Origin of the sequence: Vibrio agarilyticus (assembly GCF_012641465.1) — a bacterium.
Lineage (GTDB): Bacteria > Pseudomonadota > Gammaproteobacteria > Enterobacterales > Vibrionaceae > Vibrio > Vibrio agarilyticus.
On sequence record NZ_JABAIK010000024.1, the window covers coordinates 1 to 46,267 of the forward strand.

Consider the following 46,267-nt stretch of genomic DNA (forward strand, 5'->3'; position numbering starts at 1 on the left):
GTAGTTCAGTTGGTTAGAATACCGGCCTGTCACGCCGGGGGTCGCGGGTTCGAGTCCCGTCCGCTCCGCCACTTATTAAGAAGCCCAAGTCGAAAGACTTGGGCTTCTGTTGTTTTAAAGCGCTATTCAGGAGACTCATCTTTATTTGATTCTTCAATAAATTTGGCTTTTTTGATCATTGGGGTAATGGTTGATCCTTGAACCAAAATTGAAAAAACCACCACAGCGTATGTCATCACCAGAATAATTTCACGCACATCAATGAGCTTATCTGGAAAGACCCAGACCCCTGCTGGAATAGAAAGTGCCATTGCCAGTGCAAGCCCTCCTCGTAAGCCACCCCAAGTCAGAATTCTGACTGACCATGGGTTGTAACATCGAAAGCGATAAAACCCCAGATAAGCAAGGGAAACGCTCATATAGCGGCCTAGTAGCACTAGTGGAATGGCCAGAGCCATCATTAGCCAATCTTCTTGGTGAAATTGGAACATAAGCATAGCCATGCCAATGAGTAAGAACAATAATCCGTTGAGGAACTCTTCAAGCAATCCCCAAAAGCGGTTTAAATTCATTTTACTTTCTTGTGTAAACCCGGTTTCGCGCGTCCAGTTACCGATAACGATGCCTGAGACAACCATAGCTAATGGACCTGAAACATGAAGCACGCTCGCCAGCGCATAGCCAGCAGTTGGAATACAAATGGTTAACAATAGCTCCATTGCAGGTTCTTGTGTTGAGCGGATAAGGTAGTGGGCAATAAGGCTAAGAAGGAAGCCATACACAATACCGCCCACCGCTTCTTGCAGAAAAAGCAGCGAAACGCCCTCAAAGGTGGGTTGTGAGGACCCAAATGCTAACGTATACAGAGTGACAAAAATGACCAAGCCAAACCCATCGTTAAATAATGACTCCCCCTCAATTTGAGTCGATATTTGGGTTGGCGCATGCATTTTTTTGACAATTGCGAGCACGGCGATGGGATCGGTTGGTGATATTAACGCACCAAACAAAAGGCAGTGGACTAAATTTAGTGGTATTTCAATCCATTGACAAATTGCATACAGCGCGCAGCCAATAAAAAAGGTCGAAAAAAGAGTAGCGCCTAATGCAAGAACTGCAATCTCCCACTTTTGCGCTTTTAAGTTATGGAGCGAAATTCCAAGCCCACCTGCAAACAGTAAAAATCCGAGTACGCCATCGAGTAAGAAGTCTTTGAAGTCGATACTGGCCATTGTCTGGCTCGCGAAATGCGTGAGAGGCACCCATTCGTTCTGGCCAATGATGATGATGAGTAAAGAAATAGCTAATGAAGTCGCGGTGATCGCTATGGTCGACTGAAAATGACCGAATTTGCTGTTAAATAACGCGATTAAAATCGCCGCGCAGGACATAAAACAGAGTGTGTAATAGACCGACATAGACCCGAGTAATTTGAGATGTACCATCGAAATTCTTGACCCATTCCATCTAATTGGCAAATTAGTGGTGAATAAAAAAACAAGTCAATGAATTTAGACGTCTAGACTCCTAATTTTTCTATGATAGGATGTAACGATTATCTAAGGAAAGAGGTGGTATCGTGAAAGCGGAAGTAAGACAGAGTCTCGAAAATCAGTTGCAGCAACGGATATTGCTCATTGATGGTGGTATGGGGACTATGATCCAAGGGTATCGCTTGGACGAAGCAGCGTATCGAGGTGAGCGATTTGTCAGTTGGCATTGCGATCTCAAAGGTAATAATGATCTTCTTGTGCTTACGCAGCCCCAACTGATCAAACAAATTCATAGCGACTACCTTGAAGCTGGCGCTGATATTCTCGAAACCAATACATTTAACGCCACGACGATCGCCATGGCTGATTATGACATGGCCTCAATTAGTGCTGAGATTAACTTTGAGGCGGCGCGCATTGCCCGTCAAGCTGCTGATGAGTGGAGTGTAAAAACACCTGAGAAGCCACGTTATGTGGCCGGTGTACTTGGTCCTACCAATCGAACGTGTTCAATTTCACCCGATGTGAATGATCCTGGATACCGAAACGTCTCTTTTGATCAGCTAGTCGAGGCGTATTCAGAATCGACCCGCGCGCTTATTGAAGGCGGTGTTGATCTTATTCTTATCGAAACAATTTTTGATACCCTCAACGCTAAAGCTTGTGCGTTTGCAGTTGAAACAGTGTTTGACCAGATGGGGGTTACTTTACCGGTCATGATTTCAGGCACAATTACTGACGCCTCTGGGCGCACGTTATCAGGGCAAACAACAGAAGCTTTCTACAATTCTTTGCGTCATGTCAGACCGATTTCATTTGGCCTGAACTGCGCTCTTGGCCCTGATGAGCTGCGCCCTTATGTTGCTGAGTTATCTCGCATTTCAGAAAGCTATATTTCAGTTCACCCCAACGCGGGGTTACCAAACGCCTTTGGTGAATACGATTTGTCACCAGAAGATATGGCTGAACACGTCAAAGAATGGGCAGAAAGCGGCTTTCTTAATTTAATTGGCGGTTGCTGCGGTACAACACCAGACCATATTGCAGCAATGGCACGAGCAGTCGATGGCCTTGCGCCACGACCACTTCCCGAGATTAATATCTCTTGCAGGCTCTCAGGTTTAGAGCCACTTACGATTGAAAAAGAGACGTTATTCATTAATGTTGGTGAGCGAACCAATGTAACAGGTTCGGCACGATTTAAACGCCTTATCAAAGAAGAGCTTTACGATGAAGCTTTGGAAGTGGCTCGTCAACAAGTTGAAAATGGCGCGCAGATCATTGATATCAACATGGATGAAGGCATGCTTGATGCCGAAGCCTCAATGGTTCGGTTTCTCAATTTGTGCGCCTCAGAACCTGAAATTGCCAAGGTCCCGATCATGGTCGACTCCTCAAAATGGGAGGTGATTGAGGCCGGGTTAAAGTGCATTCAAGGCAAGGGGATTGTTAACTCCATTTCACTGAAAGAAGGCAAAGCTAAATTTATCGAGCAGGCCAAACTGATTCGGCGCTATGGCGCGGCAGTGATCGTTATGGCATTTGATGAAGTAGGCCAAGCAGATACCCGCGAAAGAAAACTCGAAATCTGTACTAACGCATACCGTATTTTAGTCGATGAAGTGGGTTTTCCACCCGAAGATATCATCTTTGACCCCAATATTTTTGCCGTGGCAACCGGTATTGAAGAGCATAATAACTATGCGGTTGATTTCATCGAAGCGGTTGCTGACATTAAGCGAGATTTGCCTCATGCCATGATTTCAGGTGGCGTATCAAACGTTTCATTTTCTTTTCGCGGAAACAATTATGTCCGTGAAGCGATTCACGCAGTCTTTCTGTATCACTGTTTTAAAAATGGTATGGACATGGGAATCGTTAACGCAGGTCAGCTTGAGATCTACGATAACGTGCCCGATGAATTAAAAGAGGCGGTTGAAGATGTGGTACTCAATCGCCGTGATGATGCGACAGAACGTCTGCTTGAGTTGGCGGAAGGCTATCGAGAGAACGCTGTTGGCAAAGCAGAGGATCTTTCGGCTCTCGAATGGCGCACCTGGTCTGTTGAAAAACGTCTTGAACACGCGCTCGTTAAGGGAATTACGGAATTTATTGTTCAAGATACAGAAGAAGCTCGTCAGCTCGCCAGCAAGCCACTCGAGGTGATTGAAGGGCCACTCATGGATGGAATGAATGTGGTCGGCGACTTGTTTGGTGAAGGAAAAATGTTTTTGCCTCAGGTCGTTAAATCTGCGCGAGTGATGAAGCAGGCAGTGGCTCATTTAGAGCCATTTATTAATGCTGAGAAGCAAGCCGGATCCTCTAACGGTAAGATCTTATTGGCGACAGTGAAAGGTGATGTTCATGACATTGGTAAGAATATCGTTGGGGTGGTTTTGCAATGCAATAATTACGAGATAATTGATCTTGGGGTTATGGTCCCTTGTGAGCAGATACTGAAAGTGGCCAAAGAAGAACAAGTTGATATTATTGGTTTATCAGGACTTATCACGCCATCACTTGATGAAATGGTCCATGTAGCTAAAGAGATGGAGCGGCAAGGGTTTGATCTCCCACTGCTGATTGGCGGAGCAACGACTTCCAAGGCCCATACTGCGGTAAAAATTGAACAAAATTATTCTCATCCAGTGGTTTATGTAAATAATGCCTCACGTGCGGTTGGTGTGTGTGCTTCGCTGCTGTCACCGACATTAAAAGAGCCTTTTGTTGAAAAGTTGCAAGCCGATTATGAGGTTGTTCGTGAGCAGCATGCTCGTAAGCGACCAAGGACTAAACCTGTGACTCTCGACACTGCAAGAAAGAATAAAGCGGCGATTGATTGGCCAAATTACACCCCGCCAGTTCCACTGATGCCTGGCGTTCACCAATACGATGATGTCTCGGTCGCCACGCTGCGAAATTACATTGATTGGACGCCGTTTTTTATGACTTGGTCGTTAGTTGGCAAGTATCCAACCATTTTGCAGCATGAAGAGGTGGGAGAAGAAGCACAACGTTTATTTGCTGATGCGAATGATTGGCTCAATCGTATTGAAAAAGACTCGATGCTCAAAGTGAAAGGGATTTGTGGATTATTCCCTGCCGCGAGTGTCGGTGACGATATTGAAGTGTATCAAGATGAAACCCGCTCTGAAGTGGTAGAAGTCTTACACCATCTGCGGCAACAAACCGAAAAGCCCAAGGGTTATAATTATTGCTTGGCAGATTTTATTGCACCGAAAGATCATCAAAAAACCGATTGGATTGGCGCTTTTGCTGTCACAGGTGGCATCGGCGAACGCGAGCTTGCGGATGAATTTAAAGCCCAAGGTGATGACTATAATGCCATCATGATCCAAGCGGTAGCCGATCGTTTGGCAGAGGCGTTTGCGGAATATTTACATGAGCAAATCCGCACGCGGATCTGGGGTTACTCGCCAAATGAAAATCTGAGTAATGAGGATTTAGTACGAGAAAAATATCAAGGGATCCGCCCAGCTCCTGGTTACCCTGCGTGTCCTGAGCATACAGAAAAAGCCGCAATTTGGCGCTTGTTGAACGTTGAAGATGCGATTGGAATGTCCCTAACCAGCAGCTACGCGATGTGGCCCGGGGCCTCGGTTTCTGGGTGGTATTTCTCTCATCCAGAAGCGCGTTATTTTGCTGTTGCTCAGATTCAAGATGATCAGGTGCAAAGTTACGCTGACCGTAAAGGGTGGGATCGCCTCGAAGCTGAAAAATGGCTGGGTCCAAATATCAATGGCTAAGGGCGATACCCAGACCGCCCTGCAACTTCAAGTGGGATGGTTTTATCGTTGATGCTTATAGCAGCGCGGTCTTTACCGTGAATATTCACTGTTTGGACCGCGCTTTGCTCACTTTAGTACCACTGTCATGCGGGAGCTACTGTCACTTTGGAACGACAGTCACTTTAACGGCAGCATGATAAATGGGGATATTTGATCCCCATTTATCTTCAGTGTTGACACTTGTATCGTCACCCAAAGAGGGCTGATAGAGCGCTTCAATTGTCACAGCATTGCTGGGTCTAAGACCAATGATCTGATTTTTATCATCAATGTGAACCCGAGAAGGGCGAGCGTTACGCCATGTGACGCGATTAGACACATCAATAACTGTACCATCACTGTATTTGGCTTGAACGGATATTGGGTAGTTTGAACCTTGAGGCAAGGTCACTTGGTTTGGAGTGATGATCAAATCAATGAGCTGAGAGTCGACAATTCGCAAACGGATCTCAGTTTTAACATTCTGATAGTGAGCTTGAACATGCGCAGCAGAGGTGAGCTGCTTTGCGTTAACCACCCCTTTTGGTGACACATGCAGCATATTAGGGGTTGTGCTTCCCCAGCGTGCTTGTTCGGTAATGATACGTGATGTGTTGTCACTGTAGTAGCCAATCAATTTTAAGGCCTGTTTGCCACCAAGAGGTATGTCAGGTTTGTCGCTGAGGATCTCAAGTCGCATTAGTTTAGCTGGCTCAGCAAACACTGCCAAAGGTGGGCTGTATAAAGAACCCCACTGCGCGGTAATCGCAGAGGCCCCATAGGCTTTTTTTGCCGTGACTCTTCCTTGGCTATCAATGTTGATGATAGAGCCAAACCCGCTATGCCAGGTGATATTTTTCACTAGAGCATGGCGATTACCTGCGCTGTCATAGCCAATGAGAGCGAGTTGCCGCTGCGCGCCTTTTGTAAGTGCGAATGGAGCGAGTGAGCGATACTGGCTTAGACGATGTTTTGGTGCCGTCTCGGCTGAATTTGGTGTTCCATCTTTGATGTCATCGAAGTGAACAATCTCAATGTTGGTAATGTCATGATGAGGGTCATCACACCCCGTTGTTAATAATAAAACCAGAGTAAAGAAAGAGACAAAACCCCAGGTTTTTCGCTTCATTTGCCACTCCTTGGCAACCATACACGCTGGAGTTAAGTTTAGAAGTGGTTGAAAGACTTTGCCGTAAGGATGTGATGAAAAAAATAAAGCTTCTGAGAAGTATGAGTGCTCAGAAGCCTTACAGAGTGAGTCGCGCCAGGTTTTATGTTCTTTCCACTTGAAGCTGCAGGGCTTTTAAAAAATTAAGGGGCAGGCTCTCACAAACTTCATCACATAGATTTTCTATGTGATGAAGTGCTCAGAGGCCTTGTTCGTACGCCGCCTACCTGCCACTCCAAGTTATTTGGTTATATTTAAAAAAATTAGTTTTCAAATAGCTCTTTGTGCAACTTTTGAATGGATAAACGCGCGGCAGATTCGTTAACCAAAAAGCACAGGTTGTGGGCACTGGCGCCGTAACAGATCATTCGTAGATTCACATCTTCTAATGTGCCGAAGACTTGCTTGGCGTAGCCTTTACTTTGACTCATGTTGTTACCTATTAGTGCAACCAGACATAAGCCTTGCTCGACTTCCACACTGCACAGATCCTCAAGCTCTTCTCGCGCCGCTTGTGGTAACTGTGGCGCGCCGCCTGAGGTACCAGTGTGATCTAGGGTTAAAGATACGCTGATCTCGGAGGTGGTGATAAGATCCACCGAAACTTTATGCTTGGCAAGAATTTCAAAGACTTTGGCCAAAAAGCCATACGCGTGAAACATATTTGCGCTGCGCAGTGTCACCATCGTTTGATTGCAGCGCAGAGCGAGCGCGCGAAACAGTGGTGAGCTTTCGACTTGATGACGAATCCAAGTGCCGCCTTTTTCAGGTGCTTTGGATGAACCGACAAACACCGGAATATCATGGCGTAACGCCGGTAATAGGGTGGATGGATGCAAAATCTTAGCACCAAAATTAGCCATTTCAGACGCTTCGCTAAAGCTAATTTCAGGGATCGGTTGGGCTTTTTCGGCGATACGCGGATCGGTGGTGTAGATCCCTGGTACGTCGGTCCAAATTTCTAAACCTTCGGCACGTACCCCTTCAGCAATTAATGCTGCGCTATAATCACTGCCGCCACGACCCAATGTCGTGGTATTACCTTCGTCATCCGCACCAATAAACCCTTGGGTTATCACCACGTATTGTTGGCACAGTGGCGCAAGTAGGTTTTGGGCCAGTTGCGCAATCATTTCGACGTTTGGTTCCGCTTTACCGTAGTTATCGTCAGTACGCAGTACATCCCGAATGTCAAACCGAGTAGCCGAAATGCCACGCTCACACATCAACTGCGTTAAAATATGAGTCGACATCAACTCACCACAGGCAACAAGGTGATCGGTAAGTTTCGCGCTAGGCTGGATGGATGCCGCTTCAGCAAGATTAGCGACGGTATCTAGAATGGATTGTACCTCTGCGCGCGTTGCATCAGGGCTATTGAGTTGGGTGAGTATGGCTTCGTGAATGGCGTGAATGTTCTCAAGCAGTTCAACTCGGCGCGATGCCTCACTCACACCATTAGCCAGTTCCACTAATAGATTGGTAACGCCAGAGCAAGCACTGCTTACCACAAGGCGAGTGCTTGGGTTATTTTCAATAATAGCAGCACAGCGACTCATCGACTCAAAGTCGGCCACACTGGTGCCCCCAAATTTTGCAACGTTAAATGCGCTCACGGCATTTCTCCCACAGATTTCCTAAAAATGACCAACGTTGGTACGCCAACATCCAATGTTTGAGCGAGAGAGGAATTGAGTAATAGAGCGAGGTGCTTTGATTGGGCAAAACCTCAGAAGCTCTTCACCAGTAATGAACTGATGACAGTTGATGGGAGTCAACCCAAGTCAACCGACAGACAAAGCCGACAACTTTTGTCTATCTCGGCACTGCTCCCCCTGAATAGTTGGTTTTGGATTTGCGGATCCACCAAATATCTGCCTGGGCAATGCTCCTCTTCTGCATGCAGCTTATGGTTCGAATATGAAATTCACCAACGCGATATATATGGCTTTGGGTATCAAGCCTTGCTTTAGTGAATAGCTGACCAATAAGTGCGCTTTCATTGAACGGTTTTTCCGCAGAATTGTCAATTGGTAATTTTTCACTAACGCCTTAGTAACGAATTAGTGAGTCTCGCCATAAGAGAGTATCGGTGCGTTAACATATTACTCTATGGCTGAAACACATGACTGGGGTATAAAAAACGCGCCTCATAAGCAACTTGTTCCGCCTTTTCAGGTTCAGCCAGTGCTTGATAAGCCAAAATCATATTTTGGTATAGTTCTGGACTCGGATGACGCACAATTTCACCTTTTGCCCATGTGAGGTAATCAGTGAGTTGAATGCTGTCAGCTTGTTCTAGCGCCATGTCAAATTGCGGTTCATGTTGCCAGCGTGAAAACGAGCCTTGCCACCACGGCGTAGTAACGAGAGACGGCGTATTTTTAACCTCTTGCGATGAGTTTTGTTGCCAGTGATAGAGAGCTTGTTGTCCATACAAGCGTGATCCCAAGCCAAACGCGATGACGGCCGACACGACAACCAAGGCCCTCTGATAGTCGCGAGATTGTTTTTCGGAAAGGCGTCGCACACGAAAGCGTGCGACGCGCTGATCAGCCCAATAAATCAAAATGATGAGCACAATCCAGTGAATCGCAGACGCAAAAAAGAGCGGCGCAATTTGGCAGCCAATCACCAGGGGTAAAAAAAGAGCCAATGTGGCGCTGCGTGAGCCAACTTTAGCGCTGGCAATTCGGCTCAACACGAGAAGAGTCGCGAGCAACATGCCCGCCAGTGCGGCGAGGCCACCTTCAATCGCCCAATAGAGCACTTCATTGAGTGGTTGCGACAGCGAATCGACAGCGTGAGGATAATTCGAATTCAGCGCGTGCTGGCGCGCGGTATAAAGCAAATAAGCTAAGTCAAATTGTCCATAACCATAGCCGCTAATAGGACGCTCGACTAGCATATCGAGGCTCTGTTTGAGTACCGTATTACGCTCCAGTGAGTCATCCCAAGTTGGCAATTCAAGTCCATTTTGCTTGGGCAGCGTGGCATCAATGAGTGGAATGGAAATAGCAAGCCCAAATAACAAAGAGATTGACCAGCCGAGAAGACGTTTTCTAGTGCTAAAACGGCGCAAGTTGGGCAATAACAAAGCACTGCAAAAGATTGCGGTGAACCAAGCCACTGGTAGACCACTGACGGCAATCATTGGAATGGTAATGAACGGGGTTAAGTAGAGTAGTGAGATATCGCTCAGATGACTCTGATATTTATGAGGCTGTCTGGCGAGTAAATAGCCTGACAGCGCAAATCCGGTCAGCAAAAAACTGGTAAACAGCTCCGGCTGACCAAATACGCCGACTGGGGGAAAATAATTGGTACCGCTTTGTTCAAGAGTGATGTATTGAAAATAACCATAGCCGGCTTGAATTAAACTGGCTAACACCACCAACCAGAGCAGGCGCTGTTTGTGCTTGTTACTTAGACGAAATTGCTGCAATAAAAAGAAAAATCCCCAGCCGGCCCAGAGTCCGGCAATACGCGATATGGCTTCAACGGGGCGTGATTCAGTGTAAAGCAGTGGCAAGGTTAAGAGTGCGCAGCATAGTGCCAAACCCAATGTCAATTTGTTGTATCTTATCTCTTTTGTTGCAGCAACATGCCATCCGCCAATCGCAATACTGAGGCTGAGTAAGATCCAAGTGATGCTATTGTAAGGCGCGTTCAAGCCGACTACACCAAAACTTGGCACGCTTAAGTGCATCGCGCAGACAAACAGCAGTGCCATCAGAGCAAGAAATTGGCGGTGTTTCGGCAGTTTTGGTTTCGAGGGGGCTAATTGTGTGCCGCTAAGATGGATCGTTGCCATGAAGAAAGCACTCGTTAATATGGAAATGTTTTTATCTTACTTGAAGTTGTACCAATGCCGAAAAAGAATTAGGTACAGAAATAGACTGCATTTGCATTAACGCGCTGCAATCAAAAGAGTAATACCAAAACAACTTGAAGTTGGAAGGGCATTCATCCCTCACTGCGTCTCAATGTGAGGGATGAATACTAAGGCCTTTGATTATTTGAGCATCGGCTTTAGGAATCGCGCGGTATGGGAGCGAGCCACTTGCGCCACTTCTTCAGGCGTCCCTTCGGCAATAATTTCGCCCCCGCCTTGGCCGCCTTCGGGCCCAAGATCGACAATCCAGTCTGCGGTTTTGATCACATCCAGATTATGCTCAATCACCACCACAGTATTCCCATGATCGCGCAATCGGTGCAATACCGTGAGCAGTTGTTGTATATCATGGAAGTGCAACCCTGTTGTTGGCTCGTCAAGAATGTACAGCGTTTTTCCCGTGTCTCGTTTGGACAGCTCGCGCGCCAATTTCACTCGCTGCGCTTCGCCGCCAGAAAGGGTGGTCGCCGCTTGTCCTAAGCGAATGTACGACAGACCAACATCAATCAGCGTCTGCAATTTACGCGCAATTGCAGGTACAGGATCAAAATAGGCGCGAGCGTCCTCAACGGTCATCTCTAGTACTTCGTCGATGGTTTTACCTTTATAACGAATTTCCAGTGTTTCACGGTTGTAGCGTTTACCTTGGCATACGTCACACGGTACATAGACATCCGGCAAAAAATGCATTTCGACTTTAATGACGCCATCACCTTGGCACGCTTCACAGCGTCCTCCTCGTACGTTGAAGCTGAAGCGACCCGGTTTGTAGCCTCGTGCTCGCGCTTCTTGTGTGCCGCTAAACAGCTCACGGATCGGAGTAAAGATCCCGGTATAGGTAGCAGGATTTGAGCGTGGGGTTCGCCCAATTGGACTTTGGTCAATGTCGATGACCTTATCAAAGTACTCCAGCCCTTTGATCTCCTTGTAAGGCGCCGGATGCGCTGTCGTGGCACCATTGAGTTGCGTGTGAGCAATTTTAAAGAAGGTGTCGTTGATTAGCGTCGACTTGCCTGAGCCAGACACGCCAGTAATACAGCTAAATAAACCCACAGGAAGGGTGAGAGTGACATTTTTTAAATTATTGCCTGTTGCGCCAATGAGTTCGACCAGTTTGCTCTCATCACGAGGTGTGCGCACCGGCGGCACTTCAATCGCTTTTGCGCCACTGAGATACTGACCTGTGAGTGATTCTGGCGTCGCGATAATCTCTGCCATCGTACCTTGCGCGACGACAGAGCCACCATGGACGCCTGCGCCAGGGCCGATATCAATCACATGGTCGGCGATACGAATCGCATCTTCATCATGCTCGACAACCAAGACAGTATTGCCTAGATCGCGCAAGTGGGTGAGGGTATTGAGTAAGCGCTCGTTATCGCGCTGGTGGAGTCCAATAGAGGGCTCATCAAGCACATACATCACGCCGACAAGACCAGCACCAATTTGACTTGCCAAACGAATGCGTTGCGCTTCTCCGCCCGACAAAGTCTCTGCACTGCGCGATAAATTAAGATAATTCAGCCCGACATTGACCAAAAACTGCAGTCGGTCGTTTATCTCTTTCATCACTTTTTCGGCGATTTGAGCTCGCTGGCCTTCCAATTGCAGCGTGTGAAAGAAATGCAGGGCGTCAGCAATGCTCAGCTCGACAATTTCAGGCAATGTCGTGTCATTAATGAAGACATTACGAGCTTCCAATCTTAGGCGCGTGCCATGACATGTTTCGCAAGGCTTGGTTGAGATGTACTTAGCGAGATCTTCCCGCACGGAATTGGAATCTGTGTCGCGATAGCGCCGTTCGAGAGTGTTGAGGATCCCTTCAAAAGGATGACGTTTGACGCGAATATCACCACGATCATTGACGTAATTAAATTCAATCTCAGAGCGGCCCGAGCCCGTTAAAATGATATCGCGGATCCGCTTGCTCAAGCGATTAAATGGCACCTTAAGATCGAAATCGTAGTGTTGCGCCAGTGACGTCAACATCTGGTAGTAATAGTAGTTTTTCTGATCCCAACCGCGTATCGCGCCTTGAGCTAAGCTCAAATTGTCATCGACAATTACTCGCTCAGGATCGAAATATTGTTGCACGCCTAAGCCATCACAGGTAGGGCAAGCACCGGCCGGGTTATTGAACGAGAACAGCCGCGGTTCAAGTTCTTGCATGCTGTAGCCACAAAATGGGCAAGCAAAGTTGGCTGAAAAGACAATTTCTTCCCCTTCGCCCTCCATTGGTGCCACCACAGCAATGCCGCCAGAAAGCGTCAATGCGGTTTCAAACGATTCGGCTAAGCGTTGTTGTAGATCGCTGCGCACCTTAAAGCGGTCAACCACCACTTCAATGGTGTGTTTCTTGTGCAGTTCAAGCGGCGGTGGATCGGTTAAATCACACGCTTCACCATCAATGCGCGCTCGAATAAACCCTTGCGCTGCTAAGTTTTCCAATGTCTTAACGTGCTCGCCTTTACGTTCTTTAACGATGGGAGCGAGCAACATCATTTTGCTGCCTTCCGGCAGAGTCAGCACTTTATCGACCATTTGACTAACGGTTTGCGCCGCGAGTGGCACCTTATGCGTGGGACAGCGTGGCTCACCAACACGGGCATAAAGCAGGCGCAAATAATCGTACACCTCGGTAATGGTCCCAACCGTTGAACGCGGGTTATGAGAGGTTGATTTTTGCTCGATAGAAATCGCCGGTGAGAGCCCTTCAATATGGTCAACATCGGGCTTTTCCATTAACGAAAGAAATTGACGCGCATAGGCAGACAAGGATTCAACGTAACGACGTTGACCTTCGGCATATAGAGTGTCAAACGCGAGCGAAGATTTTCCTGAGCCAGATAACCCGGTGATCACAATCAGTTTGTCGCGCGGAATGGTTAAATTGATGTTCTTCAGGTTGTGGGTACGCGCCCCCCGAATGTCGATATTATCCATGTATGTGCTCTTTGAAAGTGGATGCGACTCAAGCAAAAAGATGCAAGAACAGTGTGGCAAGTATTACACAGTGTGAAAATTGCGCAATTGAGTACTGTATATTAAAACAGTAAAAAAGGCGACCTCTTTTGGTCGCCTTGATGATGAAATTCGTAGGGTGATCGTTACTGAATGGATTCTCAAGGGGTTTGAGTATCCACTATGAGTTTCACGCCTTTTGCGTCACGTGTTGACTCAACGCAGCCTTTTTTTCATCTTTGAGATAGAGATTTTGGAAACAGTAATTGGTCGCTTCAATATAGCCTTCAACGCTACCGCAATCGAAACGGTGGCCCTTGAATTTATAAGCTAAAACGCAGCCGTTTTTCGCTTGTTTTAACAGCGCATCGGTGATTTGAATTTCGCCGCCTTTGCCCGGTTCAGTTTGTTCAATGAGCTCAAAAATGTCGGGAGTTAAAATATAGCGGCCAATGATGGCTAAGTTACTTGGCGCGGTGCCAGGCTCAGGCTTTTCAACCATAGTGTCGACGCGGAAAAGATCGTCTTTGATCATCTCCCCTGAAATCACACCATATTTGTGCGTTTCATTCTCAGGCACTTCTTGTACTGCGACAATCGAGCACCGGAACTGTTTAAACAGCGCCACCATCTGTGCCAATACACCTGCCTCTTCATTGACACATAAGTCATCGGCTAAAACTACCGCGAACGGCTCGTCACCAATCAGCTCACGGCCAGTTAAAATCGCGTGGCCCAAACCTTTCATCTCACGTTGGCGAATATAGGTAAAGTGCGCAGAATCAATTAAAGTGCGCACTTCTTCGAGCAGCGCTTCTTTATTGGTGCCGCTGATTTGGTGCTCAAGTTCATAGTTTTTGTCAAAGTGATCCATGATCGAATGTTTACCGCGACCGGTCACAATACACATGCCATCCATACCCGCCTGTATGGCTTCTTCAACACCGTATTCGATAAGTGGCTTGTTCACCACTGGCATCATCTCTTTTGGCATCGATTTAGTCGCAGGAAGAAAGCGAGTGCCGTAGCCTGCGGCAGGGAAAAGGCATTTTTTGATCATGGAATGTCCTATATATGAATAATTAGCCAACTAATATCGCAACAGTCGATCGCGAATATAAAATTATGCTGCAATATAACATATCCCAATGTAAGAGGAAGTTATCCCTTGGTGACAGTTTTACTCATTGAGATGGAGATCTGCCCATGCTGTCGCTTGAAGCCGATTTTTTACTGCCAGCTTTTTATAGATCTGATAAAGATGCGATTTCACCGTGTACTCGCTTATGAACATATCCTCAGCAATTTGATGGTTTGACGATCCATTTTGTAAATAACGTAGCACTTGAATTTCACGAATGGTGAGATCCACCGTAACGGGTGAGGTGTGAGTATCGACCACATTGCGGTAATAGTGCAGTAGCTGACTCGTCACATTGCGCGGAAGCCAGTTGACCCCGTTGACCACTTGATTCAGACCATGAGCTATCTCTTGTGGAGATTGGTCGTGATAAAAAATCGCCTTGAGATCGCCAAAGCTTAATAACGCTTCTGTTGAAAGACGTTGCGGCACGCCAATTAATACGGTTTCAAATTTCTTCCACGCTAAAGGCAGTTGTTTCAATGCCTTCAATAATGCTTGATGTTCACTGTAGTGGAGAAGCAAAATTTTATTGCGATGCTTTGGATTGGCTTTCATAAGTTCTTTAGGTGCAATCGATGGGATCGCTCGTTCAAAATGGTGTTCAATAACCTTTAATTTTTGAGTGATATTAAGAGGGTCAAGCGTGAGCGTATAAATCACACGGGCATAAGATGAGCGGTTCATCACACGGTCCTTAGCTAAATCGTTGCGGCACCTTCATAGTACCGAGCTAGATTTTTTGCGCGAATGAGCGCCGATTCTTTGCGCCTCGATTCATGTTCGCTGGTAAATGAGCAGTAGACTAAGCTCGCCGTCTTGGGGCGAGTTTCTCAGTTTTTTTGTGTGATAAATCAGTGGCTCTGACAAATTGTATTTTTGCTTTGAGCAGAAGGTTTTTTATGCGGTCGAAAGCGTGTTATGCTTGTTGGCTAATTTGACTGTCCCAGACTTGAACGGAGCACAACATGGCTAGCCGTGGAATCAACAAAGTTATCTTGGTGGGCAACCTTGGTAACGATCCTGAAATTCGTTACATGCCAAACGGTGGCGCGGTAGCGAACATTACTATTGCGACTTCGGACTCATGGCGTGATAAAGCAACCGGAGAGCAGCGTGAAAAAACCGAATGGCACCGTGTTGTTCTGTTCGGCAAGCTTGCTGAAGTTGCCGGTGAATACTTGCGTAAAGGCTCTCAAGTTTATATCGAGGGGCAATTGCAAACGCGTAAATGGCAAGATCAAAGTGGCCAAGAGCGTTACACCACAGAAGTTGTCGTTCAAGGTTTTAATGGTGTGATGCAAATGTTGGGTGGCCGCGCACAAGGTGGCGCTCCAATGGGTCAGCAGCAAGGTCAATCACAAGGTGGTTGGGGCCAGCCTCAGCAACCGATGAATCAGCCAGCAGCAAGTCAGCCTTATTCAGCGCCAGCGCAGCAGCAAGCACCGCAATCTGCGCCGCAATATAACGAACCACCAATGGATTTTGACGACGACATTCCGTTTTAAGTTTTGCCGATCTCTCAGAATCGTTAAAAAAAGCCGCCTTGTGCGGTTTTTTTTTGCGATTCAAAACACTGTGTTGATATATTGAGCAGCAGTTGTGTTTCATCGTTCAAAAAAGTGATAGCTCATACTCACATCAGGTTTGAGGTTGATTTGATTGAAACGGTAAAACAACGCCATTCTGCACTAAGGACGAGTGAATGCGTTACACCCCAACGTTAAAGTTGAGTACCCGGCTGGTGGCCTTTGTGACCATGATAGTCATTGTCGCCATGTTTATCCTATTTGTCGGAGGAGCACTCTCTTTTCAGCGTTTAGGGCAAGAATATCTTAAACATCAATTAGAAAATGTCGCTAAGGTGGTTGATCAGGAGTTTGCCAAACCCGATGCAACCGAATCGATTCCCATTTGGTTGCCTAAACTGCTGCAAGCCAGTGGCATTGAAGAGATGACGCTCTCAACCGAACAGGGCGTGATTTACCATTACAGTGAGCACCAAACCCGTGTTCCAGCGCATCAACTGTATGAGACAACCATGTCGCTCGTGCACCATCCTGAGTACCAAATGCGCATTGTGGCGATCCCGCCTTATTTTGGTTTGCGATATTCCGTCGATGGCCTGTTGTCAATTTCTCTTGCCGTGTTGCTGGTCATGTTCTGTGTTTGGCGCGGCTTGCAATGGCTCAAACAACAGCTTTACGGCTCTGAATTGCTTGAAGAGCGTGGGCGAATGATTTTGGCTGGACGTGTTGAGCAGTATGCAAAAGGGGATGAACGTGAATGGCCCTATACCGCCAGTGAAGCCTTGGATCGCTTAATTGAAGAGCTGCGCGATGCGCGACAAGAGCGTAGCCGTTTTGATAGCTTTATTCGGACTCAGACCTTTCTTGACAAACTGACGGGCTCTGCAAATCGTGTGTTATTTGATAGTAAGCTTGAAGCGGCGCTGCACGAAAGTGGCGCGCGAGGCGCGGTGATGCGAGTGAGGATCAAAGATTGGTCGCTGGTCGAGGAGGCTCAGCCGCGCGATGCGCGCGACCAATTTATTGTTGAAGTCGGGCGTTTGCTATCAAATTTGGTTCAACGATTTCCCGATGTGGTGTTTTCAAGGTATTATCGCAGCGATTTTGCGATCATGGTTCCACAAATTGGTGCAAAAGAGCTGGCGTTACTTGCTTCTCAATGCCTGCGTCAGCTTGACCGCTTGGCCCCGATAGCGCCACTTGAGGCGCATAATTGGTGCCACATTGGTATTACGACCTACCGTGAAGGCGAGCCGCATAGCGTTATTGTCGAAGAGGCCGAGAGTGCACTTCGCGCAGCGGAGCTGCAAAACAGCAACCATTGGAGTCGCTACAACAAAACCGAGCATGACAAAGAAGCGCGTGGACGGGTGAAGTGGCGCACCATTTTTGAGTCCGTGTTTCGGCAGCAGCAGATTTTGCTCTACGCCCAAGACTGTTTTTTGTTTCACGATGGCCAAGCTTCGCGTTTGCATCGAGAACTGACGTGTCGCCTGCCTGACCCTGAGCTGGGAGTGCTTAAAGCGTCACGTTTTATATTGCCATTGCGTCAAGTGGGGCTTGAAAAGCAGCTCGATATGGCCGTGTTGGTGCAATTTTTTAGCTTTTTGCGTCAGCAATCGAATTTTGCCTGTAATTACTCACTCAATCTGGAAGTCAGTCCATTTGCTCAGCGTGAGTATTTTAAATGGCTGCGTGATGAGCTACTTCAGCTCACGATTGAAGCGCGAGAAAGCATCAGTTTTGAATTTAGTGAAGGGCATTTGGTTCGTCACCTTGACTACATGCGCCCAGTGATCCGCATGTTACGAGGGCTGGGTTGCGCGGTCGTGGTTGGACAGGCAGGACGAACGATTGTCAGTACCCACTACATTAAAGATCTTCAAATTGATTATCTCAAGCTGCATCGCAGTTTGATTAAGCGAATCGAACAGCGCCACGAAAACCAGCTGTTTGTGCGCAGCATGCTTGGCGCAGGGGCGGACACCCAAGTCAAAATCATCGCAGTCGGTGTGGAGACTGAACGCGAGTGGCAAACCTTACTGGAGCTGGGCGTTCATGGCGGACAGGGGCGTTATTTTTCGGCCGAAGAGCCTCTATTTCCTCTTATCGCCGCCAACAGTCAGGTTCGAATTGGTCGGCGTAATCGCTGGCGTAAAAAATAGGTAATGAGTACATCGTGACAAATATGCTGAAAAAGTGGTTCACCAAATCTCAACAAGGGGAGGCGGGCGTCATTGCGCTGCTGGCAGAGGCGGTTTATTGGCAAGACAGCCAAGGCGAGTTGCATACGTTTCCCATCACGGCCACCCCAGGGGCCCCAAGCGATTGGACTCAAGCGCTTAATGCCGCCTTGGAAAAGGTCAAGCCGCATTCACGCCACCTGACGGTGCTGCTGGGAAGCCATTATTACCAAGTGCTGCAAATCGATAAGCCTAAAATTCCCAGTGCAGAATGGCCCAAAGCGTTACCTTATTTGTTGAAAGATCTGCTGAGTGAAAAACCAAGCGAAGTGGTGGCAAGCGCCGTGTCATTGCCTTTTGGAGGCAAGATCCAAGCGTACGTTTTAAGTAAATCGATTTTAAATCCACTGCTGCGCTGTTTCGATGAACATCAATTTACCCTCAATGCGCTACTGCCGGATGATGAGATCTGGGGCTATAGCAGCGATGAACTTGCCAACTTTATGCTGTTGCAGCGCAGTGACGCAGGTGCCTACAAACTGAGCGCATTTGTCGCCCATGTTCCCGTTTTTCAACGCACATTGCGCGCCATATTTGGCCCGTTGACGGGCGAAAATGGCAGTGAATCTCAGCTCGATACTGTGGCGCTTGAGCTGCAGCGTTCGATGGATTACGTCTCTGCGCAAGCCAAGGGCGTAGCGTTTAATCAACTGAAAGTGTGCTGCGATGGTGAAGAGATCGCCGAATTAGTTGATGCACTCAATGCGCGTTTGATTGCCAAAGTGACGCCACTGCAACAGGCGGCGCTTGATGATCCCAGTCACTTGCAGCGTTCGGTGCAACGTCTGCTTTGCAGTGCTAAAGCATCACGCGAGATCGCGCTCGATCTCTATCCCGAGTCCCTGCGCCCTCAGCGTCAACGTATGACTTTGCCCGCGGTTGCGCTTGGCTGGGCGGCTTTGTTTGTGGTGCTGAGCGGCTATTCAGGCTGGCTTAGTTATCATCATGCGCAGCTTGAGCAGCAAGTCACTCAGCAAAAACAGCAAAATAGCGCACTCTCTACTGAGCTTGAGCAGATAAACCAAGCGGTGGCGAAGCACCAAGCCGATCCGCAAATTAATGCGGCAATTGCGCGCGTGCAACAAGACATTCAAGGTAAGCGAGATGCGATAGCGGTGATTAGCGATTATGAAACGCGCGATCACGGTGGTTACTCAGATGTGTTGTATGCGCTGGCCAATCTGCCAAATCAGCGAATCGCATTAACTCAAATTTCCATGAGTCATCAACAGTTTGATCTCCAAGGGGAAGCATTGAGTGCCAGTGCAGTGCCTGAATGGGTTGGTGAATTTAAACAACAGGTGGCCTTGGTCGGACGCAGTTTTGAGTCCGTCACCATTCGTCGGGATGAACAAACGCGAGTCTGGTTTGAGCTGCGCTCGCAGTCACAGGAGGCCAAATGAAACAGCGTTGGCAGCAGTGGTGTGACGCCTTTATTGGCTTAAGTGTACGCGAGCGCGGTTTGATTGCCCTTTTAGGGGCAACGGCGATTGCGATGAGTGGCTTCATATTGATGATTGAAGCGCAGTGGCAGCAGGGCCAGCAGCTTCGCAGTCAACAAGCGCAAAATGAGCAGCAGCAGCGCCGCATTCTGGCGGAGCTGGAAATCGGCCGCGCGCAGCTGCAGCGCGACCCTAATCGAAGCCTAAACCAACAACTCGATGGGTTGCTCAAACAGAGCGAGCAATTATCGCAAGACTTACTGGCGCAGACCGATAAATTTGTCTCCCCTGCAGAAATGGCGGCGTTGTTAGAGCGAGTACTTAGTGACAACCAAGGCGTGAACTTGTTGTCGATCACCTCATTAAAAGCGCAGCCACTGCAAAGTGACGGTTTAGGCCAAGGGAATTACTATTTGCATCCGGTGAGGTTGGAATTAAGTGGTCGTTATTTTGCGATAGCGGAATACCTCAAGACACTTGAAAACCTACCCGTTCGTTATTTTTGGCGTCACTTTGACTACCAATTGCAGCAATATCCCAACGCCAAAGTCACGCTTGAGGTGTACACATTAGGCACACGTGAGGAGTTTATTAGTGGGTAAGTGGGCATTATTACTATTGTGCGGCTTAAGTGGGGCTGCCGTTGCTGCGATGAGCGACCCGACGTTGCCACTGCGCCTGAAAGGGCAAACAACCGTGAAAGCAACCACCAAAAAAGCTGCGCCTCTTCCTCGACTCGAAGCGATCACTTGCCGCGATAACGCAACCTGCAGCGCGACGCTTAACGGCCAATTGGTCAAGGCGGGGCAGACAGTGCGAGGCGGTTACAAAGTGGCCAAGATTGACGATGGCACGGTGATCTTAGAGCGGCGTCAGCAGCGTTGGCAGTTAACTATGTTTGGTCAAAACGTATTACAACAATAAAGGCGATAAAAAGAATGCGAAACAGTATGGTGAGATTAGTGGCGGTTTCTCTCACAATTGCGTTGGCTGGCTGCGCAATGGGCCATCGAGATCCTGTTGAGATAAAACAAGTTTTAAATCAGTCGATCAATGAAATGAACAGTCGAGAGCTGGACGCCTTGCCACCATCGGTGCAAAGCGATTTGATGCCAGAGCTGCTCAGTGAACGCTTGGGTAACAGCAAAACCATCAAGCGGTTTCGCGTTCAGGCTAATAATGTGAATGCCAAAGCCTTCTTTGCTTCTTTAGTTGACGGCACCGATTACAGCGCGGTGATCCATCCTGATGTCAGCGGCAACATCACCATGAACATGAGTGATGTCACTTTGGATGAAGTGCTGGCCGTGGTGCAAGACATGTATGGCTATGAGATCATCAAAACAGGCCGCGTTGTGCAAGTCTTCCCTGCGGGGCTGCGCACCGAAACCATTCCAATTGATTACTTGCAATTAAAACGCACTGGCATTTCGCTGACCAGTATCGTGACAGGCTCGATCACGGACTCCGACAGCAACAGTAGTAGCGGCAGCAGTGACGATGATGACGATAGTGACAGTGACTCAAGCAGCAGTGGTAACGGCGGTAATGGCACCAGCACCACAGGTGGCACTCGCATTGAAACAGTCACCGAAAGTGATTTTTGGCCGATGCTACAGCAGGCTGTCAGCGCGATTATCGGCCAAGGGCGTGGGCAAAGTGTAGTGGTGACGCCACAAGCCAGCGTGCTGACCTTACGTGCGTACCCGAATGAAATTCGAGAAGTAAAACGCTTTTTGGGGATCTCGCAGCAGCGTATGCAGCGCCAAGTGATCCTTGAAACCAAAATATTGGAAGTCACCTTAAGCGATGGTTACCAGCAAGGGATCAATTGGTCGAATCTGTCGGCATCGATTGGCGGAACCGATATTGTACTGGACAGATTGTTACCTGGCGGTGGTTCAGGCAGCGCATTATTACCGCCATTGGATGCGATTGGTACCTTGCTTGGTGGGCAAACTAACTTGACCATTTCAGATGGCAATTTTGATGCAGTGATGAGTTTTATGGCGACACAAGGCGACTTGAATGTGTTATCAAGCCCTAGAGTCACCGCAGCGAACAACCAAAAAGCGGTGATTAAAGTGGGTACAGACCAATATTTCGTCACCGAAATGTCGAGCCAAGCGGGCAACGGCGAAAACTCGGTCGCTGTCCCAGAGGTCACTCTCACCCCTTTCTTTTCTGGTATTTCGCTCGATGTGACGCCGCAAATCGATAACGAAGGCAACGTCTTTTTGCACGTTCACCCCTCGGTGATTGATGTGCAAGAAGAGTTAAAGCAGCTCAACTTGGGACAAAATTTTGAAGATGTCACATTGCCATTGGCGAAAAGCTCAATTCGTGAGTCGGATTCAGTGATCCGCGCTCGTGATGGTGACGTGGTAGTGATTGGTGGTTTGATGAAGTCGCAAAATGTTGAGCAGGTGAGCAAAGTGCCGTTTTTGGGCGACGTCCCAGGGCTTGGCAACTTATTTCGCAATATTGCCAACACCACGCAAAAGACCGAATTGGTGATCTTACTGAAACCAACGGTGGTTGGCGTCAACTCGTGGCAAAAGGAGCTTGAGCGCTCTCAGGAGTTGCTGCAAGAGTGGTTTCCGGAGTCAAAATAAACCATGTACTTAGCGCACTTTGGTTTTCAACTGGCACCGTTTTCGCAAACGCCCAATACTGAGCTGTTTCTGGCTTTGCCGCCGCATTATGAGGCGCTGCAGACGGTGTTGGGCGCTTTGGCGATGGGCGAGGGCATGATAAAGCTCACAGGCGAAGTCGGCACCGGAAAAACCATGCTGTGTCGTATGTTGATTGCCCAGCTTGAGCAGCCCTCAAATGATCTCAGTGACACCACGTTAGTTTATCTGCCAAACCCTGTGTTAACTGGCGCGCAACTGCAACGCGCGGTGGCGCGTGAGCTGGCGTTAAACAGTGATGATGATGTCAGCGTGGTCAGTGATATTCAAGATGAGCTGATCCGCTTGCGTCAGCAAGGCCGCAAAACCGTACTGCTGGTTGATGAAGCGCAAGCGCTGTCCGATGAAGCGCTGGAAACATTGCGCTTGCTCGGTAACTTGGAAACAGAACAAGAAAAATTACTGCAAATGGTGCTGATTGGTCAGCCAGAGCTGGATATGCGTTTGCAGGCGCATCACCTGCGCCAATTGCGCCAACGCATTAGCTTTATGGCGACATTACGACCTTTAAACCGAGCCGAAACTGAACTTTATATTGAAAAGCGCATCAGCCAAGCGGGGGCAGTTCGCCCATTGTTGTCACTGGCACAAAAACGTGCGATTTGGCGCGCGTCGCAAGGAATACCTCGATTGATCAACCAACTTTGCCATAAGGCACTGATTTTGGCTTGGCACCAAGGCCAGGGAAAAATCAGCAATTACCACCTGTGGACCGCAATGCAAGAAACTTATGATGTCGCGAAACCGCGTTTTTATACCCCAAGATTGTGGAGTTGGAGCCGTTAATGAGCGAGTTAAATAAAGCCTTAAACAGTTTGGCGCCAAAGCGCGATGGTGCAATTACCCCACTTACCGTAACCTCCACCGCAAAGGGGCAAAGTGGGCTTAAAACAGCCCGCATTGCTGTTGGCATTGGCGCGACACTTGCGGTAGGCATTGGCGCAGGTTGGTGGCTCGGTCAGGGTGGCATGGTCAGCACCAGTGCTACGCAATTGATGGTGTTAGAGGCAGAGACAAACACTGGTGCGCCGCAAGGCGCACCTCGAAGCCATACTCACTCACCCACCACTAAAATGCTCAGTGATTCTGAGCCATTACAAGATGATCCGCTGCTGGCGTTTATCGAACCGACACCTGAGCAACAAGTGCTCATGGCGGCAGCAGAAAAGATGAGTGAGCCACTTCGCACTCAGGATGACTTAAAGAATACCCAGCGGTTGAAGGCTGACCCATTGAAAGCAGAGCCGTTAGAGGCTGATCCGCTAGAAACTGAGCGCTCTATAGCGACCCATCCTGCGGGCGAACCACTTGCACCTGCTGTGCCGGTTGTCGCGGCGGTGCCTTCTGACGCGTCAGCAAAAGCTCCCGCGCTTGAGACAAGCCGCGCTCCAGCCAACGCCAATTTGCCGCGTGAGCCAGAGCCAAGCTCTGCAAATCGCGCGCATGCAGAACAAACGCCACAGGATGTTTCGCTGGCTCCTGAGGCGTCACACATGACAGTAGAGCAGGTGTCACTCACGCCTGCGCAGCTCGCCAAAACCGCGCTCGAGCAGGCTGAAAAGGCGCTCGACAGTAATGATCTGTTTACTGCCATGAGCGCGTTTGAAGAAGCGTTACGCTACCAACCCGAGAATGAAGTGACGCGGCAAAAATTGGCGGCGCTGCACTTTGGCAAACAAAATACGCGTAAAGCGTTTGAGCTGTTGCAAGCGGGCATTGACCGCGCGCCAGAGGGAGAAACTTTGCGCCTGGCGTTGGCGAAATTGCTGATCAAAGCTGAGCAACCCGCTGTCGCCTTAACGCCTTTAGTGTATCTGCCTGAGATACCAAGCCGAGATTATCTAGCGATGCGCGCCGCTTTGGCGCAGCAAAATACGCATAACGCGATTGCACGCGAAAGCTATCAGGCGCTGACCCAAATGGAGCCAGAAAATGCACGCTGGTGGCTCGGGTTGGCGATTCAACAAGAACGGGACAAACAGTGGTCTCAGGCGATTGACGCTTATCAGCAGGCGTTGAAAAAAGTCGGCATTTCCAACCAATCACAACAATTTGTGCAAGAGCGACTGGCGCTGCTGACGCAGTATGGAGAAGCGTCATGAAAGTAAAATTGACCAAACGTTTGGGCGATCTGCTGATTGAAGAAGGGATTATCACCCAAGCTCAGTTAGAGCATGCGTTGGGCGCGCAGCGCACCAGTGGCCGAAAATTGGGTGATACGCTGATTGACCTGGGCTTTTTAAGTGAGCAGCAGATGCTGAGCTTTTTGGCCCAACAGCTCAATTTGCCGCTGATTGATCTCAATCGAATGCAGGTGGATGCCGAGGCCGTACAGCTGCTGCCCGAAGTGCATGCTCGTCGCCTTCGCGCTATGGTGATCCGCCGTGATGATGACACATTGCGCGTGGCAATGAGCGATCCGGCTGACTTGTTTGCTCAAGAAGCCTTGGTTGGTGTGCTTGGGCAATATCAGCTTGAATTGGTGATTGCGCCAGAGCGTCAATTGGTTGATGGTTTTGACCGCTATTATCGGCGTACTAAAGAGATCGCCTCATTTGCTGAGCAGTTGCAAGCTGAGCACCAGATTGATGATGCGTTTGATTACAATATCGAAGACGATGACAGCGATGAAGTCACCGTGGTTAAGCTCATTAACTCGCTGTTTGAAGACGCGATTCAAGTTAATGCATCCGATATTCACATTGAACCCGATGCGAAAGTGTTGCGCCTGCGCCAGCGTATTGATGGCGTATTGCACGAAACCCTGCTCAATGAAGTCAATATTGCCCCTGCGCTGGTTTTACGCTTAAAACTGATGGCAAATCTCGACATATCCGAAAAACGCTTACCCCAAGATGGTCGCTTCAACATTCGCGTTAAGGGGCAGTCGGTTGATATTCGTCTCTCAACTATGCCGGTGCAGCACGGTGAATCTGTGGTAATGCGTTTGCTCAACCAGTCTTCAGGGTTGCGCCCATTGGAAGAGTCCGGTTTGCCAACCGAACTGCTAGCGCGACTGCGCCGTCAGTTGCGCCGTCCTCACGGCATGATTTTGGTTACAGGGCCAACGGGCTCAGGCAAAACCACCACACTGTATGGCGCGTTAAATGAGCTCAATGTGCCGGGTAAAAAGATCATCACTGCTGAAGATCCGGTGGAGTATCGCCTGCCGCGGATCAATCAGGTGCAGATCAATACCAAGATCAATTTGGATTTCTCCACCGTGCTGCGCACCTTTTTGCGCCAAGATCCCGACATTATTTTAATTGGTGAGATGCGCGATCATGACACGGTTGAAATCGGTTTACGCGCCGCGCTGACCGGTCACTTGGTACTAAGCACGCTGCACACCAATGATGCGGTAGACAGTGCGCTGCGCATGATGGACATGGGCGCGCCGGGTTATTTGGTGGCAAGCGCAGTACGCGCCGTGGTCGCGCAGCGTTTGGTGCGCCGCGTGTGCCCCGACTGCCAAGAAAAAGAGGCCGCGCAAAGCCATCGCGCGGCTTGGCTGAAAGCGCGTTTTCCCAATCAAATTGAACACAGTTTTACGCGTGGCCGTGGCTGCCAACGATGCAACTTAACCGGATATCGCGGCCGAGTGGGTGTATTTGAAATGCTCGAGCTTGATAGCGCAATGATGGACGCACTGCGCGCAGGCGATGCGGTGAGTTTTGCTCAAATCGCTCGTCATTCGCCAGACTACAAACCTTTGATTCATTCTGCGATGGAGCTAGCAATGCAAGGGATCACCAGTCTTGATGAAGTGATGATGCTGGGTGAGGGGGATGCCAGCGGCGCAACCGATCCTATCTATTTAGACAGCGCCGTTGCCAATGAGCAGCGGATCACGTTGGCGTTTGAATCATGAGAGCGCTAACCATCAAGCCGTTGGTCTTTTCGGCATTTGCATTGAGGGGCGTGCGATGAGTCAATTTCACTATCGTGGCCGCGCTCTCAATGGCGATCTGGTTCGAGGCGTCATTGATGCCGCGGATCAAGACGCAGCAACAGAGGCGCTGTTTAATAAAGGGATCATCACGCTGTCGCTAAAACGAAAAGTCGGTGGTCATGCTCTGGATCTAAGTTCGTTATGGCAGCGCGGCGTGCCGCTATCGGTTTTGGTGATTTTTTGTCGTCAGCTCTACAGCTTAGTGAAAGCTGGAGTGCCTTTGCTGCGCGCGATGCATGGCCTGACTCAGCATTGCGACAACAAGGTGCTCAAACACGCACTGGATGATGTGGTGGCAGAGCTGACCAACGGACGCGCGTTATCGGTATCAATGCAGCGGCATGGGCGTGTGTTCAGCCCGCTGTTTGTGTCGATGATAAGCGTTGGGGAAAATACCGGTCGGCTCGATCACGCGCTGCTGCAATTGGCGCAATATTACGAACAAGAGTTAGAAACGCGCAAACGCATCAAATCGGCGATGCGTTATCCGACGTTTGTACTCGCGTTTATCACATTGGCGCTGTTTGTTCTAAACCTCAAGGTGATCCCGCAATTTAGCAGCATGTTTGCCCGTTTTGGCGTTGACTTGCCGCTGCCAACTCAAATTCTCATGGCGACATCGAACTTTTTTGTCGAATACTGGCTGTGGCTCATCGCCGCCATGGCGGGAATGGGTTTTGCGTTTCGCGCCTGGATCGCAACCGATGCCGGACGCGAGCGTTGGGATAAAGCGCGACTCGGGTTACCCATTATTGGCGCCATTGTGAACCGCGCGCAACTGTCGCGTTTTTGCCGCACCTTCTCATTGATGCTGGGAGCTGGGGTGCCTTTGAACCGCGCGCTGGCGCTCTCAGGTGAAGCGCTCGGCAATCGCTATTTGGAGCGTCGCGTGTTGGAGATGAAAGCGGCAATCGAAGCGGGCAGTACCGTCTCTTCTACTGCGCAAAACAGCGGCATATTTACCGCCTTGGTGCTGCAGATGATGTCGGTGGGGGAAGAAACGGGGCGTATTGATGAATTGCTGCTGGAAGTGTCTGATTTTTATGATCGCGAGGTCGATTACGATCTCAAAACCCTCACAGCGCGCATCGAACCTTTGTTGCTCAGCTTTGTTGCATTGATCGTTTTGATCCTCGCTCTCGGTATTTTCTTGCCAATGTGGGGCATGCTGGATATGATGAAGTCCTAGCCTTACAAAGTGTGATATCGCTTCAAAAACAATGCCTTTTGTTGATTGTTTGTTCATTTTTGATGCGTTATTTGCATGAAAAACCACCAGTGGAAACAGTGGTTTTTTTTTGATTCTGCGGTATCCATCAGCATTGTCACTGTAAAACAGTGAGCTAACGCCATGGTTTTACCTAGGGTTTGTGGTAATTTTTTGCAATAACTTCTTGAATATCATCGTGATGCTCTTGACGAGCAAGTGCGTTTTGACGGTTCAAGTTTGCGCTATTTATCGGGAGTATAAAAATGAAAAAACAAGCGGGTTTTACCCTAATTGAATTGGTGGTGGTGATTGTGATTCTCGGCATTTTGGCCGTGACGGCAGCGCCGAAATTTTTAGATTTACAAGACGATGCGCGTGATGGCGTATTAGAAGGCTTACGCGGTTCGATTGTCGGTGCCATGAGTATTTCATACGGTCGTGCGGCAATTAATGGTATTGAGTCGAAAGCATATGCGGCTTATACCAGTGAGACAGACAAAGGCACAGTCATTGACGGTATTGGACACAGCTATGGTTACCCGACAGCTAGTTCAGATACATCATTAAATCTTGGTGGTATTTTTCAAACACTAGAACTATCTGACGATGATTTTGCCGTGTTAGGCAGCAGTTCTGGTTCGTCTAATAGTCCGGCCAATACTTGGATTGACATTGGTCTTGTTGATTACACTGATAGCTGTGTACGTTATACCGCGGCAACGTCAGATACTTTAGCAACAGCTAAAATTATAGCTGATGGTAAATGTGGTGTTGCTGATCCTGCTCCTGAATCTAATTAGTTCAAATAAAACATATAGTTATTTTGCTTTTTGATGCAAGCATTGTAATTTAGTATCCACTAAGCTTTCACTTAGTGGATACTTCCCTACGTCATCAACCATAACTTTCTATTTCTCACCGAAAAAAAGTGATCTAATACTATGGTTTACCTAAGATTGTTAGGTTATTTTGCAATAACATATTGAATATCACCGCGATATTTTTGATGGATTCAATGCGTTGTGATGATTTAAATGCGTGGTATGTATTGGAAGTACATAAATGAAAAAACAGGCGGGTTTTACCCTGATTGAATTGGTGGTGGTGATTGTGATTCTCGGCATTTTGGCCGTGACCGCTGCGCCTAAGTTTTTGAACCTGCAAGATGATGCGCGTGACGCATCGCTTGAAGGCTTACGTGGTGCAATTGCCAGTGCCATGGGGATTTCTTACGGCCGTGCGGCAATTGAGGGAATCGAGACCGTACAGTGGACAGAGAGCGTTAGAAATAAGATTGATGATGTTGAGCACTCGTTTGGGTACCCAACAGCCGATGATCCGAAAGGTATTGGTCAGGCGATTGATAAATCAACGGATTTTATTCATTTGCAAACCGCAAAAAATTATATGTGGATCACTTATGGCTTTGAAAATTACACCGATAATTGTGTTCTTTATCATGCGGCTAAAGATGAACACACTCCCGCGACAGTTAAAATTTTAGATAAAGCCGGTCAAACGGGTGAGTTCTTAGATGCTTGTAAAAAATGATCACTCTAAATAGCATAATGGCAGTTATCAGTTCAATCGGTATGGAAAATGCTCAGGATGCATTTTCCATAATTTAAATGTATTTGGCATCAATTCGTTGTCTTGTTGTGGCAAGTGAGCATGCTGTTAAACATCATTTTTGAGCACGGAACGTTTCACGTTTATCTTTGAGGCTACGATAGCCTTTTTGCATTATTCACCTTATCTATTCATAACAGCGGTTTGTGATGATGACAGCAGTAACGCCGACCTTAAATCGACACCGCGGATTTACCTTAATTGAACTTGTCGTGGTGATCATCCTGCTTGCGATTGTCGCAGCCTTTGCGGCCAGCCGTTACGCTGGCGTGGAATCTGTCTCCCCCTTTGCCGCGCAGCAGCGCGCGATAGCCATCATCAAGCAAATTCAACTGGCGCGAATGCAATCAACCGCCTCTGAAAACAGTAACGCGCAATTTCAACTTCAGCTTGGGCCAAACTGCTTTGGCGCTAAAGCCGCCTGCGTTAGTGACAACAGCTCAATGGCAATGGCGCTTGAAGGCCTGACGATAAAACCCTTAGGCTTAGTGATTGAATTTGATCTATTTGGCTCGCCCAAACTGGCCACAGGCGAGAGCTCAGGAAATATCACGATTGAGTTTCAATCTAGCGCTGGCGTGAGCGCGTCATTGTGCCTCAATTCAATTGGCTTTGTTGCCGTAGGAGCGTGCTCATGATGATGCGCCGCACTCACGGTATGACGCTGATTGAAAGCATTATTGCGCTTTTGGTGCTCGCGATTGCCATCAGTGCGTTAATGGCTAACTTTTTACCTCAAGTGCGCGATTCCGCCAGTGCGCATTATCAAACTCGCGCCGTGATGCTCGGGCAAAGCTTTTTAGAGCAGATCATGCAGCGTGCCTTTGATGAGCAGAGTGTGGACATTGTTGCTAACGATCCGTTAGCACGCTGTGGCGAAAATAGCACCGCTTGTACTCCGGCGAATGCTCTTGGCGCAATAGAAAGTGGCAGCGCCGAGGCCGTGGCTTACTTTGACGATGTCGATGATTACATCGGTTGTTGGTACAGCGCCGGCACTCAAAATGAGTGCAGCGCGCCTCGTTACCCTATCAGCAATGCGCTGGGCGAGAATGCCGCAGCGCAATACGCCAATTTTCGAGTTGAAATAAAGGTGTTTTATGACGCTGATTTTGATGCCAAGCCAGATGCCGCTATTGGGCCAATGAAGCGAATTGAGGTGAGCGTGGTTGGCGGTCAATACGGCAGCTATACCTTAAACGCCTATCGAGGGAATTTCTGATGCTTAGTGGTAAAACAGCGCGCTTTTCTCTCGGTTTGCGTAAAGGTTTCAGTCAGGGTTTCACCTTGGTTGAATTGGTGCTCACACTGGTGGTGGCAAGCGTGATGGTGCTGGGCATCACTGGCATTATTGAACTGGCCTCACGCGGCTATGTTGATACGGTCGATAGAGAGCGAGTGCAAAGTCAGGCGCAATTTGCGCTAGAGAAGATGATGCGTGAGTTACGGCATTCTGTGCCCAACAGCTTTGACACTCGCGATAACGGTCGCTGCCTTAAATTTATTCCGATCAGCGACGCTGGCTTTTACGCGCGCGTAAATGATCAATTTCAGTTTATTTTGGCCAAGCAACACGACTTTAACGGCCCACTGGCGAATGATTGGCGTTTGATTGTCAATCCAACTCGATACGAGGATGTGAAAAATAAAAGTGTCAGCGTTGCGGGTTTGGAAAAAGAGGGGGTTGATCCCAATGTGCCTTATTCGGGTCATTTCACTCTCAATAGCTCAAATGTCATCGGTGATTCTGTGGCTCAGCGGGTTTACCTCTTCTCGCACAACAATGAGGTTGAGTATTGTCTGGTGACAAGCAGCGCGGCGGCGAATACCCTCGGACGCTTGACTCGCTCTCAAGCGGGCAGCACTCACACCTTGGCAGAAGATGTGGCGGCAAGCGAGAGCGAGTTTGAATATTTACCATCAAGTTTGAATCGCGTTGGAATGATCAATTTGACATTAACGCTAGAGCAAAACGGTGAGCGCAGTGTCTACCAGCAAGCAGTGGCGGTGAGTAATGTGCCTTAATCGCAAACAAAGCCAAGGCAATGTGTTGATCGTTGCCATTTTCATTTTGGTCGTGGTCGGATTTTTGGCCACCACCTTGACCAATATTCGCTGGAGTCACCATGATAGCCTGACTCGCGAGCAGCTCGGCGCGCAAGCCTTGATGGCGGCAGAATCTACCCAGCAGTGGGCCTTAACTCAGCTTTACCCGCTCAATCAAGTGGCCGATGTGGTAAGTAGCTGCGCTGCGCTCAATAGCGCGGCAGTTCCCAATCTCACCATTAACACACCATGTCAGCGCTCGACACTAACATGCCAAGCGGTGGGCGAGTTGGAATCACAAACGTTCTATCGACTGACTGCCACCGCCGAGTGTGGCAGCGGTGCGTTTTCGGTCTCCCGCAGCCAGCAAGTGTGGGTGAAGGAGTAAACCATGATGGTGTTTCAAACTGCGTTAATACAATTAAGAAAATACGGGTTGAGTATTTTTTTTACCGCTTGGGCGCTTACGTTTGGTGTGAGTGTGGCTGCGGAGCAAGATTTTAGTGAAGTAGATGAATGTCAGTATCTTAATGCAGCAGTACAGACATGGGATGATAGTTCTGAGAACACATTAGATATAGGTAAGAGTGGCTTCATTTTTAATGATGTTGGATTTAACGTAGGCTTTGCCGAGTCTCGATTAGAGCAACCAGAATATCATGAGCCGTGTACAGATGGTGAGACTGGCCAAAAAGGAAGATGTAAAGCAGAACCGAACCTCATTGTAGATAAACCGGATTTCAATATCCCGCTAAGTAATTTTACGGGTACAAAAGAAATAGCTATTAAAGAGGGAAATTATTGGGAAGAAGAACGCGATCTGACGCTACCACGAGATGAGGATCGTGAGGGGGCTTGTAGCGGCAATGTGTGCAAATTTAAATCGGTCACTTTTGAGTCGACAAGCATGGAGGCATGGATTGAATCGGGTACATATTGGATTGAAACGTTCACAGTTGAAGCAAGTCGTAAGCTCTCGATTAAATCGCCAAAAGATGGTCCTGTTTATCTCCATGTGAAAAAGCTCAATCTTGCCGGTAATGTACCGCTTAACTTTAATGGCAATCCCGATAATTTTATTATCAAAGTTTATGCTAGAGAGCCGGGCGAAAACCCCATTTTGAGTTACGAACCATTAGTCTTCAATAATGGGGATAAAGTCTATGCGCGGATTCTTAGCGAAAGAAATGTAGAGATTATACGGTCTTCTGAAATCCACGGTGCTGTTGTGGCAAATAGCGTTAAATTAGACAATAGTGGCTATATCTATGCCAACAGCAGCTGCATTGACGGTAACCCTTCCAACCCCATTGACTACTCGCTATCTGTCACTCCAACCCAAAGCATTGCTTTAATGTGTGGTAATGAGACGCCAATCTTTACTATCAACACCAAACAAGATGGAAAAAATGCCTCTTTGAGTGTTAATGCAGTGTTTAACAGTGATGCGGATAATTTTGAATTGAGCGTCGTCGATGGCATTGGCGAGGGCAGCGGCATGGACTTTGCATCTAACCGCGACGGTCAGCTCAAGCTGCAAGTGACCGCGCGCGATCCTAGCAAAGTTATCCCCAACCAAGACTATTCATTGACGTTCAATTTGACTAACGACAAATCAACGAGCCAAACCGTGACGTTTCGAATGGTTCCAGCAAAAATTCAAGCCTTTGAAGCTGGCGAGGATAATGCGATAACGAATAATGCAATAGATACGCTATCGCTGGTGGCAGGTAAAGCGACTAAGGTGGATTTTAAAGTGCTGGCGTGTAGCGCAAATGGAACACCAGTCGTGGCAGAGCATTATAAAGCGCAGCAGCTAACCTGGCAGCACACATTAGAAATGCCGAGTAATGGCGATAAAGGCACCCTAACGTTTGCACCACAGTTCACTAGTGGTGTTGCGCAGAGCACCGTCACGCTGAATGAGGCCGGAAAATTTAATTTGACGCTGAGCGACCAATTTAACTGTGCAGGCTATCAAGGCTGTGGTGATAATGACATTTGGCCATTAAACGGCGTATTAACCTTGCATTCACGGCCGTGGACGTTGGCGATTTGCCCAGCTGATGACAGTATTGAGCTCAATAATGGCACCGCCAGTTCTGGCAAAGGCATGATTGGCGCTGGCGAACATTTCGCCATGACGGTTCGACCGATTATTTGGCAAAGCGGTTTTGGCTACAGTGGTGATGCTGATAATGACGAGCCAATTAATATCAATAAATATGCCGAGCAATATTGCGCTGCGCCAATAACAAAAAATGTGTTTTCGACCCAAGGGGACGACTTTGATGTGGTGTTAAGTAGTAAGCTCGATTCCCCACAAGAATTAAGATCAGGTTATAAAGGCGCATTGCTTGAAGGTGTTAACGGCTTGCGTCAAAAGCACGATTCAGGCACAGGTGACAAGCACCACTGGCGATTTGATGATCTGTATTGGGATAACGTAGGCAGTCTAAGCGTTAGCGCAGGGCTTGCCGACGATATGCAATATTTGAGTATGCCAATAAACCCTGGCGTGCGCGTGCTTGGGCGTTTCTACCCCAAATACTTTTCAGTACTTAAAAATGTATGGCATTACCCAACGCACAATGGCCAAACGTTGCCGTATTACTACATGAATCAGCCTATCGAGGCGGTTGATTTTCAGGTCGCCGCGCTCAGTGCAAATGATATTCAAGTGAGCAATTATGAGTATTTTGCGCCGCAATTTCAGGCGCGGTTTGCTTTAGCTGATTTTACCAATAGTGGGCGTTTTCCTTTGCTTGACCGTTATGTGCAAGGCGATGGCTCTAACGTGTGGCAAGGCGGTGTTGGTAGCTTTGCCTATCAGCGAACCAATGACGATTTGTGTGGTGTGGAGGGCGTGTTGTGCTGGTCAAAACAATACGGCGCTGACAAGGCTTTGATTCATGATGGGCCGTACAACGTGACCTTGCGTAATGGTAATGTTTCGCAAAACACCGAAATTGGTATTGAGCTTATCGGCTCGATGGATACGGAGCACCCAACGTATGATGACCCGATTGACTATCAATTGCGATTATTACCAGAGAAGCAACCTGCCTTGAGGCTTGGGCGCGCGGTATTAAGCTCAGTTGGTGGCGCGCAGCGGTCGACAATTGCAGTGCCGCTGACAATCGAAGATTGGGAAAACGACCGTTTTTACACCGCCGCCAACAGTCAAACCCCCTTGCCTTGGGATAACTACAGCCACGTTGATGGTAAACACTATTGTCGCCGTATTGAATGGTCAGATGATGTTGCAACGCCGCAAACCACCAACGCGCAATTATCGGGTGAGGCGCAAGTGGTGCAGGGGCAATCGCAATCGTTAATCGCAACTCAAACTCAGCGCGAACTTGTGCGCGAATCGGTGCGGTTTTGGTTAAAACTGGGAACCCAAGCAGAAACCTCAGCAGAATGCACTGAAAACAGCAATCTTATGCCTTGGCTTCAGTATGACTGGGATGTGACCTCTTCTGGAGAAGAGGATCCCAGCGCTGTCGTAACCTTTGGGATCTACCGAGGGAATGATCGCGTTATTTTGCGTGGAGAGAATGGAATTTTGCCGAATTAGCCTCGGTTTGTTTGCCATTTTTTCGCCTTAGGTAAGGAAACTGCAAGAATTTGGGCGTTAGCGCCCATGTTTACCCTCCAATGCCTTGCTGAGACAGCGTGGCATTGGTACATTTAGAGCAATTTTTGTCTTCCCAAATTTCGCAGGATGAACGAAGCATATGTTTAAGAAACTTCGTGGCATGTTTTCCAACGATCTCTCAATCGATTTAGGTACCGCCAATACTCTGATTTACGTAAAAGGCCAAGGCATTGTGCTGGATGAGCCTTCTGTGGTTGCGATTCGTCAAGATCGCGCAGGATCGGCTAAAAGTGTCGCTGCTGTCGGCCATGCCGCAAAATTAATGCTTGGCCGTACGCCAGGTAACATTTCTGCGATTCGTCCAATGAAAGATGGCGTGATTGCCGATTTCTACGTGACGGAAAAAATGCTTCAGCACTTTATCAAACAAGTGCATGACAACAGCGTGCTCAAACCAAGCCCACGTGTGTTGGTGTGTGTGCCGTGTGGCTCAACCCAAGTCGAACGTCGTGCGATTCGTGAGTCGGCACTTGGCGCGGGCGCGCGTGAAGTCTATTTGATTGATGAGCCAATGGCGGCTGCGATTGGTGCAGGCCTTCGCGTGTCAGAACCAACGGGTTCTATGGTGGTCGATATCGGCGGTGGTACCACAGAAGTAGCGGTAATTTCGCTAAATGGCGTGGTTTATTCGTCGTCAGTTCGTATCGGTGGTGACCGTTTTGATGAAGCCATTATCAACTACGTGCGTCGTAACTACGGTAGCTTGATTGGTGAAGCGACAGCAGAAAAAATCAAACACGAGATTGGCTCAGCCTACCCAGGTGACGAAGTGGGTGAAATTGAAGTCCGTGGTCGTAACCTTGCCGAAGGTGTGCCGCGCAGCTTTAGTCTTAACTCAAATGAAATTTTGGAAGCGCTGCAAGAGCCATTGTCGGGCATTGTCTCTGCCGTTATGGTTGCGCTTGAGCAGTGTCCACCTGAACTGGCATCAGACATTTCAGAAAATGGTATGGTGCTGACTGGTGGTGGCGCGCTACTGAAAGATCTTGATCGTCTGCTAATGGAAGAGACGGGCATTCCAGTTGTGATCGCCGAAGATCCACTCACCTGTGTTGCTCGTGGTGGCGGTAAAGCGCTAGAAATGATCGACATGCACGGCGGCGATCTCTTCTCTGAAGAATAAGTGCCTTACGGGCTGCTGGTGGGTTACTCATAACCGCAGCTTCAAGGTACGAATATCTGAACAAGGCGATGTGATCGCCTTGTTTAAACATACTCAGGTGGGAATAAATGGCACCCTGTGATGCAATTTTATCTCGCTTGGGTATATAAGGTTCAAAGAGTTCATGAAGCCAATCTTTGGTAGAGGTCCTTCTCTACAACTTCGCTTATTCATTGCCATTTTACTTTCAGCAAGCCTGATGTTTGCTGATAGCCGTATGGATGCGTTTTCTCAAGTTCGTTACCTTCTCAATAGCATGGTTGCGCCGATTCAATACGCCGCGAATTTGCCGCGCAGTTTATTTGATGGCTTTTATGAGCGTTTCCAAACTCGCCAATCTTTAATGGTCACCAACCAAACCTTAAAGCGTGAAGTGTTACGCCAAAGCAGTGATTTGTCGCTTTTGGCTCAGTATCGTGAGGAAAATCTACGTTTACGCAAACTGCTTGGCTCCTCGTTTGTACGAGATGAGCGCAAAGTGGTGACTGAAGTGATGGCGGTTGATACGTCGCCGTATCGTCACCAAGTGGTGATTGATAAAGGGCAAATTGATGGCGTGTATGTTGGCCAGCCTGTGATCAATGAAAAAGGCATCGTGGGCCAAGTGACCTTTGTTGGCGCGCACAACAGCCGCGTGTTATTGCTGACCGATTCGCAAAGTGCGATTCCAGTTCAAGTGATCCGTAACGATATTCGCGTTATCGGCTCGGGTAATGGCGAAATCAATGAGATTCAGTTGGAGCACATTCCAACCAGCACCGACATTCAGGTCGATGATCTGCTGGTGACGTCAGGATTAGGTGGCATTTACCCAGAAGGTTATCCGGTGGCGCATGTGACCGAAGTGGAAAATGACACTCGTCGAGAATTTGCGGTGATCAAAGCCAAGCCGGTGGTGGAGTTTGATCGCTTGCGTTATTTGCTTCTGGTTTGGCCTAATCTCGATAGACAACACAGTGTGCTGGAAGCCAACCCTGCCAACGAGGTGAATCATGGCCAGTAGTCTTTTGCGCAGTAAGGCGGTCATTGGCGTCAGCTTTGTGATTGCTTTGGTCTTGCAAACCATTCCATGGCCGGGTGAGCTGGACTTGCTGCGACCGTCTTGGCTGTTGTTAGTCACTTGCTATTGGGTTTTAGCGCTGCCAAACCGCGTCAACGTTGGCAGCGCATTACTGCTCGGGCTGATTTGGGATCTCCTGATTGGTTCAACGCTAGGCATTCGCGGCATGATGATGTCGATTGTGATCTATTTTGTCGCGATGAATTTTCAATTGATCCGTAATATGGCGCTGTGGCAACAAGCACTTGTGATTGGCGCACTGTCTGCCGGGCTTGAGCTGCTGATTTTTGCTGGCGAATATTTAGTTCAAGATGTGGAGTTCAATCCGCTGTCACTGTGGACTGCGGTTATCAACGGTATACTGTGGCCATGGATGTTTTTATTGATGCGTCGTGTGCGTCGCCACTGGCAAGTAAGATAATTTCAGGCGAACGGGTCTGTTTAGATTAATGTGAGAATGAGCATGACGCGATTGATTTTGGCCTCGGGGTCCCCCCGCCGCAAAGAGCTGCTGTCGCAGCTTGGTTACTCTTTTGATGTGGTTATTCCTAACATTGAAGAGTGCCGTGGCGCGCAAGAAGCGCCGCGTGATTATGTCATGCGACTAGCACGTGAAAAAGCGCAAGCGGGGCTGGCGCTGGTGACTCAAGAGCGAGCTGGCACTGCGCACGTATCAGATGCGACTCGCGTGGCAGTAGACGCTAACACGGTGGTGTTGGGGTCAGACACCATTGTCGTCGTGGATGAACAAGTGTTGGAAAAACCGCGCGATCTGAGTGATGCCAAACGCATGCTCAATCTGCTCTCGGGGCGTGAGCATCAAGTGATCACCGCCGTGACTGCGGTGAGTGAGCAACATATCGCAAGTGACGTAGTGACCACTCAAGTGTGGTTTAAGCCACTGACAGAACAAGAGATCGAACAGTATTGGGCCACGGGAGAACCGTGCGACAAGGCTGGCGGCTACGGCATTCAAGGGCTCGGTGGCCGCTTTGTCACCCGCATTGCGGGCAGCTATTTTGCGGTGATGGGGTTGCCATTGTACGAAACCGAGCAACTGTTATCCCAGTTTTATACGGTTTGATGCTCAAGGTATCAAACCCAGTTAATGATTTGAATTGAGGTGTGCACATGAGTGCAGAATTGCTGCTTAACGTGACCCCGAGTGAAACTCGTGTGGCCATGATCGAAGGCGGCGTGTTGCAAGAAGTTCATATTGAACGTGAAGCACGCCGTGGCATTGTCGGTAACATTTACAAAGGTAAGGTCAGTCGAGTGCTGCCGGGAATGCAAGCTGCTTTTGTTGATATTGGTTTGGATAAAGCGGCCTTTTTGCACGCCTCTGATATCGTGCCTCACACTGAGTGTGTGGCGGAAAATGAAAAGCAGCAGTTTCAAGTTCGTGACATCTCAGAGCTGGTTCGTCAGGGGCAAGATATCGTCGTGCAAGTGGTGAAAGATCCTCTTGGCACGAAAGGTGCTCGTTTGACGACGGACATCACGTTGCCCTCACGTTATTTGGTGTTTATGCCCGGCGCCGGTCATGTCGGTGTATCACAACGCATTGATAGCGAAGCCGAGCGCGAGCGTCTAAAGCGTGTGGTCAATGAGTACTGCGACGAGCACGGCGGTTTTATTATTCGCACCGCAGCTGAAGGTGCAGATGCCAAAGAGTTGGCGCAAGATGCTGCGTTTTTAAAGCGTTTGTGGCAAAAAGTGATGGAACGCCGCAGCAAATACAAGACCCGTTCCATGCTCTATGGTGAGCTGGGTTTGGCGCAGCGGATTATTCGTGATTTTGTTGGCACTGAGCTGGATAACATTCTGGTTGATTCACGCTTAGAGTACGAAAACTTAAAAGACTTTACTGCGGAATATGTGCCGGAGCTGACTGAAAAGCTTGAGCTTTACGAAGGCGACAAGCCGATCTTTGATATGTACGAAACCGAAAATGAAATTCAGCGCTCGCTTGATCGCAAAGTGGATCTCAAATCCGGTGGTTACCTTATCATTGATCAAACCGAAGCGATGACCACGGTCGATATCAATACCGGCGCGTTTGTCGGTCGACGCAATCTTGAAGAGACGATCTTTAATACCAATATTGAGGCGACACAAGCGATTGCACGTCAACTTCGCTTGCGTAATCTTGGCGGTATTATCATCATCGACTTTATCGATATGCTTTCGGATGATCACCGCAAACGCGTATTGGCGTCACTGGAAAATGCGCTGAGCAAAGATCGGGTTAAAACCAATATCAACGGCTTTACTCAGCTTGGTCTGGTGGAAATGACGCGCAAGCGCACGCGAGAAAGTATTGAACATGTGCTCTGTTCTTGTTGTCCTACTTGTGAAGGACGGGGTAGCGTGAAAACCGTTGAAACCGTCTGCTTTGAGATTTTACGTGAGATCACTCGAGTCAATCGCGCGTACGATGCAGATAACTTTGTGGTTTATGCCTCGCCAGCCGTCGCTGAAACGTTGCAGGGCGATGAGTCTCATGCGTTGGCTGAACTTGAAGTCTTTATTGGTAAACAAGTGCGAATTCAAGCCGAGCCTTTGTACATTCAAGAGCAATTTGACGTAGTAATGATGTAATGGATCGCGTGTGAAAATTGGTTTAACTCGCTTAGGGCGGCTGGTGCTGTGGCTTGTGGTGAGCGTGCTTGTTGCGCTCTCCATTTTGGTCACAACGTTGCGCATTGCGCTGCCACAACTTAATCAATTTCAACCAGAAATCAAAAGCTGGGTACGGTCGTACTCCGGTTTTGATTTTGCGATAGCCAATGTCTCTGGCACATGGCGCAATAATCATCCTTCTATTGCGCTGCAAGGGCTTCGAGCCAATTTACCTAACTCCCCACAAGTGCATTTTGCCGTCGATGAGATTCGCATCGAGCTGGATTTGTGGCAGTCGCTTATCACCTTGCAACCTGTGGTTGCAGACTTAACCATGGATACGCTAACTCTGGATTTGCAGAGTCTTGATCTGTGGCAAAACCAAAGTCGCTCAGAACACACCCAAACCACACCTCGCAATCGCTCGCCTCTTATCAAACAGCTCGATGATCTTCTGTTACGCCAGTTAGAACACTTTACTCTGCGCGATGGGCAAATCACCTATCGGGCGGTAAGTGGTGAGGTGCGTCAGTTAGATATCGACCGTCTGCGCTGGCAAAACCGTGATGACAAGCATTATGCCGAAGGGGTTGTGAGTATTGTCGATGCGGATTTAAACGCGCTTTCTGTCAGCGCTCAGTTCGTAGACCATGGTAGCTTGTTTGATGTCACTGGCGATTTTTATATCGATGCGCAGCGACTTTCCATTACGCCCTGGCTCACTGAGTCATTACAGCAAAACAGCGGCATTCGCTCAGGGCAGCTCAGTTTACAAGCGTGGCTGACACTAGAGAACAGTCAGCCCAAGCAGGCGTACGTTAATTTTCTTCCCTCTCAGCTTGTGTGGCAGCGAGAGCAAGAGCATCAACTTGCGCTGGAATCTGGCGTATTAAAACTGGTTCCATTTGAGCAAGGGCTAAAAGTAAGTGGTCACTTACTGAAATTAAGCACGGATGGAAAAGAGTGGCCCGCATTTGATTTGGCTTTTGTTAAGCCGCAAACGGGAGACTGGCAACTGAATGTATCGCCGCTGCATCTTGAGTATCTTGCGCCGCTCACCAGTTTGTTGCCAGACAGCGATGAGCTTAGCCAAACGCTGCGCAATATGGCGCCAAAAGGCGTGTTGGGTGATGTGCGTGTTGCGATGGGCGAGACGCTTGAGTCACTGCGTTATTCTGCTCAGTTCTCTCAAGTGGCAGCCAAAGATTGGCAACTGTTGCCGGGCGTGTCCGATCTTTCGGGGTGGGTATCGGGCTCTTTGACTCAAGGTCTGGCGCATTTTTCATTATTAGATGCACAGGTGCCTTATGCAGAGGTGTTTCAGGCTCCGCTCGCGATTAAGTTAGCCGATGCTAACATCGCGTGGCAGAAAGCGGAGGACGGTTGGCGTTTGTGGGGCGACAAACTGCAAGTGGCGACGCCTGATCTGCAAGCCATTGGTGCTTTTCGACTGGACTTTCCGCAGAGCAGCGCGCCATTTTTGTCGTTTTATGCAGAAGCTGACTTATTTAACGCTGGCGAAACCTGGCGTTATTTGCCCGTGCCAGCTTTAGGGGTTGAGCTGACCGATTACCTTTCCAGTGCCATTCAAGGCGGCCAAGTTGATGGCGCAAAATTGCTCTGGTACGGCGCGCTGGATCAATTCCCGTATCTTGATCATAGCGGTATGTTCCAAGCTTGGGTCGAGCTGGAAAATGCCAAGTTCAGCTTTGATACGGCATGGCCTACCATCACTGAGTTACAGCTCGATCTCCTGTTTCAAAACGACGCCATGTATCTTGATTCTCGGTCGGCACAACTCAATGGGGTGACGGCTAAACGGATCACGGGGCGTATTCCAGAACTGGCAGAAAATGGTCATATAGAGATTGAAGCTGAGGCCTTTGGGCCTGGGGTTGCTGTTCGCAATTATATGATGGCGACGCCGCTGGTGGATTCGGTTGGCGCGGCACTGACGGCGCTGAAAGTAACCGGTGAAGTTGATTCGGCGTTTAACTTATACATTCCATTTGACGGCGTGATGGAGCCGCGCGCGTGGGGCTACGCAGATCTTAAACATAACCAAGTCGCCGTTGAATCACCGCCGATGTTGTTGCAACAAGTGAGCGGACGAATTCGGTTTGACGATGATGTGGTGAGCGCCACAGGATTGGAGGCGACCTTACTGTCTCAGCCGATCCATCTGGGCTTTAATGGTCGCAGTGTTGGCGATGACTATGATGTGGCGATTGAGGCTCAAGGTGATTGGGCGGTAGGCCCATTGGCGCCTTACATAGGCGAGCACTGGGTTGCGCCACTTTCAGGTCACGCACCTTGGCAAATGGGCATTGATTTGCAACTCGACGATGTCGGCTTTACCTATCAAATTGATGTGAGCGCTAACTTACAAACGCTGGCGAGTGATTACCCTTACCCACTCAATAAGGTGTCGGGTGATACGGGTAAAGCACGCTTGCAAGCCTCTGGCAATCAAGAGCATGTCACGGCGCGTCTGCAATTGCCATTGGCGAAATACCAAACCGAAATCGACATTCGTCATGCGCCTGTCATGACCGCGTCGCATTTGGTGCTTGGAACGGGATCGTTTAGACCTGCGCCACTATCAGGGCACCAAGCCGTGATTCGAACGTCTCATTTTGATCTTGGCGCGTGGCTTGATACGCTGCAAATTGGCGATGAAAAATCGACGGTTGCCGAGTCCTCATTGGATGAGCTGAGCTTGCCTTCATTACCTCTGCCGACCAGAGTCACAATCGACACGCCTGTGCTGAAAATGGATGGCGTGGAGTGGAACGATGTTCAATTTAGTGCGCGCTGCGATGCGATGAATTGGCTGATGGAGATCGACAGTCAACAGGTGGAAGGACAAGCGCGCTATCTTGCGCCTTATGATTTGGCGGTGTCATTATCGCGTCTGCATCTGCGCTTGCCGCAATTTGATGAGCAAAACTGGTCGCAGCAGACACTCAAAAAACAAGCTGATGAGCCAGAAGTGAGCACCTTTGATCGCCAGCTCTTCGCAGATATGCCAAACTTAACGCTCAACATTGAGGATTTTTGGCTGCAAGGCTACAAAGTCGGTGAGGTCAATTTGGTGTTAGAGCGCGATGGTGATAGCTTAAATTGGCAACCATTACGTTTGAGCAGCGGGTCAAATACGCTGGAATCCACTGGGTCGTGGTCACTGAGTAGCGACAGCAGTCAGACCCAAATGTCGATGACCTTTAGTGGCAAAAATAACAGTGATTTGATGGAGCGTTTTGGCGTCACATCGGGAATTCAAAAAGCGCCGTTTGATATTCGCAGCGATTTAAGTTGGCGTGGTACGCCGTGGTCGATGCAAGTGGATACGCTGAACGGAAAAATGACCACTGAGTTTGGTAAAGGGGTGATCAGCGATATTTCCGGCGCGGCGAAACTGCTGGGGTTGTTCAGTCTCGATTCCATCATTCGTAAGATGCAGCTCGATTTTACCGATGTGTTTGATCAAGGTATGGCGTTTAATTCGATAACGGGCACAGGGCAAATTCGTGATGGGGTCTTTTTTACTCACGATATCGTGATGGATGCGCTTGCCGGTGAGATGACAATTCAAGGCTTGGCGGATCTTAACGATAAGTTGGTTGACGCCCAAGTGCAGTTTTCCCCAGACTTAACCTCTGGGTTGCCGACGCTGACAGCGTTTGCTGTTGCGCCTCATGCGGCTTTGTATGTGTTTGCGATTTCAACGGTGATTGCTCCCGTTGTCGAAGTGTTTACTCAGGTTAATTATCAGGTCAGCGGGCCGCTCGATGCGCCGACAGTGAGTGAAATCTCACGCAGTCGTAGTGAATATGAGCTGCCAGCGCATTTGCGCCCACAAGAGCAAGGTGGCGCGAGTAACTAAGGTCAACAGACCCTAAGGAAAGTCAAAACCAATGGAACGGGTAGCGATTATTCAAATGACATCAGGGCCAGATGAACTCGACAATTTGGCCACGATTGAGCGAGCTTATCGACAGGCGGTCAGTCGAGGCGCATCACTGGTCGTGACACCTGAAAATGCGTTGGTGTTTGGTCATCAAGACGATTATGTTCGCGTGGCCGAGCCGCTTGGCGAAGGGCCTTTACAACGCAAACTGAGCCAATTGACCGCCGCCCACGGTGCTACCCTGGTAATTGGCAGCTTTCCGCTGCGCCACCGTGGTGGAATATCTACCAGCACCTTAGTGTTTGATGGTCACGGTGAGTGCATCGCACATTACGACAAATTGCACATGTTTGACGTTGATATTGAAGATGGTCATGGCCGCTATCGTGAGTCTGACAGTTTCACGCCGGGTGAGCAGATAGTGGTGGCTCAAACCCCCAATGCCACGTTAGGCCTCAGTATCTGTTATGATCTGCGCTTTCCCGGTTTGTATCAAAGTCTACGCGCCTTGGGCAGTGACATTATTTTAGTGCCTGCGGCGTTTACCGCAGTGACCGGAGAAGCTCACTGGCATGTGCTGCTGCGCGCTCGCGCGATAGAAACCCAATGTTGGGTTGTCGCGGCGGCGCAAGGTGGCATTCATCCATGTGGTCGACAAACATTTGGCCACTCTTTGGTGGTGAACCCCTGGGGTGAAATTGTGGCCGAGCTAGAACACGACCGCGGCGTGTTGCTTGCCGATTTGAATCTGGAATACAACGCGCAATTGCGACGACAGATGCCCACCTCGCGGCACAATCGTTTTTGCTCACAGCTCATCCCGATTGACACGTCACCAGAGTGAGCAAGCTCTCTGTTTTTTTTAACAAAGAGCCCATTTAAACAAAAAGCCCATTTAAACAAAGAGCCCATTATGAGCATAAATACGGTAGAAAAAACGTTATTGGCCCCCGGCGGGTTAACCGAGCAGGACATTGCCAACACGTTGGCGACTATAGCCCGTCGTGATATCGACTATGCTGATATCTATTTTCAAAGTAGTTGGCATGAGTCGTTAGTGCTTGAAGACAGTATCATCAAAGATGGCTCTTTTAATATCGATTGTGGCGTTGGCGTGCGCGCCGTCGCCGGAGAAAAAACCGGGTTTGCTTACGCCGATCAAATTCAACTCGATGGCCTGACTCAAAGTGCCATGGCAGCTCGCGGCATTGCGCAGCAAGGCAAAAGTTTGGCGGTTAAAGCGTTTTCTCGTCGTGATAATCAGCAAGTTTATGGCGCAGTCAATCCGTTAGAAAGTTGGCAAAAGCAGCAAAAGACCGAGTTATTGTTAGCTTTGGACGCGTATATCCGCACCAAAGAGCCTCGAATTAAAGAAGTGTCAATCAGTTTGGTTGGAGTGCATGAGCAGATGCTAGTGGCAGCAACCGACGGCACTTACGCGGGCGATGTACGTCCTTTGGTTCGATTGTCGATTTCAGTCCTTGCTGAGCAAGGAGCTCGCCGTGAGCGCGGCAGCGCTGGTGGCGGTGGTCGTTACGGCTACGATTTCTTTTTAAGCGATTTTCAGGGCTCGCAACTGGCGTATCATTTTGCTGATGAAGCGGTGCGCATGGCCTTGGTGAATCTGGAAGCGGAAGCCGCGCCTGCAGGCGCGATGCCCGTGGTGCTAGGTGCAGGTTGGCCGGGCGTGCTTTTGCATGAAGCGGTCGGCCATGGTTTAGAGGGTGATTTTAACCGAAAAGGCTCATCGGTGTTTTCGGGTAAAATCGGTCAATCGGTTACCTCACCTTTGTGCACTATCGTCGATGACGGCACATTAAAAGATTTGCGCGGCTCGCTCAATATTGACGATGAGGGCGTTAATGGCCAGCACAATACACTGATTGAAAACGGGGTATTGAAAGGGTACATACAAGACAAACACAACGCTCGTTTAATGGGCGTTGCGCCAACGGGTAATGGACGCCGAGAGTCTTATGCGCATCTGCCGATGCCGCGCATGACCAACACCTATATGTTGCCTGGTGAGCATGCTCCGGAAGAGATCATCGCCAGCGTCAAACGCGGTTTGTACGCGCCAAACTTTGGCGGAGGTCAGGTTGATATTACGTCAGGCAAATTTGTCTTCTCAACGTCAGAAGCCTATTTGATTGAGAACGGAAAAATTACTCGTCCGGTTAAAGGGGCTACTTTGATTGGCTCTGGTATTGAAGCGATGCAGCAAGTCTCAATGGTGGGTAATGATTTGTGCCTTGATAAGGGCGTTGGCGTGTGTGGTAAAGCAGGTCAAAGCGTTCCTGTCGGCGTTGGGCAGCCAACCCTCAAGCTCGACTCACTCACCGTAGGCGGGACAGAGTAATAAACCCGCGTAAAAATAATATACCCAAGTGACTTCAAGATGCTGGATTCAGAGCCGGCTCAATGAGCTGAGAGCAAGGCAAACAACGCAGCGAAATAGCGAGCCTATTTTCAAGTTGTTTAACGCACTTTCGTTACAACAAAAAGCGGTTCAGTGATTGGCTCCCAAAGGGCGAGCTGCCTTGGCTCATCAGCTTTGTTGACGATTTTCGATTGAGAGCCACTCAATCTTCAAATCCTCGCCTCACTGACAAACCAAGTCATTCTCGCTGAACCATGCATCTTGAGGTTACTTGGGTATAAA

General features: G+C 48.8%; 33 protein-coding genes and 1 riboswitch. Of the genes, 26 read left to right on the plus strand and 7 right to left on the minus strand.

Annotation, left to right across the window (positions count from 1 at the left end):
• Positions 1–122: 122 nt before the first annotated feature.
• Positions 123–1,418 carry a cation:proton antiporter gene (locus tag HGP28_RS17125; protein ID WP_168837711.1) on the minus strand — a complete coding sequence of 432 codons (1,296 nt, stop codon included), beginning with the start codon at positions 1,416–1,418 and terminating at the stop codon, positions 123–125.
• A gap of 161 nt (positions 1,419–1,579) precedes the next feature.
• On the opposite strand from HGP28_RS17125, the gene metH reads away from it, so the two are divergent.
• Positions 1,580–5,260, plus strand: a complete 3,681-nt coding sequence (gene metH / locus HGP28_RS17130) for a methionine synthase (protein ID WP_168837679.1) — start codon at positions 1,580–1,582, stop codon at positions 5,258–5,260.
• Between the two features lie 142 nt (positions 5,261–5,402).
• Here metH and HGP28_RS17135 read toward each other — a convergent pair whose 3' ends face one another.
• The 6 genes from HGP28_RS17135 to HGP28_RS17160 all read right to left on the minus strand — a co-directional run bounded on the left by HGP28_RS17135 (position 5,403) and on the right by HGP28_RS17160 (position 15,133).
• The gene (locus HGP28_RS17135; protein WP_168837680.1) at positions 5,403–6,410 is read right to left on the minus strand and encodes a hypothetical protein; all 1,008 of its coding nucleotides are present in this window, start codon (positions 6,408–6,410) and stop codon (positions 5,403–5,405) included.
• Positions 6,411–6,712: 302 nt separating this feature from the next.
• Complete coding sequence (lysC, locus tag HGP28_RS17140) at positions 6,713–8,065, minus strand: lysine-sensitive aspartokinase 3 (RefSeq protein ID WP_168837681.1); 1,353 nt, start codon at positions 8,063–8,065, stop codon at positions 6,713–6,715.
• 109 nt (positions 8,066–8,174) lie between these two features.
• Positions 8,175–8,353, minus strand: a riboswitch (Lysine riboswitch).
• Positions 8,354–8,559: 206 nt separating this feature from the next.
• Positions 8,560–10,263 carry a PglL family O-oligosaccharyltransferase gene (locus HGP28_RS17145; protein WP_168837682.1) on the minus strand — a complete coding sequence of 568 codons (1,704 nt, stop codon included), beginning with the start codon at positions 10,261–10,263 and terminating at the stop codon, positions 8,560–8,562.
• A gap of 201 nt (positions 10,264–10,464) precedes the next feature.
• A complete protein-coding gene (uvrA, locus tag HGP28_RS17150) occupies positions 10,465–13,287 on the minus strand; it encodes an excinuclease ABC subunit UvrA (protein WP_168837683.1) in 2,823 nt (940 codons plus the stop codon).
• A 208-nt stretch (positions 13,288–13,495) separates the two neighbouring features.
• Entirely contained in the window at positions 13,496–14,365 is an 870-nt protein-coding gene (gene galU / locus HGP28_RS17155) for a UTP--glucose-1-phosphate uridylyltransferase GalU (RefSeq protein ID WP_168837684.1), read from the minus strand.
• A 120-nt stretch (positions 14,366–14,485) separates the two neighbouring features.
• On the minus strand, positions 14,486–15,133 hold the full coding sequence (locus tag HGP28_RS17160) for a response regulator transcription factor (RefSeq protein ID WP_168837685.1): 648 nt from the start codon (positions 15,131–15,133) through the stop codon (positions 14,486–14,488).
• Positions 15,134–15,414: 281 nt separating this feature from the next.
• On the opposite strand from HGP28_RS17160, the gene HGP28_RS17165 reads away from it, so the two are divergent.
• The 25 genes from HGP28_RS17165 to tldD all read left to right on the plus strand — a co-directional run bounded on the left by HGP28_RS17165 (position 15,415) and on the right by tldD (position 45,964).
• The gene (locus HGP28_RS17165; RefSeq protein WP_168837686.1) at positions 15,415–15,954 is read left to right on the plus strand and encodes a single-stranded DNA-binding protein; all 540 of its coding nucleotides are present in this window, start codon (positions 15,415–15,417) and stop codon (positions 15,952–15,954) included.
• Between the two features lie 197 nt (positions 15,955–16,151).
• Positions 16,152–18,140 (plus strand): RNase E specificity factor CsrD, encoded by a 1,989-nt coding sequence (csrD, locus tag HGP28_RS17170; RefSeq protein WP_168837687.1) that lies wholly within the window; start codon positions 16,152–16,154, stop codon positions 18,138–18,140.
• A gap of 23 nt (positions 18,141–18,163) precedes the next feature.
• A complete protein-coding gene (locus tag HGP28_RS17175; protein WP_500691554.1) occupies positions 18,164–19,621 on the plus strand; it encodes a PilN domain-containing protein in 1,458 nt (485 codons plus the stop codon).
• Positions 19,618–20,262, plus strand: coding sequence for a type 4a pilus biogenesis protein PilO (locus HGP28_RS17180; protein WP_168837689.1), 645 nt, complete (start codon positions 19,618–19,620; stop codon positions 20,260–20,262). Before HGP28_RS17175 ends, HGP28_RS17180 begins: the two co-directional genes overlap by 4 nt.
• A complete protein-coding gene (locus HGP28_RS17185) occupies positions 20,255–20,584 on the plus strand; it encodes an MSHA biogenesis protein MshK (RefSeq protein ID WP_168837690.1) in 330 nt (109 codons plus the stop codon). Before HGP28_RS17180 ends, HGP28_RS17185 begins: the two co-directional genes overlap by 8 nt.
• A gap of 26 nt (positions 20,585–20,610) precedes the next feature.
• On the plus strand, positions 20,611–22,275 hold the full coding sequence (gene mshL, locus HGP28_RS17190; RefSeq protein WP_168837691.1) for a pilus (MSHA type) biogenesis protein MshL: 1,665 nt from the start codon (positions 20,611–20,613) through the stop codon (positions 22,273–22,275).
• Between the two features lie 3 nt (positions 22,276–22,278).
• The gene (locus tag HGP28_RS17195) at positions 22,279–23,139 is read left to right on the plus strand and encodes an ExeA family protein (protein WP_168837692.1); all 861 of its coding nucleotides are present in this window, start codon (positions 22,279–22,281) and stop codon (positions 23,137–23,139) included.
• Positions 23,139–24,455: a tetratricopeptide repeat protein gene (locus HGP28_RS17200; RefSeq protein WP_168837693.1), complete on the plus strand. Its 1,317-nt coding sequence runs from the start codon at positions 23,139–23,141 to the stop codon at positions 24,453–24,455. The genes HGP28_RS17195 and HGP28_RS17200 overlap by 1 nt, the downstream gene beginning before the upstream one ends.
• Positions 24,452–26,224 (plus strand): GspE/PulE family protein, encoded by a 1,773-nt coding sequence (locus HGP28_RS17205; RefSeq protein WP_168837694.1) that lies wholly within the window; start codon positions 24,452–24,454, stop codon positions 26,222–26,224. The genes HGP28_RS17200 and HGP28_RS17205 overlap by 4 nt, the downstream gene beginning before the upstream one ends.
• A gap of 55 nt (positions 26,225–26,279) precedes the next feature.
• On the plus strand, positions 26,280–27,494 hold the full coding sequence (locus HGP28_RS17210; protein ID WP_168837695.1) for a type II secretion system F family protein: 1,215 nt from the start codon (positions 26,280–26,282) through the stop codon (positions 27,492–27,494).
• A gap of 284 nt (positions 27,495–27,778) precedes the next feature.
• Entirely contained in the window at positions 27,779–28,315 is a 537-nt protein-coding gene (locus HGP28_RS17215; protein ID WP_168837696.1) for a prepilin-type N-terminal cleavage/methylation domain-containing protein, read from the plus strand.
• A gap of 262 nt (positions 28,316–28,577) precedes the next feature.
• A complete protein-coding gene (locus HGP28_RS17220; protein ID WP_168837697.1) occupies positions 28,578–29,066 on the plus strand; it encodes a type II secretion system protein in 489 nt (162 codons plus the stop codon).
• Between the two features lie 227 nt (positions 29,067–29,293).
• The gene (locus HGP28_RS17225) at positions 29,294–29,782 is read left to right on the plus strand and encodes a type II secretion system protein (protein ID WP_168837698.1); all 489 of its coding nucleotides are present in this window, start codon (positions 29,294–29,296) and stop codon (positions 29,780–29,782) included.
• A complete protein-coding gene (locus tag HGP28_RS17230) occupies positions 29,779–30,366 on the plus strand; it encodes a type IV pilus modification PilV family protein (protein ID WP_168837699.1) in 588 nt (195 codons plus the stop codon). The genes HGP28_RS17225 and HGP28_RS17230 overlap by 4 nt, the downstream gene beginning before the upstream one ends.
• Positions 30,366–31,169, plus strand: coding sequence for a prepilin-type N-terminal cleavage/methylation domain-containing protein (locus tag HGP28_RS17235; RefSeq protein ID WP_168837700.1), 804 nt, complete (start codon positions 30,366–30,368; stop codon positions 31,167–31,169). The genes HGP28_RS17230 and HGP28_RS17235 overlap by 1 nt, the downstream gene beginning before the upstream one ends.
• Entirely contained in the window at positions 31,159–31,578 is a 420-nt protein-coding gene (locus tag HGP28_RS17240) for an MSHA biogenesis protein MshP (RefSeq protein ID WP_168837701.1), read from the plus strand. Before HGP28_RS17235 ends, HGP28_RS17240 begins: the two co-directional genes overlap by 11 nt.
• A 3-nt stretch (positions 31,579–31,581) precedes the next feature.
• Entirely contained in the window at positions 31,582–34,770 is a 3,189-nt protein-coding gene (locus HGP28_RS17245; protein WP_168837702.1) for a DUF6701 domain-containing protein, read from the plus strand.
• A 160-nt stretch (positions 34,771–34,930) separates the two neighbouring features.
• Positions 34,931–35,974: a rod shape-determining protein gene (locus HGP28_RS17250; protein WP_168837703.1), complete on the plus strand. Its 1,044-nt coding sequence runs from the start codon at positions 34,931–34,933 to the stop codon at positions 35,972–35,974.
• A gap of 163 nt (positions 35,975–36,137) precedes the next feature.
• Positions 36,138–37,016 (plus strand): rod shape-determining protein MreC, encoded by an 879-nt coding sequence (gene mreC, locus HGP28_RS17255; RefSeq protein ID WP_168837704.1) that lies wholly within the window; start codon positions 36,138–36,140, stop codon positions 37,014–37,016.
• Positions 37,006–37,494 carry a rod shape-determining protein MreD gene (gene mreD, locus HGP28_RS17260; RefSeq protein ID WP_168837705.1) on the plus strand — a complete coding sequence of 163 codons (489 nt, stop codon included), beginning with the start codon at positions 37,006–37,008 and terminating at the stop codon, positions 37,492–37,494. Before mreC ends, mreD begins: the two co-directional genes overlap by 11 nt.
• A gap of 36 nt (positions 37,495–37,530) precedes the next feature.
• Positions 37,531–38,157 carry a Maf family protein gene (locus HGP28_RS17265; RefSeq protein WP_281355597.1) on the plus strand — a complete coding sequence of 209 codons (627 nt, stop codon included), beginning with the start codon at positions 37,531–37,533 and terminating at the stop codon, positions 38,155–38,157.
• Positions 38,158–38,204: 47 nt separating this feature from the next.
• Positions 38,205–39,674, plus strand: a complete 1,470-nt coding sequence (rng, locus tag HGP28_RS17270) for a ribonuclease G (RefSeq protein ID WP_168837707.1) — start codon at positions 38,205–38,207, stop codon at positions 39,672–39,674.
• Between the two features lie 10 nt (positions 39,675–39,684).
• Entirely contained in the window at positions 39,685–43,581 is a 3,897-nt protein-coding gene (locus tag HGP28_RS17275) for a YhdP family protein (RefSeq protein ID WP_168837708.1), read from the plus strand.
• Between the two features lie 31 nt (positions 43,582–43,612).
• Positions 43,613–44,449, plus strand: a complete 837-nt coding sequence (locus tag HGP28_RS17280; protein ID WP_168837709.1) for a carbon-nitrogen hydrolase family protein — start codon at positions 43,613–43,615, stop codon at positions 44,447–44,449.
• 69 nt (positions 44,450–44,518) lie between these two features.
• The gene (gene tldD / locus HGP28_RS17285; RefSeq protein WP_168837710.1) at positions 44,519–45,964 is read left to right on the plus strand and encodes a metalloprotease TldD; all 1,446 of its coding nucleotides are present in this window, start codon (positions 44,519–44,521) and stop codon (positions 45,962–45,964) included.
• The last annotated feature ends 303 nt before the right edge of the window (positions 45,965–46,267 follow it).

What these genes read in the sequence shown, in the direction of transcription:
- mshL (WP_168837691.1), top strand. Translation starts at nt 20,611, where the DNA reads ATGGTGAGATTAGTGGCGGTTTCTCTCACAATTGCGTTGGCTGGCTGC.
- mreD (WP_168837705.1), top strand. Translation starts at nt 37,006, where the DNA reads ATGGCCAGTAGTCTTTTGCGCAGTAAGGCGGTCATTGGCGTCAGCTTT.
- rng (WP_168837707.1), top strand. Translation starts at nt 38,205, where the DNA reads ATGAGTGCAGAATTGCTGCTTAACGTGACCCCGAGTGAAACTCGTGTG.
- HGP28_RS17125 (WP_168837711.1), bottom strand. Translation starts at nt 1,418, where the DNA reads ATGTCGGTCTATTACACACTCTGTTTTATGTCCTGCGCGGCGATTTTA.
- HGP28_RS17245 (WP_168837702.1), top strand. Translation starts at nt 31,582, where the DNA reads ATGATGGTGTTTCAAACTGCGTTAATACAATTAAGAAAATACGGGTTG.
- HGP28_RS17265 (WP_281355597.1), top strand. Translation starts at nt 37,531, where the DNA reads ATGAGCATGACGCGATTGATTTTGGCCTCGGGGTCCCCCCGCCGCAAA.
- HGP28_RS17225 (WP_168837698.1), top strand. Translation starts at nt 29,294, where the DNA reads ATGATGACAGCAGTAACGCCGACCTTAAATCGACACCGCGGATTTACC.
- HGP28_RS17250 (WP_168837703.1), top strand. Translation starts at nt 34,931, where the DNA reads ATGTTTAAGAAACTTCGTGGCATGTTTTCCAACGATCTCTCAATCGAT.
- tldD (WP_168837710.1), top strand. Translation starts at nt 44,519, where the DNA reads ATGAGCATAAATACGGTAGAAAAAACGTTATTGGCCCCCGGCGGGTTA.
- HGP28_RS17195 (WP_168837692.1), top strand. Translation starts at nt 22,279, where the DNA reads ATGTACTTAGCGCACTTTGGTTTTCAACTGGCACCGTTTTCGCAAACG.
- HGP28_RS17235 (WP_168837700.1), top strand. Translation starts at nt 30,366, where the DNA reads ATGCTTAGTGGTAAAACAGCGCGCTTTTCTCTCGGTTTGCGTAAAGGT.
- HGP28_RS17175 (WP_500691554.1), top strand. Translation starts at nt 18,164, where the DNA reads ATGCTGAAAAAGTGGTTCACCAAATCTCAACAAGGGGAGGCGGGCGTC.
- uvrA (WP_168837683.1), bottom strand. Translation starts at nt 13,287, where the DNA reads ATGGATAATATCGACATTCGGGGGGCGCGTACCCACAACCTGAAGAAC.
- HGP28_RS17160 (WP_168837685.1), bottom strand. Translation starts at nt 15,133, where the DNA reads ATGAACCGCTCATCTTATGCCCGTGTGATTTATACGCTCACGCTTGAC.
- HGP28_RS17200 (WP_168837693.1), top strand. Translation starts at nt 23,139, where the DNA reads ATGAGCGAGTTAAATAAAGCCTTAAACAGTTTGGCGCCAAAGCGCGAT.
- mreC (WP_168837704.1), top strand. Translation starts at nt 36,138, where the DNA reads ATGAAGCCAATCTTTGGTAGAGGTCCTTCTCTACAACTTCGCTTATTC.
- HGP28_RS17230 (WP_168837699.1), top strand. Translation starts at nt 29,779, where the DNA reads ATGATGATGCGCCGCACTCACGGTATGACGCTGATTGAAAGCATTATT.
- HGP28_RS17220 (WP_168837697.1), top strand. Translation starts at nt 28,578, where the DNA reads ATGAAAAAACAGGCGGGTTTTACCCTGATTGAATTGGTGGTGGTGATT.
- HGP28_RS17180 (WP_168837689.1), top strand. Translation starts at nt 19,618, where the DNA reads ATGAAACAGCGTTGGCAGCAGTGGTGTGACGCCTTTATTGGCTTAAGT.
- HGP28_RS17205 (WP_168837694.1), top strand. Translation starts at nt 24,452, where the DNA reads ATGAAAGTAAAATTGACCAAACGTTTGGGCGATCTGCTGATTGAAGAA.
- HGP28_RS17215 (WP_168837696.1), top strand. Translation starts at nt 27,779, where the DNA reads ATGAAAAAACAAGCGGGTTTTACCCTAATTGAATTGGTGGTGGTGATT.
- HGP28_RS17145 (WP_168837682.1), bottom strand. Translation starts at nt 10,263, where the DNA reads ATGGCAACGATCCATCTTAGCGGCACACAATTAGCCCCCTCGAAACCA.
- HGP28_RS17240 (WP_168837701.1), top strand. Translation starts at nt 31,159, where the DNA reads ATGTGCCTTAATCGCAAACAAAGCCAAGGCAATGTGTTGATCGTTGCC.
- HGP28_RS17210 (WP_168837695.1), top strand. Translation starts at nt 26,280, where the DNA reads ATGAGTCAATTTCACTATCGTGGCCGCGCTCTCAATGGCGATCTGGTT.
- galU (WP_168837684.1), bottom strand. Translation starts at nt 14,365, where the DNA reads ATGATCAAAAAATGCCTTTTCCCTGCCGCAGGCTACGGCACTCGCTTT.
- HGP28_RS17165 (WP_168837686.1), top strand. Translation starts at nt 15,415, where the DNA reads ATGGCTAGCCGTGGAATCAACAAAGTTATCTTGGTGGGCAACCTTGGT.
- HGP28_RS17280 (WP_168837709.1), top strand. Translation starts at nt 43,613, where the DNA reads ATGGAACGGGTAGCGATTATTCAAATGACATCAGGGCCAGATGAACTC.
- HGP28_RS17135 (WP_168837680.1), bottom strand. Translation starts at nt 6,410, where the DNA reads ATGAAGCGAAAAACCTGGGGTTTTGTCTCTTTCTTTACTCTGGTTTTA.
- csrD (WP_168837687.1), top strand. Translation starts at nt 16,152, where the DNA reads ATGCGTTACACCCCAACGTTAAAGTTGAGTACCCGGCTGGTGGCCTTT.